General features: G+C 62.2%; 36 protein-coding genes, 4 tRNA genes and 1 pseudogene. 28 read left to right on the forward strand and 13 right to left on the reverse strand.

Annotation, left to right across the window (positions count from 1 at the left end):
* Positions 1-243: 243 nt before the first annotated feature.
* On the reverse strand, positions 244-957 hold the full coding sequence (locus tag KIH75_RS05620; protein WP_236028072.1) for a rhomboid family intramembrane serine protease: 714 nt from the start codon (positions 955-957) through the stop codon (positions 244-246).
* Positions 958-1,171: 214 nt separating this feature from the next.
* On the opposite strand from KIH75_RS05620, the gene KIH75_RS05625 reads away from it, so the two are divergent.
* Entirely contained in the window at positions 1,172-1,396 is a 225-nt protein-coding gene (locus KIH75_RS05625) for a hypothetical protein (protein ID WP_219055799.1), read from the forward strand.
* A gap of 431 nt (positions 1,397-1,827) precedes the next feature.
* On the opposite strand, the gene KIH75_RS05630 is transcribed toward KIH75_RS05625, so the two are convergent.
* Positions 1,828-4,284, reverse strand: a complete 2,457-nt coding sequence (locus tag KIH75_RS05630) for a glycogen/starch/alpha-glucan phosphorylase (protein WP_219055800.1) — start codon at positions 4,282-4,284, stop codon at positions 1,828-1,830.
* A gap of 329 nt (positions 4,285-4,613) precedes the next feature.
* Between KIH75_RS05630 and KIH75_RS05635 the strand changes: the two genes are divergently transcribed.
* Positions 4,614-5,012, forward strand: coding sequence for a sterol carrier family protein (locus KIH75_RS05635; protein WP_219055801.1), 399 nt, complete (start codon positions 4,614-4,616; stop codon positions 5,010-5,012).
* Positions 5,013-5,111: 99 nt separating this feature from the next.
* Here the strand turns inward: KIH75_RS05635 and KIH75_RS05640 are convergent, their stop codons facing one another.
* Complete coding sequence (locus KIH75_RS05640; RefSeq protein ID WP_219055802.1) at positions 5,112-5,486, reverse strand: DUF3073 domain-containing protein; 375 nt, start codon at positions 5,484-5,486, stop codon at positions 5,112-5,114.
* Positions 5,487-5,633: 147 nt separating this feature from the next.
* Between KIH75_RS05640 and trpS the strand changes: the two genes are divergently transcribed.
* Positions 5,634-6,734 (forward strand): tryptophan--tRNA ligase, encoded by a 1,101-nt coding sequence (gene trpS, locus KIH75_RS05645; protein ID WP_219055803.1) that lies wholly within the window; start codon positions 5,634-5,636, stop codon positions 6,732-6,734.
* Positions 6,735-7,088: 354 nt separating this feature from the next.
* Here the strand turns inward: trpS and KIH75_RS05650 are convergent, their stop codons facing one another.
* Positions 7,089-8,684, reverse strand: coding sequence for a sodium/proline symporter (locus KIH75_RS05650; RefSeq protein ID WP_219055804.1), 1,596 nt, complete (start codon positions 8,682-8,684; stop codon positions 7,089-7,091).
* Positions 8,685-8,939: 255 nt separating this feature from the next.
* The gene (locus KIH75_RS05655; RefSeq protein WP_236028076.1) at positions 8,940-10,673 is read right to left on the reverse strand and encodes a threonine/serine exporter family protein; all 1,734 of its coding nucleotides are present in this window, start codon (positions 10,671-10,673) and stop codon (positions 8,940-8,942) included.
* Between the two features lie 317 nt (positions 10,674-10,990).
* Here KIH75_RS05655 and KIH75_RS05660 point away from each other — a divergent pair, with 317 nt between their 5' ends.
* The 3 genes from KIH75_RS05660 (at position 10,991) to KIH75_RS05670 (ending at position 15,769) form a co-directional block, all read left to right on the forward strand.
* Positions 10,991-13,738 (forward strand): phosphoenolpyruvate carboxylase, encoded by a 2,748-nt coding sequence (locus tag KIH75_RS05660; protein WP_219055806.1) that lies wholly within the window; start codon positions 10,991-10,993, stop codon positions 13,736-13,738.
* A gap of 828 nt (positions 13,739-14,566) precedes the next feature.
* Positions 14,567-14,962 (forward strand): arsenate reductase ArsC, encoded by a 396-nt coding sequence (locus tag KIH75_RS05665; RefSeq protein WP_219055807.1) that lies wholly within the window; start codon positions 14,567-14,569, stop codon positions 14,960-14,962.
* 111 nt (positions 14,963-15,073) lie between these two features.
* Positions 15,074-15,769 carry a carbonic anhydrase gene (locus KIH75_RS05670; RefSeq protein WP_219055808.1) on the forward strand — a complete coding sequence of 232 codons (696 nt, stop codon included), beginning with the start codon at positions 15,074-15,076 and terminating at the stop codon, positions 15,767-15,769.
* Between the two features lie 209 nt (positions 15,770-15,978).
* Here the strand turns inward: KIH75_RS05670 and KIH75_RS05675 are convergent, their stop codons facing one another.
* Positions 15,979-16,632, reverse strand: a complete 654-nt coding sequence (locus tag KIH75_RS05675) for a sugar O-acetyltransferase (RefSeq protein WP_219055809.1) — start codon at positions 16,630-16,632, stop codon at positions 15,979-15,981.
* 368 nt (positions 16,633-17,000) lie between these two features.
* On the opposite strand from KIH75_RS05675, the gene KIH75_RS05680 reads away from it, so the two are divergent.
* Together KIH75_RS05680 and KIH75_RS05685 are read left to right on the forward strand one after the other, a co-directional pair.
* Positions 17,001-17,074 (forward strand) — tRNA-Ile (locus KIH75_RS05680).
* 41 nt (positions 17,075-17,115) lie between these two features.
* Positions 17,116-17,188, forward strand: a tRNA-Ala gene (locus tag KIH75_RS05685).
* Between the two features lie 153 nt (positions 17,189-17,341).
* Here the strand turns inward: KIH75_RS05685 and KIH75_RS05690 are convergent.
* Positions 17,342-18,709, reverse strand: coding sequence for a hemolysin family protein (locus KIH75_RS05690; RefSeq protein ID WP_219055810.1), 1,368 nt, complete (start codon positions 18,707-18,709; stop codon positions 17,342-17,344).
* 99 nt (positions 18,710-18,808) lie between these two features.
* Here KIH75_RS05690 and KIH75_RS05695 point away from each other — a divergent pair, with 99 nt between their 5' ends.
* Complete coding sequence (locus KIH75_RS05695) at positions 18,809-19,504, forward strand: M48 family metallopeptidase (protein ID WP_219055811.1); 696 nt, start codon at positions 18,809-18,811, stop codon at positions 19,502-19,504.
* 105 nt (positions 19,505-19,609) lie between these two features.
* Here the strand turns inward: KIH75_RS05695 and KIH75_RS05700 are convergent, their stop codons facing one another.
* A complete protein-coding gene (locus tag KIH75_RS05700) occupies positions 19,610-20,320 on the reverse strand; it encodes a FadR/GntR family transcriptional regulator (protein WP_219055812.1) in 711 nt (236 codons plus the stop codon).
* 259 nt (positions 20,321-20,579) lie between these two features.
* On the opposite strand from KIH75_RS05700, the gene KIH75_RS05705 reads away from it, so the two are divergent.
* The 4 genes from KIH75_RS05705 to KIH75_RS05720 all read left to right on the forward strand — a co-directional run bounded on the left by KIH75_RS05705 (position 20,580) and on the right by KIH75_RS05720 (position 23,852).
* Positions 20,580-21,119 (forward strand): gluconokinase, encoded by a 540-nt coding sequence (locus KIH75_RS05705; RefSeq protein WP_219055813.1) that lies wholly within the window; start codon positions 20,580-20,582, stop codon positions 21,117-21,119.
* Between the two features lie 122 nt (positions 21,120-21,241).
* Positions 21,242-22,570 (forward strand): GntP family permease, encoded by a 1,329-nt coding sequence (locus KIH75_RS05710; protein ID WP_219055814.1) that lies wholly within the window; start codon positions 21,242-21,244, stop codon positions 22,568-22,570.
* 117 nt (positions 22,571-22,687) lie between these two features.
* Positions 22,688-23,581: a phosphogluconate dehydrogenase (NAD(+)-dependent, decarboxylating) gene (gene gnd, locus KIH75_RS05715; protein ID WP_219055815.1), complete on the forward strand. Its 894-nt coding sequence runs from the start codon at positions 22,688-22,690 to the stop codon at positions 23,579-23,581.
* 198 nt (positions 23,582-23,779) lie between these two features.
* A tRNA-Ala gene (locus KIH75_RS05720) sits at positions 23,780-23,852 on the forward strand.
* Positions 23,853-24,024: 172 nt separating this feature from the next.
* Here the strand turns inward: KIH75_RS05720 and KIH75_RS05725 are convergent.
* Positions 24,025-27,153, reverse strand: a complete 3,129-nt coding sequence (locus tag KIH75_RS05725) for a CAP domain-containing protein (RefSeq protein ID WP_219055816.1) — start codon at positions 27,151-27,153, stop codon at positions 24,025-24,027.
* Between the two features lie 312 nt (positions 27,154-27,465).
* Here KIH75_RS05725 and KIH75_RS05730 point away from each other — a divergent pair, with 312 nt between their 5' ends.
* From KIH75_RS05730 to rsmI, 6 genes are all read left to right on the forward strand, one after another.
* Entirely contained in the window at positions 27,466-28,557 is a 1,092-nt protein-coding gene (locus KIH75_RS05730; RefSeq protein WP_219055817.1) for a LacI family DNA-binding transcriptional regulator, read from the forward strand.
* A gap of 281 nt (positions 28,558-28,838) precedes the next feature.
* Entirely contained in the window at positions 28,839-30,155 is a 1,317-nt protein-coding gene (locus KIH75_RS05735; RefSeq protein WP_219055818.1) for an ABC transporter substrate-binding protein, read from the forward strand.
* Positions 30,156-30,370: 215 nt separating this feature from the next.
* A complete protein-coding gene (locus tag KIH75_RS05740; protein ID WP_219055819.1) occupies positions 30,371-31,342 on the forward strand; it encodes a carbohydrate ABC transporter permease in 972 nt (323 codons plus the stop codon).
* Positions 31,343-31,346: 4 nt separating this feature from the next.
* Positions 31,347-32,207 carry a carbohydrate ABC transporter permease gene (locus tag KIH75_RS05745; RefSeq protein WP_219055820.1) on the forward strand — a complete coding sequence of 287 codons (861 nt, stop codon included), beginning with the start codon at positions 31,347-31,349 and terminating at the stop codon, positions 32,205-32,207.
* Positions 32,208-32,343: 136 nt separating this feature from the next.
* Positions 32,344-34,758 carry an alpha-xylosidase gene (gene yicI / locus KIH75_RS05750; RefSeq protein WP_219055821.1) on the forward strand — a complete coding sequence of 805 codons (2,415 nt, stop codon included), beginning with the start codon at positions 32,344-32,346 and terminating at the stop codon, positions 34,756-34,758.
* Positions 34,759-35,014: 256 nt separating this feature from the next.
* On the forward strand, positions 35,015-35,971 hold the full coding sequence (rsmI, locus tag KIH75_RS05755; protein ID WP_420829180.1) for a 16S rRNA (cytidine(1402)-2'-O)-methyltransferase: 957 nt from the start codon (positions 35,015-35,017) through the stop codon (positions 35,969-35,971).
* 28 nt (positions 35,972-35,999) lie between these two features.
* On the opposite strand, the gene KIH75_RS05760 is transcribed toward rsmI, so the two are convergent.
* Positions 36,000-36,359 carry a variant leucine-rich repeat-containing protein gene (locus tag KIH75_RS05760; protein WP_219055823.1) on the reverse strand — a complete coding sequence of 120 codons (360 nt, stop codon included), beginning with the start codon at positions 36,357-36,359 and terminating at the stop codon, positions 36,000-36,002.
* Positions 36,356-37,069 (reverse strand): hypothetical protein, encoded by a 714-nt coding sequence (locus tag KIH75_RS05765; protein ID WP_219055824.1) that lies wholly within the window; start codon positions 37,067-37,069, stop codon positions 36,356-36,358. The genes KIH75_RS05760 and KIH75_RS05765 overlap by 4 nt, the downstream gene beginning before the upstream one ends.
* A 308-nt stretch (positions 37,070-37,377) precedes the next feature.
* Between KIH75_RS05765 and metG the strand changes: the two genes are divergently transcribed.
* Complete coding sequence (metG, locus tag KIH75_RS05770) at positions 37,378-39,240, forward strand: methionine--tRNA ligase (protein WP_219055825.1); 1,863 nt, start codon at positions 37,378-37,380, stop codon at positions 39,238-39,240.
* Between the two features lie 448 nt (positions 39,241-39,688).
* A complete protein-coding gene (gene gdhA / locus KIH75_RS05775) occupies positions 39,689-41,035 on the forward strand; it encodes an NADP-specific glutamate dehydrogenase (RefSeq protein ID WP_219055826.1) in 1,347 nt (448 codons plus the stop codon).
* A 143-nt stretch (positions 41,036-41,178) separates the two neighbouring features.
* Here the strand turns inward: gdhA and KIH75_RS05780 are convergent, their stop codons facing one another.
* Positions 41,179-42,828, reverse strand: coding sequence for an RNA-binding domain-containing protein (locus KIH75_RS05780; protein WP_219055827.1), 1,650 nt, complete (start codon positions 42,826-42,828; stop codon positions 41,179-41,181).
* Positions 42,829-43,044: 216 nt separating this feature from the next.
* Between KIH75_RS05780 and KIH75_RS05785 the strand changes: the two genes are divergently transcribed.
* The 7 genes and pseudogenes from KIH75_RS05785 (at position 43,045) to KIH75_RS05815 (ending at position 50,784) form a co-directional block, all read left to right on the forward strand.
* Positions 43,045-45,168: a serine/threonine-protein kinase gene (locus KIH75_RS05785; RefSeq protein WP_236028074.1), complete on the forward strand. Its 2,124-nt coding sequence runs from the start codon at positions 43,045-43,047 to the stop codon at positions 45,166-45,168.
* 80 nt (positions 45,169-45,248) lie between these two features.
* A complete protein-coding gene (locus tag KIH75_RS05790) occupies positions 45,249-46,229 on the forward strand; it encodes a DsbA family protein (RefSeq protein ID WP_219055828.1) in 981 nt (326 codons plus the stop codon).
* A 59-nt stretch (positions 46,230-46,288) separates the two neighbouring features.
* Positions 46,289-46,362, forward strand: a tRNA-Thr gene (locus KIH75_RS05795).
* 318 nt (positions 46,363-46,680) lie between these two features.
* The gene (locus tag KIH75_RS05800; RefSeq protein ID WP_219055829.1) at positions 46,681-48,267 is read left to right on the forward strand and encodes an aggregation-promoting factor C-terminal-like domain-containing protein; all 1,587 of its coding nucleotides are present in this window, start codon (positions 46,681-46,683) and stop codon (positions 48,265-48,267) included.
* A 14-nt stretch (positions 48,268-48,281) separates the two neighbouring features.
* Positions 48,282-49,109 (forward strand): annotated as a pseudogene (gene rsmA, locus KIH75_RS05805) (16S rRNA (adenine(1518)-N(6)/adenine(1519)-N(6))-dimethyltransferase RsmA); the annotation flags it as partial.
* 101 nt (positions 49,110-49,210) lie between these two features.
* Positions 49,211-50,155 carry a 4-(cytidine 5'-diphospho)-2-C-methyl-D-erythritol kinase gene (locus KIH75_RS05810; RefSeq protein WP_219055830.1) on the forward strand — a complete coding sequence of 315 codons (945 nt, stop codon included), beginning with the start codon at positions 49,211-49,213 and terminating at the stop codon, positions 50,153-50,155.
* Complete coding sequence (locus tag KIH75_RS05815; protein ID WP_219055831.1) at positions 50,152-50,784, forward strand: LytR C-terminal domain-containing protein; 633 nt, start codon at positions 50,152-50,154, stop codon at positions 50,782-50,784. Before KIH75_RS05810 ends, KIH75_RS05815 begins: the two co-directional genes overlap by 4 nt.
* A gap of 115 nt (positions 50,785-50,899) precedes the next feature.
* On the opposite strand, the gene KIH75_RS05820 is transcribed toward KIH75_RS05815, so the two are convergent.
* Positions 50,900-52,020: CCA tRNA nucleotidyltransferase (locus KIH75_RS05820; protein ID WP_219055832.1), on the reverse strand; the 1,121-nt coding region annotated here is incomplete at its 5' end.

Raw genomic sequence — 52,020 nt, forward strand, 5'->3', positions numbered from 1 at the left:
GATTACAGGGTGCCGTTTCCCTTGATTTTCCGGGGTTTACGCCGGTTATCCACCGTTCCCGACCCGCGTTGGAGCGTTGTGGATTACGAAAACGGCCTGTGGATAACTTACCGAGCGGTGGATAAGCCATGGATAAACCACATGGACAGGCCGTGGATAAGCCGCCAGCCCCGCACATACGACGCGGGCGCCCCAACCGCATATCGGTCGGAGCGCCCCGAAAAGTCCCAGCCGTGCCCGCGTTCAGAAGCGCGGAGCGCACAGCACGATGACGGCGATCAGTACGACCACGATCGCACCGCCGTAGATGGCCATACGTTGCGTCAGCGAACGGCCGCGCAGCGCGGGAATACCGCTCGTCAGCAGCATCGTCAGCACGCCGCCGGCGATGAATCCGCCCACATGCGCCTGCCAGGCGATACCGGTCATCACGAACGGCATGGCGAAGTTCACCGCCATCCACACCAGCATCGAACGGATATCCGCACCCACGCGGCGGAACACGACCAGCATGGCCGCGAACAGGCCGAACAGGGCTCCGGAAGCGCCGTAGGCGGCCAGAGACCAGTCGGAAGTCGCCCTGGCCCACACCATCAGCCCAGCGGCCCCGCCAAGGCCGGAAATAAGGTACAGCGCGAGGAAGCGCCAGTGCCCGAGCATGCGTTCGAGCATCGGCCCCACGCACCACAAGGTCAGCATGTTGAACAGGACGTGCAGAATGCTGGGCGCGTGCAGGAACATGGATGTCAGCCACGTCCACGGGCGCTGCACCATGACCACCGGGGCCGCCATGCCCCAGTTCACGATCGCGGCGAACACCGAGGGCAGGAATGCGCGGGTGATGATCTCCACCAGCCATACGGCCACGCATATGACGATGATCGAGGTGGTGATCACCGGGCCGCCGCTGTTCCAGGCATATCGGATCTCGCGTTTGTTGGGAATCTTGAAATACATGCAATCATGGTATCCGCCGCTTTGCCCAAGCGCGGGGTTAATAGGGATGGCTACGCGAACGGGTGCGCGGATGGGCCGTACGGCGGGCTCGGGTGGCGCGGATGACATTGGTTTCCGGCGCGTTCCACCCAATCGTCACAAAATTCGGCTTATCATAGTGAGCAGAGTTGGTTTGAATGGGCAGGCCAACGAGAAACCTCGGAAAGGAGCCGTCATGGAGAAGAATTCTTCGAACGGTTGGAAGTTCTTTGCGATTCTGTTCGGCGCACTGCTCGCCGCCGTTGTGGGCCTGTACGTCTACAAGCAGCAGAATCCCGATTATGATCCGTGGGAGGAACCTTGGGAGAACAGCTCCTCCCCCGTGGACCTCGGACTCGATAAGGCCGCGGACGAAGAGGCTGAGACCGGCGAAGCCGAAACCGCAGCGGAAGCCGCCTGATTCTTCATCACGGTAGACCGTCAGTCGCGCATCATGTTGGTGCGCGACTTTTTTATGCGCCCAGCACGGCCAGCCGATCATGGTTCTCGACTACGGTTCGTCGGCGGGTGCCGATGCGGGAAACTGATACACTGATGGCATAAGTCACTGCGAATCCGGGGCGTCCACACGGCCGCCCCTTTTCGTTGCCGAATGCGCCGCAACCCAAGCCAGCGCACCCGGAGAATCCCATAAACGCAAAAGAGGGAGACAACCCTAGGGTTGTCTCCCTCTCCACGTCTCAGCTAACCGGGCAAGCTCACCCGGCGCTCAAGTAATGACGTGCGGAGCCCGCCAAGCAGACAGCCCAGTGGGCTGTCTGTAGGCGACGCCGAGCGGCTATGCCGCGAGGCAGGAACCAGCGCGCGGCTGGCACGCCGGAACGTGAGCCGTCAGGCGAGCGGGCCGGTGTGCCAGATGCGCTCCAAATAATCCTCGATCGAACGATCGGAGCTGAAGTAACCGGAGTTCGCGACGTTGAGGACGGCCATGCGGCTCCACTTCATCGGATCGCGGTAGGTTTCCTCGATCTGGGCCTGGATGTCCATGTACGCACGGAAGTCGGCGAGCGTCATGAAGTAATCCTTGTTCAGCCAGTCGGTGACGAGGTCCTTGTAGGCGTCCTTGTCGCCGTCGGAGAAGGTGCCGTCGGCGACCATGTCGATGGCGGCCTTGAGCTGCGGATCCTTCTCGTAGTATTCGCGGGACAGGCCCTTGGTGTCGTAGCCTTCGGCGTACAGGGCGGAGACTTCCGGCTCGGTCATACCGAACAGGAAGAAGTTCTCGGCGCCGACGCGCTCACGGATCTCGACGTTGGCGCCGTCCAGGGTGCCGACGGTCAGAGCGCCGTTGAGGGCGAACTTCATGTTGCCGGTGCCGGAGGCTTCCTTGCCGGCCTGGGAGATCTGCTCGTCGAGGTCGGTGGCCGGGATGAGGTTCTGGGCCAGCTCGATGTTGTAGTTCCACGGGAAGTAGACGTTCAGCTTGCCCTTGACGTCCGGGTCGTTGTTGATGACGCGGGCGACGTTGTTGATCAGCTGGATGGTCTGCTTGGCCAGGTAGTAGCCCGGAGCGGCCTTGGCGCCGAACACGATGGTGCGCGGCATGACGTCGTCGGCGGAGACCTTGCCGGACTTGATGTCGGCGTAGTCGGCGATGACGGACAGGATCTTCAGGGCCTGACGCTTGTACTCGTGCAGACGCTTGACCATGGTGTTGATCATGGTGTTCGGGTCGATGTCGAAGCCGTACTTGCGCTTGGCGAAGTTGGAGAAGTCGACCTTGTTGGCCTGCTTGACGGCGGCGAACTTCTTGACGAACTCGTCGTCCTCGGCCAGCGGGACGAGGCCCTGCAGCAGTTCGAGGTCGGACAGCCACTTGTCGGTGCCGAGGCCTTCGGTGATGAGGTCGGACAGGCGCGGGTTGGCGAGCTTGATGAAGCGACGCGGGGTCACGCCGTTGGTCACGTTGGTGAACTTGTCCGGGTAGGCGTCGGAGAAGTTCTTCAGGGTGACGTCCTTGAGCAGCTGGGAGTGCAGCTCGGCCACGCCGTTGACGTGGGAGCCGCCGTAGGTGGCCAGGTAGGCCATGCGCACGGCGTCACCGGTGTAGATGGCCATGTCTTCGGCGGTGTCGGCGTCGATGCCCTTGGCCTTGAGCTCGGCCGCGAACTGGTCCTGGATCTTCTCGATGATTTCGAGGTGACGCGGCAGCAGTTCGCCGATGAGCTTGGACGGCCAGACTTCCAGGGCTTCCGGAAGCAGGGTGTGGCAGGTGTAGTTGAAGGTGCGACGGGTGATGTCCCAGGCGGTATCCCAGTCGTAGTCGTATTCGTCCATGAGGACGCGCATGAGCTCCGGGATGCCGATGACCGGGTGGGTGTCGTTCAGCTGGAAGTTGATCTTGTTCGGGAAGGTGGTCAGATCCGGCTTGTCCTGGCCCGGGTAGAAGACGCGGATGGCGTCGTGGATGGAGGCGGACACGAAGAAGTACTGCTGCTCAAGACGCAGAGCCTTGCCCTGCGGGGTGGAGTCTTCCGGGTACAGGATCTTGGAGATGTTCTCGGCTTCGACCTGCGGCTTGACGGCGTCGAGGTACTCGGACTTGTTGAAGGCGAGCAGATCGAACTCGTCGTAGCTCTTGGCGGTCCACAGACGCAGGGTGTTCACACGGCCGGAGGCGTAGCCCGGGACCATGTAGTCGACCGGGACGGCGCGCACGGACCAGGCCGGCTTCCAGACCTTCTTGCCGTTCTCTTCGACGACTTCGCCGCCGAAGGAGACCTTCTGGTCACGGTTGTAATCGATGTGGCCCCAGGGCTCTTCGTTGGCCAGCCAGTAATCCGGGGTTTCGATCTGCTTGCCGTTCTCGTCGAACTCCTGCTTGAAGATGCCGTACTTGTACTGGATGCCGTAGCCGAATGCCGGCACGCCCAGGGAGGCGAGGGAGTCGATGAAGCAGGCGGCCAGACGACCCAGACCACCGTTGCCGAGGCCCGGCTCGTATTCGGCGTCGATGATTTCCTGAGCGTCGAAGCCCAGATCCTTCACCGCGGCGTTGAACTGGTCGGTGAGACCGGCGTTGAGCAGTGCGTTCTCCAGCTGCTTGCCCATGAGGAACTCGGCGGAGAGGTAACCGACGGCCTTGGTGTTGCCGTTGACCATGTCGGCCTGGGTGGTCATCCACGAATCCATGAGATGGCGACGCACGGCAGTGGCGGCGGCGACATACACGTCCGCAGGCTTGGCCTGCTCTACAGTGACGCCCTGAGTGTACTTGAGTTGCTCGCGAATCTCGTCAGCGAACTGTTCAGCCGTGACGGGAGATTTCGGTGCAGTGATCTCGGCCATTTGCTCTGACTTTCTCTATCAATAGGTTGTACGGAACAATCATATGTGCACGGCATAACGTGAGCCAACTACTTGACTCGCTTGGACGCTCGTTTGTCCGTGGGGACAATCGTCGTCCTTCAACGTCATGCATACGTTGTCATAGACACCATACCACACCCCCTCACTCAACGCCACACGAACAGCGAACAAATATGACAACGTGAGCACATAACTAGGCAAAACAGTGCGATAAGACCAACGAGACGCCCGCGAGCGCCGCCTCCCGAATCCCCCTCAGCCCGCACGCACCGGTCCCGCGCGGGCTGGGATAGGAGCACAATGGAGGCATGCCAGTGATTTTGGACAAGGATCTGGCGCGCGGCCGCTCGGCATTCGAGCAGTGGAAGGAAGCCGCCCGCCTGGAACACGACCCGCATACCGCCGACCCAACCCTCCCCAGACCCATCAAGGCCATGGCCGTCCGTTTTTCGCTCCACTTATTGGAACAGAAAGCGCCCGGACCCGGCGTCGAAGTACGCGTGGCGCCGTGGGGCGCCGTCAAGATATTGGACGGCCCCGCATCCGACCCGCACAACCTCACTCCCCCGGACGTCATCGAACTCGACCCCGACGTGTGGCTGAGACTCGCCACCGGCATCACCAGCTGGAGCGAGGAGAAGGAAGCCGGGCACATCACCGCCGTCGGCGAGCGCGACGACCTGAGCGACCTGCTGCCCCTGTACTGAGTTCGCGGCCGAATCGGCCGAATCGGCCCGCATATGACGAAGCCGCGATGGCGGCCATTACGGCGCGCATCGCGGCTTCATAAGGTTCGTTAGGAACGATCAGCTTTGCTTCTTCGGCTTCAGCGCACTGGGCATCGGCATCGGAATGGGCTTGTGGGGCTTCGGAGCGGCCTTGGTCACCGGCATTTCGCCACTGGTGGCCTTCGCCGCGGCTTCGGCGGCCCACTTCGCATACTCATCCAGGTCGTCCACGGTATCGGAGGACGCATCGTGACCACCCTCGGCGGTCTCATCCTCGCTGTCCGCATCGTGAGAATACTTGGCCTCGATGTCGGCGAATGGGTCGAAGGAACCCGCACCGGGCTCCTGAGCACCGAGCTCCTTGGCAAGCTCATCGTAATCGGTGTCGGTGGTCAGGTACTTCAGCTTACGGGCAATTTTCTGTTGTTTTGCTTTCTGACGTCCGCGGCCCATCTGACCCCCTGGTAATGTTGCTTGCTATCAATTCATCACACAGAAGAGTACCACTTGTTGACGCCCTGTGGCTTGTCTTCTCGCACTTTTACGATAAAAGCGATATTTTCGCGAGAGCATTTCCTTAATTCACAAAGGGGCGTAAGCATGACGGACGAAGCTCAGAACAACCGGATCACTGCGGTCGGCAATGAAATGAGCGCCAGCTTCCTGGCGGCCAAGAAGCGTTCGGATGAGACGCTGGCCGAAATCGAGAAGAACCCCGGCAAGTTCACCATGCTCACCGGCGACCGCCCGACCGGCCGCCTGCACATGGGCCACTACTTCGGCACCCTGCGCAGCCGCGTGGAAATGCAGAACAAGGGCGTACACACCAACATCATCATCGCCGACTACCAGGTGATCACCGACCGTGACACCACCGAACACATCCGCGACAACGTGCTCAACCTGATCCTCGACTACATGGCCGCCGGCATCGACCCGGAGAAGACCATGATCTACACGCACTCCGCGGTCCCGGCCGAGAACCAGCTCATGCTGCCGTTCCTGTCGCTGGTCACCGAATCCGAGCTGCACCGCAACCCGACCGTAAAGGCCGAGATGGAAGCCTCCGGCCACGCGCTGACCGGCCTGCTGCTCACCTACCCGGTCCATCAGGCCTGCGACATCCTGTTCTGCAAGGGCAACATCGTGCCCGTGGGCAAGGATCAGCTGCCGCACATCGAACTGACCCGCACCATCGCGCGCCGCTTCAACGAGCGTTACGCCAAGAAGAACCCCGTCTTCCCGGAACCGGACGCCATCCTGTCCGACGCGCCGGAGATTCCGGGCCTCGACGGCCAGAAGATGAGCAAGTCCCGCGGCAACTCCATCATGCTGAGCGCCACCGCCGAGGAAACCGCCAAGCTCATCAAGAAGAGCCGCACCGATTCCGAACGCCGCATCACCTTCGACCCGATCAACCGCCCGGAGGTTTCCGCGCTGCTGACCACCGCGGGCCTGACCACCGGCCGCGACCCGCAGGAGATCGCCGAGGAGATCGGTGACTCCGGTGCAGGCGCGTTGAAGATGTATGTCGTGGAATCCGTGAACAACTATCTGGCGCCGATGCGTGAGCGCCGCACCGAGCTGGCCAAGGATATGGACTATGTGCGCGACGTGCTCGCCGAGGGCAACAAGCGCGCGAACGCCATCGCGAACGAGACGCTGCAGCAGGTGCGCGACGCCATGGGCATGAGCTACTGAGCGGCTCGCTCAGTGGGTTGCCGAGCGGGCCACCGGGTGGGTTGTTGAACGCCTGAGCCGCTGCATGGCTCCGCACGGGAGGCCATAACGCCGCCTGAACCACGGAATCGCCGCTATCTCGCTTATATATGGCAGAAAACGGCATCTGGAATGAACCAGGTGGCTTATCTATGGCACGTATACGGAAAATCCCCGGGTATGAACGCTGGAATTCCAACGTTCATACCCGGGGATTACGCGTTTCGGTGCCATAGATAAGCCACCTGGCAAATCGCGAAGGCCCGAATCCGCCATCAATAAGCCGAGTAGCGGCCGGCGGGCGGCCACCAGCCCACTCCGGAACCCCGGAGCGGGTCAGATCTGGGCGCGGCGCTCGCCGGCCGCGATCTCCGCAGCAACCAAGTCGTCATCGACCTGCTTGTCGTTCGGATCGTCGAGATAATGGTCGAACTCATGCAGCACCTCGTCGGAGGGCGCCGGGGTGAGCAGCGACACCACCACGATGAACAGCAACGACACGATGAATGCGGGCAGCAGCTCATAAATGGCGAACACGCCGCCGAGCGGCTTGATGAGATTGTGCCAGATAAGCACGGTCGCGGTGCCGGAAAGCATACCCGCGATGGCGCCGTACTTGTTGGTGCGCCTCCAATACAACGAGGTGAGCATCAACGGGCCGAAGGACGCGCCCAAGCCCGCCCACGCGTACGAGACGACCTGGAAGATGGAGGAATTCTGGTCGAAGGCGATCACGATGCCGAAAATGAACATGACGAGCAGCGTGATGCGTGCGACCATCATCACCTGGCGTTCGCTGGCCTTGCGGTGGAGCAGCCCGTGGAAGATGTTCTCCGCAGCTGCGGAGGCGCCGATGATCATGTAGGAGGACGAGGAGCTCATCGACGCGGCGAAGATGCCGGACACCACGATGCCGCACATGAAACTCGGCAGCAGCGCCTGCGAAACGACGATGAAGATGTTCTCCGCGGCGGCCTGCGTGGCGAACTGCGTGGGCATCATGGCACGTCCGACCAGGCCGATGCACACGCCGCACGCGAGGGAGATCACGCACCAGGTGGTGGCGATGATACGGGACTTGCGGATCTCCTCGGAGCTGCGGATGGACAGGAAACGCACGAGCACCTGCGGCATACCGAAGTAGCCGAGGCCCCAGGCGAGCATGGAGATGATGGTGATGATGCCATAGTCGGCGGGCGCGCCGAACATGGCCTGCCCGGCCTTGACGATCTGCTCGCCGGCATCGTTGAGCACCGGGGTGGCCACGTGGGTGCCGTCAAGGAAGCCCGGGATCGCCTTGAGGAACGCCACGGTGTTATCCACGCCACCGGCGGCCGCGACGGAGCCGATGAAGACCACGGCGAGCGCGAAGAACATGAGCATGCCCTGGATGAAGTCGGTCACGACGACGGACAGGTAGCCGCCGATGATGGTGTAGGCGAACACGATGGCCGCGCCGATCACCATGGTCAGGTGGTAATCCCAGCCGAACAGGGTGGAGAAGAGCTTGCCGACGGTGACGAAGCAGCTGCCGACGTATACGCAGAAGAAGACAAGGATGATCAGCGCGGCGATGGTCGAGACGATGTTCTTCTTGTCATGGAAGCGTTTGGAGAAGAAGTCGGGGATGGTGATGGCGTCGCCCGCGACCACGGAGTAGCGGCGCAGACGGCGTGCGACGAGTTTCCAGTTCAGGTAGGTGCCGAGGGCCAGGCCAATGGCGGTCCACATCGGATCGGCCGCGCCGGTGAAGTAGGCGACGCCGGGCAGGCCCATGAGCAGCCAGCCGCTCATGTCGGAGGCTTCGGCGCTCAATGCCGTCAGCCACGGGCCAACGCCGCGCCCGCCGGCGAAGTATTGTCTGGTGGATGAATTCGAACGCTTGGAGTACACGAATCCGATGGTCAGCATGGCCGCGAAATAAATGACCATGGCAGCCAAAACCCAAAAGTCTTTGGAAACCACGTCCCACTTTCCTCTCGATAGGGATCTCTCAATGCGAATACAGTCGCTCGACCCAATGTAACCGCTCGATATTGCCGCGAGCTGAACCGTCTCATACCGGGAACCACATAGCGAACACCCCGTCTTCGTCGAAACCGCGCAGAAAGCGCATCGCCGCACATACGAAAAACCCGGCAGGGCAACGCCACTGCCGGGTTTCGGTCGGTTACGCCGGGCCGTTGACTAGATGTCGTACCGCCACGACTTATCAGTGATCACACGCGCCATGGCGAGGCCGATCGGCAGGCAGAGGATCACCATGAAGGCGCGGAAGGCCCAGTCGAGCGCGTTCAACGTGTCGAACTGGCCAAGGTGGAACATGGCCTGATACATATACAGGCCGGGAACCATGATGACGATGGACGGCACGGTGAGGCAGATGCGCGGGTAGCCAAGATGCGGGGCAAGCCAACCGCGGCGAACGGCGGAACGCCAGGCGGAGGCGAGTAGACCGGCGAGCAGGGCGCCGATGAAGGCGCCGGCTTCGGCGGGAACGCCCGCGTCGACGATCTCCAAGCGCAGGGTGTCGGTGATGAGGCCGATGGTGGCGGCGACAAGGCACATGCGCTGCGGGGAGTTGAACATGACGGAGAAGCCCCAGACCCCGATGAAGGCGAAAAGCATGCGCAGCAGGCAGTTCACGACCGGGTTGAGCCCGAGCGGTTCGAAGCCCTGGGGGTTCAGGTGGACGATGGAGGCGACCATCCAGCCTGCGAGCGTGGCCATGAGAATGATGCACAACACGTAGGTGATGCGTTGCACGCCCGACGGGAAGTCGATCTTCGCCATATCCAAACCGCCTGTGATAAGCGGGAAACCGGGGATGACGAACAGCATGGCACCGATGTAGGCGGTGTCATGCTGCAAGGCGACGGGGTTGAATAGGCCGATGAGTCGCAGCGTGCCGGTGCAGGCGAGCGCGGCGACGGCCACGCACACGAAGGTCACGAAGAACTGGTTGAGATGATGGGCGAAGAGCCGACGGCGCAGCCAGTGGCCGAGGCCGGCGCCGACGAACGCGCCGATCATGTCGAAGGGACCGCCGCCGAGCAGGAACACGAAGGATGCGCAGGCGCAAGCCGAGGCGAGTCCGGCGAAAGCCGGGGAATACAACGGTTTGCGGTGTTCGATCATGTCGAGGCGTTCGTGCGCCTGACGCACGGTGATGCCGCCCTGGCTGTTCGCGTTCCTGCCGGGTGCGGCGAAATGCTCGGCGTATTCCTTCGGCGGCTTGTTCGCACGTTCCTTGATGCGGCTGCGCACCTGTTCACGGCGTTCATCGCGGCGCTCGCGGGCGCTGCCGGGCTTGGAAGCGGCGGAAGCTGCGGAAGCGGCTGCGGATTCGTCGACGCGGCTTTGCGCTTCCTCGATGTCGCGCATGTGCAGCGGCCGGGCCACGGTTTCGCCCTCCTCGGTCTGGGCGCTTACCGCTTCCAGCACGTCGAGCACGGGATCATCCTGCGCATGCTGCTCGGCCTTACGCTGTTCGCGCAGCCGCTTGGACAGGTCGGCGGAAACCTGCGAGGCGTCCCTCTTGTCGAGATGCTGCATCAGCCCTTCGGACACGTCGGCCTGACGGTGGTACATGGATCCCGTGCCGAGGTTCACGTTGAACCAGTCGGCGAAATGTTCCAGCAGCCAGATGCGTTCGGTGTTCACGCCGGTCGTCGGCAGATCGACCACTTCGGTGATGCGATCCTTGCCGTCGGTGCAGGAGGCTTCGATGTCGGTCAGGTTCACGTCGGCGCGAACGTGGACGCCCAGCGGGTAGGCAATGCGGTGCATCATCTCGCGGACGCGGAAACTTCCCGTTCCGGCGGCGAGATCAAGCATGCCGACGCGCACGATCACGCTGGTTTTCGCGGCGATGCCCGCTTCCGAGACGGGCTTGTCCCAGTCGCGTTCGATGTCCTCCATATCCAGAGGAATGGAGTGGGTGTGGTATTTGCTGACGGCCTGGGCCCCTTTGGGCTCGACGCCATGCTCCGATTCTTCTTTCTGTTCGCTCACGCCTCCTTTTCTACTCCCCTCCCCGAACCATCATGTCCACGAATATATGCCGAAAATGGACGTCGTAACACAAATGGTGGTTTTGGCGAAGTAAACTGTGCCTCGCAATAACCACGTTGAACCTAGGGCTGTGGGCTCGCAACGATTTGGCCTCAACAACCGTGGAGGAGCCACGGACGACCAGATAGACCGGGCAACCCGATGTTCGACTAAGGAGGTTTGTTTTGGCAAAAGATGAACAGCAAATCGTGCCTGCCGATGCTTCCATCGTGGAAACCGGCACCGGCCGCAAGGCTCCGGAAGAGCACGATCTTCCTGAGAATCTGAAATACGATATGGATCTGAGTCTGAAGATCCTTCGTGACGTACTGAACGAGTACGATCCCAAGCTGCTCGCCACCTTCGACACCGTGCGTAATTACGCGGTCGAGGCAAGTGCCGAGCATTTCGGCGGAAACGCAAATCCGGATGAGGACGGCCTGGCCGAAGCCGTGAAGGTCATCGACGAGATGAACCTGCATGACGCACAGTTGCTCGCCCGCGCATTCGCCACCTACTTCCACCTCGCCAATCTTTCCGAGGAGAACTACCGCGTTTCCGTACTGCGTGAGCGTGAGGCCGAAGTCGACGATAACAATGCCGTCGACCCCGTCAACGAACTCACCGTCGCCTACCACAAGCTCATCAACGAGATGGGCCCGGCGAAGGCCAAGGAGCTGCTGGACAGGCTGGAATTCCACCCCGTGTTCACCGCTCATCCGACCGAAGCCCGCCGTAAGGCCGTGGAAGGCAAGATCCGCAGGATCTCCGAACTGCTTGAAGTCCACAACAAGCTCGGCGGTTCCGATAAGAAGGAAAACAGCCGTCGCCTGTACAACGAGATCGACGCCCTGTTCCGCACCTCCCCGATCGCGCTGAAGAAGCCGACCCCGGTCGAGGAAGCGGACACCATTCTCGACATCTTCGATTCCACGCTGTTCCACACGATTCCTCAGGTGTACCGTCGTTTCGACGACTGGCTGCTCGGCGACAAGGCCGGCCTGACGGAACCGGTGTGCCCGGCATTCTTCCACCCCGGCAGCTGGATCGGCTCCGACCGCGACGGCAACCCGAACGTCACCGCCAAGGTGAGCCGTCAGGTCGCCCGCAAGTTCAGCGATCACGTGGTCGCCGCGCTTGAGGAAGAGACCCGCACCGTGGGCAGGAACCTCACGATGGAAGCCGGCACCACGCCGACCAGCACCGAGCTGAAGAACCTGTGGAACCATCAGAAGGAAATGAGCGAGCGTCTCACCGACAAGGCCGCCCTGATTTCCACCAAGGAACTGCACCGCGCGGTCATGCTGGTCATGGCCGACCGTCTGCACTACACCATCGAGCGCGACGCCGACCTGATGTACCACTCCTGCGAGGAGTTCATCGCCGACCTGAAGGTCGTGCAGCGTTCCCTCGCTGCGGCAGGCGCGAAGCGTTCCGCCTACGGCCCGCTGCAGGATCTGATCTGGCAGGCCGAAACCTTCGGCTTCCACATGGTCGAGATGGAGTTCCGTCAGCATTCCGTCGTGCACTCCCGTGCGCTGGAGGATATCCGCGAGCACGGTCTGCACGGTGAGCGCGGCGAACTGCAGCCGATGACCCACGAGGTGCTCGACACGTTCCGCGCCCTCGGTGCCATCCAGAAACGCAACGGCCAGAAGGCCGCCCGCCGTTACATCATCTCCTTCACCAAGAGCGCCCAGAACATCAAGGACGTGTACGAGCTGAACCGTCTGGCCTTCGCGCATCCCGACGATGTGCCGACCATCGACGTGATCCCGCTGTTCGAACAGCTTGAGGATCTGCAGAACTCGGTGAACGTGCTTGAGGAAATGATCAAGATTCCTGAAGTGCAGGCTCGCCTGAAGGCAACCGGCGGCAAGCTGGAAGTCATGCTCGGCTACTCCGATTCCTCGAAGGACGCCGGCCCGACCTCCGCCACGCTCGCCCTGCACTCCGCGCAGGAGCGCATCGCGAAGTGGGCGGAATCGCACGACATCGACCTGACCCTGTTCCATGGCCGTGGCGGCGCCGTCGGCCGTGGTGGCGGCCCCGCCAACCGCGCGGTGCTCGCCCAGCCGGTCGGTTCCGTGAAGTGCCGTTTCAAGCTCACCGAGCAGGGCGAGGTCATTTTCGCCCGCTACGGCAACCCGATCCTGGCCATCCGCCACGTCGAATCCGTTGCGGCCGCGACGCTGCTGCAGTCCGCTCCGAGCGTGGAGAAGCGCAACACCGAGATGACCGAGAAGTACGCCGACATGGCCGGCAAACTCGACGAAGCCGCCCATGAGCGCTTCCTCGACCTGCTGAACACCGACGGTTTCGCCCCGTGGTTCTCCACCGTGACGCCGCTGACCGAGATCGGCCTGCTGCCGATCGGCTCCCGTCCGGCGAAGCGTGGCCTCGGCGCCAAGTCCCTCGACGATCTGCGTACCATCCCGTGGATCTTCTCCTGGGCACAGGCCCGCATCAACCTGGCCGCATGGTACGGCCTGGGCACCGCCTGCGAGAAGTTCGGTGACCTGGACACGCTGCGCAAGGCGTACGAGGAGTGGCCGCTGTTCTCGACGTTCATCGACAACATCGAAATGTCGATTGCCAAGACCGATGAGCGCATCGCCCGCATGTACCTCGCCCTCGACGACCGCGAGGATCTGCCGGAGAAGGTGCTGTCCGAGATGAAGCTGACCCGCAAGTGGGTGCTCGCCATCGTCGGCGACAAGTGGCCGCTGCAGCACCGTCACGTGCTTGGCCGCGCCGTGCGCATCCGTTCCCCGTACGTGGACGTGCTGTCCCTCACCCAGGTGCTGGCGCTCAAGTCGCTGCGCAAGAAGGTGGACAAGGAAGAGCTCAGCCACGGCAAGAGGGAGGGGTACACGTACCTCATCCTGTGCACCGTTTCGGGTGTCGCCGCCGGCCTGCAGAACACGGGCTGATCCGCGGCTGTCCGACCGCTTGACGAACGGGGAGGTTCCGTGCCGATTGACGGCGCGGGCCTCCCCGTTCGCGTCGCACGGCCCTAGACTGGCCGGCGACGGCGCACGGAATGGGCGCGCTGGCCGAGTGACAGACTCGGATGATCGGAGGGGATATATGGACGTGGAAAGGGACGCGGACGGGATGACGGACGCGCACGAGGGGGACCACACGCCCGCGGACGGCACCGGGACGGAGGGCGAAGACGGCAAGCCGGACACTAGGCCGGGCGACAGACTCGCGATCATCCGACGTACGCTGTGGTGGATAGGACTGGCGCTACAGCTCCCATTCGCTTTGACTCTGATCCATTTTGATACCCTTTACCTAATATTGGAGCGTATCCTATGCGCTATTCCGCCAAGACTGGCAAACGACCCGTCATCAATCGTCGGTATTCCCTCACTTGAAACGGAATAGCGTCGAGAATTCCTGACACTAGCCCTGGGCGCAGTTTGCTGGGTTGTGATTGGAGTAATGAGATTAGTTGCGGACAGCCCATCAAATCACGGAAAGGAAACCTTTCCTGTACGCATCTTCACCGGAATCATCACCATCATCGTATTGATGGCCACCGGTATTACAGGATTCTTCCTCGGCATAGCAGCCTTTATGTAGCTTTCCCCTTATCTGGCAGAGGAATTCCAAATCGAAAGCAAACCGCAATAGAGGAAGGCTGGTAGACGTCGTGTCTCTTCGCCGATTCAGGAACCGGCGTCGCATGGCATCGGTTCCCGTTAAGGTAGGCATCGGAAGTCCAGGACGAGGTCGGGAACCGGAGGCAAATCATGGGTAAGGCGAAGGTCGCGTTCATCTGCGTGCATAATTCCTGCCGCAGCCAGATCGCCGAAGCGCTCGGGAAACTGCTTGCGGGCGATGTGCTCGACTGCTATTCGGCGGGAACCGAAACGAAGCCGCGCATCAACCAGGACGCCGTCCGCCTGATGAAGGAACTGTACGGCATCGACATGGAACGCACGCAGTACAGCAAGACGATTGACGCAATCCCCGCCCCGGACATCGCCATATCGATGGGCTGCGGCGTGCGCTGCCCGTACATAGGCAGACCGTTCGACGCCGATTGGGGTTTGCCCGACCCCACGGGTTGCGATGATGCCACGTTCATCACGGTGATCCGCCAAATCGAACAACACATCCTGCAGCTTCGCGACTCCCTCCAGTGACGACCGTTGCGATATGCTCCGCGCTCTCTTCGCTCGCGGCTTCCAAGCGCATCCACGGGCAGCCCTGACCGTATGATATCCGTAGCCTGAGCAATGGAAGGGCGGAAATCAATGGCAGATGAGATGTTTGTGGACCAGAACGAGGTCGAGGGTACGGCGAGCGGCGTTTGGAACCGTCTGCTGGCGGGGAATCGCAGATTCGCGGAAGGCAAGCCGGTGCATCCGAATCGTAGTGCCGAAGCTCGTGAGGCACTGATCGACACGCATGAACCGGATGCGGCGGTGTTGAGCTGCTCGGATTCGCGTGTGAGCCCCGATATCATCTTCGATGCGGGTTTGGGTGAGCTGTTCACCGTGCGTACCGCCGGGCATATCGTCGACGATGCCGTGCTTGCTTCGTTGGAATATGCGGTGGATTCGCTGGGCGTGCGACTGCTGGTGGTGCTCGGCCATCAGAATTGCGGTGCGATCAAGCAGGGCATTAAAGAGTACGAGGCGCTGCTGCACCAATTGACCGCGGATGCCGAGGATTCCCTGATGGCCGCGAACAATGTGGCCGATCTTGACGAGCGCATTGTCGAAGCCGAATCCATCATGCTGCGCACCGTCGGTTTCTCCATCTGGCAGGCGCACGAATCGGAACTTGAATCCAATGAGGATTTCGAACGCGTGCATATCGCCCGCACCATCGAGGAACTGGTCGACCGTTCCGACGTGATTCGCCGGGCGCTGGCCGAGGATCGTCTCATGCTGGTCGGCGCGCGCTACCAGCTGGATTCCGGCAAGGTCGAGGTATTGAGCTTCTGAGACTTGCGGCACTTACAGCGCGCTGCACTGGTTGCAGATGGGTGTCGAAATCTTATGCACCTCGCAAAAGGGCACACATTTTCTAGGGGAAAAGAGCCATGTCAAGCTACATTTTCTAGGGCATGTGTCCAGATACCTGCCCCAGCGCTCTGGCGCAGACGGATGGTTTTCGTTCCGTCGGCGCCAGCACAAGCGCTTCCAGTCGTTGGTTATTCCGCGGATTCGCCGGTGTTCCCGTTGTCGTTTTCGCTGTAGCGGCGATCACGCCAGTAGTATTCGTAGTCGTGCGGTCCGATCGGGCGAATCACCTTGCACGGGCTGCCGTAGGCGACGCTGTCCGCGGGAATATCCTTGGTGACCAGGCTGTTCGCGCCGATCACCGAGTTATCGCCGATGCTCACGCCGGGTAGTACGGTCACGCCCGCGCCGATCCACACGTTGCGTCCGATGTGGATGGGTTCGGAGTATTGGCCGATTCGTTCGCGCAGGTCCGGGCGGATGGGGTGGCCTGTGGTGACCAGGGTGACGTTCGGACCGATCATGGTGTGGCTGCCGATGAAGATCTCGCCGTCGTCGACCAGCGTGAGGTTGAAGTTCGCGTAGCAGTGCGCACCCCAATGCGTGCTGCAACCCCAGTTGGCGTGCAGCGGTGGCTCGATGTAGAGCCCCTCCCCCGCTTCGGCGAAGAAGCGTTCCATGAGTTCGTGTCTGCGTGCGCCTTCGCTGGGTCTGGTGGCGTTGAAATCGTAGAGGATCTCCAGTTGCGCGGTCTGCGCTTCGCCCATGCCGGGCATATCGCAGTAGTACACGCCGGGATGGTGCATTACGTCGAGGATTTCCTGTGGGACTCGTGGGACGTCCATGTCTCGCCTTTCGTTTGTCTGTGATCGGGCTTGCGACTTCGCTCGTAGCTTCGTCTGTAACGGTGGGATCGCCTTTGCCGCGCAAAGTCATGCTGATGTTGCCGTTGCACGGCGTACGCGACGTGCTACGCATGTTTCACGCCATGTTTCACAACATGCCGCCCGTAACGCTTCCCATCGTCAACTCGATACCCCACTCTATGCGTGGCGGACCGCCGAACTCGCGGTTTTACCGGTTTTTACCGCTTCTCAGGCGCCTTCCACCACACGCTGCACGCTTACGGCACCAGCGCGACACGCCCGGGTTTTGCACTATACGGATTGCTCTGGTATCTTAATTGCTTGTGCGCTTTTGAAGTGCATGGATCGGGCCCGTAGCTCAGGTGGTTAGAGCGCATCCCTGATAAGGATGAGGTCGAAGGTTCAAGTCCTTCCGGGCCCACGGAAAATGAAGCGACTGTATGGTCGCTCTTTTTTTCACTTGGGGCATTGGCGCAGCTGGTAGCGCATCTGCTTTGCAAGCAGAGGGTCGCCGGTTCGAACCCGGCATGCTCCACAAACAAACCCCGGAACCGCATGGTTCCGGGGTTTTCTTGTATCAGAACGGACTCGGTCGCGCCGAACCGGCTCGCCCGAATACGACCGATTCACAGCCCGACCGATTCACAGCCCGACCGGTTCACAGCCGGATGAACCGATCAGCAGGGCGTCATTCTTCGGATTTCCCGCTTTTCCCGGGCTTCCCGGCTTCACCATCGTCGCCGGCATTCCCCGCGCTCTCACCGTCGGCGGCCTTGCGCACCTCGATCATGGCGATACGCCGCCCGTCCACCTGGGTGACCTTCATATCGCACCCCTCGTCGGAATGCAGCACGTCGCCCACAGCGCCCATCTTGCCCGTATGCGCGAGGAAATAGCCCGCCACGGTCTCGTACGGGCCGTCTTCAAGCTCGATGCCGGTAAGGTCCTCGAAGTCCTCCAGCGTGGTGCCGCCTTCGATGGCCGCCACACCGTTCACGAACACGCTGCGGTTGGTCCGCTCGCCGCCCTTCTCGGTCGGCAGATCGTATTCGTCACGGATGTCGCCGACCAGCTCCTCGGTCATATCTTCCAGCGTGACAATGCCGTCCGTGCCGCCGTATTCGTCGATCACCACGGCCAGATGGATGCCGCGTTTGCGCAGCAGTTCAAGGCTTGGCAGCAGCTTGGACGTGCCCGGCAGCGAAATGCCCTCACGCACCACGTCGGCCACGACCCGCGCTTCCGGGTCGCGCACGTCCAGCAGGTCGCGCACGTGCACGAATCCGAGCACATCGTCGAAATCCTTGCCCGTGACCGGGTAGCGGGAGTACGGCTGATCGCGCACGAAGGCGGCGGCCTCGTCCAGCGACATCGAACCGTCGATGAACACGACGTCGGCACGCGGGCGCATCACTTCGGCGACGATGGTTTCGGAAGCGTCGAACACGTCGTCGAGAATCGTGCGTTCGTCCTTGCTCAGATTGGTGTTGGAATTGACCAGTACGCGCAGCTCGTCGTCGGAAACCTCGGTTTCGGTCTCGTTCGGGTCGAAGCCGAGCAGACGCACCAAACCGTTGGTGTTCTTGCCGATCAGCCAGATCAGCGGGCGGCACACTTTGGAGAACACGTCGATGGCCGGCACGACGGCGCGGGCGATGGCCTCGTTGCGTTGCATGGCGATACGCTTCGGCACCAGTTCGGAGATCACGATCGAACAGTAGGAGATGATGAGCGTCAGGCCGATGGTGGTCAGCGGCGCAGCGACGTGATGCGGCACGCCCCAGCTTTCCACGACGGGCACCACGAACGGTGCGATGGAGGATTCGCCGAACGATGCGGACAGGAAGCCGGACAGCGTGACGCCGATCTGCACGCTGGACAGGAACGTGTTGGGGTCGCGGGCAATTTTCGCCACTCGGGCGCCGCGCGCATCCTGGAGTTCCATCTGGTCAATCTGGGAACCTCGCAGGCTCACCAGCGCGAGTTCGGTGCCGGCGAACACCGAGCCCAACAGCAGGAAAATGAAAATCAGCAGGATATTCAGACCAAGTGACATGACGCCAGTCTATCTTTCCGGCTTGTCAAGGCCGATTCTGGCTGTTCAAGGTCGATTCGGGTCTGGCGGGCTGGGTCTGACTGCTGCGATGTTGGCGGCATGGCTCACAATGATTCCGTGAGAATCGACGGCTTGGATGTGCAGGTGACGCGCAAACCCATCAAGAACATGTATCTGCGCATCAAACCCCCTACGGGAGTGGTGGCGGTTTCCGCGCCCAGGCGCACGCCGGACGCCACCATTATCGCGTTCGTGCGGAGCCGTCGCGTCTGGATCGACGAGAATCGGAACGCCATGCGGCAGCGGGCGCGTGAGGAGGCGCAGGCGCTTGGCGGCGGACGATTCGGTATGGGCGGTGGCGACACAGTCGGTATGGGAGGTATGACCGGCGCAAACGGGGAGAACAGCGCAAACGGGGCATCGGACGCGCCCGCAACACCCGCAACACCCGCATGGAACGATGATCTGCGCCGCAAGGCCGCGGCTTCGATCAACGCCGCACTGCCCGCCCTGCTCGCACGCTGGGAGCCGATCGTGGGCAAATCCCCCACCCATATCACGTTGCGCACCATGACCTCGCGTTGGGGGTCCTGCACGCCACGCACCGGGCGGATCCGGCTGAATCTGCAACTGGGACTCATGGACCCGAAGTTCTTGGAATACGTGCTGGTGCATGAGCTCACGCACCTGTGGGAGCATGGGCATGGCGAGGGGTTCCGGCGGCGTATGGACGCCTATCTGCCGGATTGGCGGCGGCTGCGGCGCGAACTCAACCGGCATATCGTGCTGCAGTAGGGCATGCTGCGGCAGAGCCGCGCGAGATCGCGCAAGAACAGTCGAGACAGCCGCGATAATCCACGGCAATCCGCCGCAAGGCCACGATAAGGCCGCTATTCGCGCCTACTGGGCCGTATTGTCGCGCAACGCCTCGTCCACTTCGTCCACGATTTCACGCATCGCCTCATAGGCGGCGTCCGCGTCTCCGTTCAGGATCGCCTCGCCGACCGCGAGATGCGCGCGCAGCGCTTCGGGCGCCGGGTGCTGCGGGTACATGTCGATCTCCACGCGGCCGCGCAGCACGGTTTCCACGGTGTCGGCGAAGGCGGCGAACAGTTCGTTGCCGCTGCATCGCAGTATCTGGCGGTGGAATTCGATGTCGAGCTTGTGGAATTCGGGGAGGCGGCCTTGTTCGCCGAGCTGCTTCATCTGCAGCGCCATGACCGGCAGTTTGGCCTTGTCTTCCAGCGATGCCCGCAGTGCAGCGTATCGCGCGGCGGCGGGTTCGATGCTCAGGCGCAGTTCCGTCAGGGCGAGCAGTTCGCGTTTGCGCTGCGAGGAGTGCAGTTTCCAGGCGATGACCTGCGGGTTGAGGGCCTGCCAGTCTTCGGGAGGCTGTGCGACGAGCCCCACCCTGCGGCGTATGGCGATGGCTCCGGCGGCTTCCAAATGCCGCGACGCTTCCCTGGCGACGGTGCGCGACACGTCGAAGCGCGACTGGATGGCTTCCAGCGTCAGCGCGGTGCCGGGTTCCCATGTTCCGTCGATGATGTCCGAGGCGAGCTGGTTGGCGACGGGGATATGCATGTGTTCGCCATCGTTCGTGTCCGCCATACCTGCCTCCTTATGCCGTGGCCGCGCGTCGGCCGCCGTGTTCCGATTCGGTGCCGCATGCCGTCCGATTCGCCGCATCGTGATTCATGATGCTGGTTCCACACTACCCGTTCCGCAAAACACCCGAATCCAAAAAGTACTCTTTTTAATTTGACAAGTACTCTTTTTAAGGAATATCATATTCATCAAGAATCAACCGGAGATTCGACCCACGCAACGAGGCTTTCACCACACACTTCAGGACCCAAAGGAGCACATCATGAGCATTCACGTAGTCATCATGGGTGTCGCAGGCTGCGGCAAATCCACCGTGGCCGAAGCGATCCGCGACCGCCTCTCCTACGAAATGGCCGAAGGCGACGCCTTCCACCCGCAGGCGAACATCGACAAGATGAGCGCGGGCATCCCGCTCACCGACGAAGACCGCTGGCCGTGGCTGCGCGTCATCAACTCCTGGATGGCCGCCAAGGAAGCCATCCAGGCGAACACCGTCGTTTCCAGCTCCGCGCTGAAGCGTTCGTACCGCGACGTACTGCGCGAAAACGTGCCCGTGTTCTTCCTGCACCTCACCGGCAGCCACGAACTCATCGGCGAGCGCCTCGCCGCACGCAAGGGCCATTTCATGCCGCCCGAACTACTCCCCAGCCAGTTCGCCATCCTCGAACCGCTCCAGCCCGACGAGCCCGGCATCGAAATCCCCATCGACGGCAGTGTTGAGGAGATGGTGGAACGCGCGGTGCAGGCGGTCGTCGCCCACGCCGCCGCCGAGGAACGCGCACTCACGCCCGTCACCGCCTGAACAAGCCGATAGGCTTCACCCAGCCGGTCGCCCAGCCCCGCGCATCACGGCATCACGCGCCGCACGCGCACCCGCACACCATACGGTTTGCACCCCTGTTCAGCTTCAAAGGAGAATCTGACATGCAACTCATCATCGCCGCCATCGCCGGCATTCTGACGATCGTCCTGCTTATCGCGGTCGTCAAACTCCACCCGTTCATCTCGCTCATGGTCGGCTCGTTCATCATGGCCGTATGCGCCGGCGTGCCGTACGACGAAGCCTTCAGCAGCTTCACCACAGGCGCCGGATCCACCTTCTCCGGCGTCGGCCTGCTGGTAGCGTTCGGTGCCATCATCGGTACGATCCTATTCGCGTCGGGAGGCGCGGACGTCATCGTCGACACCATCATGAGCAAAACGCCCATGAAACTGCTGCCGTGGGCCATGGCCCTCATCGCCTTCACCGTAGGCATCCCCATGTTCTTCGAAGTCGGCGTGGTCATCCTCATCCCGGTGGTGCTGTTCGCCGCCCGCCGCGCGAAAATGCCCGTCATGCTCATCGCCATCCCCGCGCTCGCCGGTCTCTCCACCCTGCACGCCTTCATCCCGCCGCACCCCGGCCCGCTTGCCGCCATCGACTCGATCCACGCGAACCTGGGCCTGACGCTCGGCCTGGGCCTGCTGGTCGCCATTCCCACGGTGATCATCTCCGGCCCGCTACTGGGCAAGGTCATGGCACGCTGGGTGCCGATCATGGCCCCGGAGCAGAACACCGACGAAGCCGCCCAGAACTCTCCCGAACATCGCCCCACCTTCGCCCAGGCGATCACCGTCATCCTCTGCCCGGTGGTGCTGATGCTTGCCGCATCCGTGGTCGACCTGACCGGCCAGAGCGAAACCGCATGGGGTCGCGCGCTCGCGTTCATCGGCACGCCGCTCACCGCACTGTTCATCACCACCGTTCTGGCCATGGTGCTGCTCGGTTTCATGCAGCATTCCACGCGTGACGCCGTGAACGGCATGGTCGGCAAGTCCTTCGGCACGGTTGCAGGCATCGTGTTCATCGTGGCCGCCGGTGGCGGTTTCAAGCAAACGCTCGTGGACTCCGGCATCAGCGACGTGATCGCGCACAGCATCACCGAATCCGCCATGAACCCGTTGCTTGCGGGTTGGATCGTGGCCGTGCTCATCCGTCTCGCCACCGGTTCCGCCACGGTCGCCACGGTCACCGCCGCTGGCATCATGGCCCCGCTCGCCGCGAACCTGAGCCCCACCCATCTCGCGCTGCTGGTGCTCGCCATCGGCGCCGGATCCGTGTTCTTCTCCCACCTCAACGATGCCGGTTTCTGGCTGGTCAAGGAGTATTTCGGCATGACCGTCGGCCAGACGCTGAAGACCTGGTCACTAATGGAAACCGTGCTGTCCGTGGTGGGACTCGGCTTCACCATGCTGCTCTCGCTGATCCTATGACCGGCGCAGCGCACACCGGCGCACCTTTCACGCTTCCACTTCATCCACACACCTAACTTCAACCCGCACACTCACACCCACTTCACACCAACTATCCACACAGCAAAGGAGCTCAACATGCAGATGGGAATGATCGGCCTCGGCCGCATGGGAGGCAATATGGTTCGCCGGCTTCGCGACGGCGGGCATAGCATCGTCGGCTTCGACATGAACCCGGATTCGGGTCGCGATGTCGATTCGATCGAAGCGCTGGTCGCCGCGCTGCAACCGCCGCGCGTCGTCTGGACGATGGTGCCGTCCGGTAAGGCCACTGATTCCGTGATCGCGCGGCTCGGCGATCTGCTGGATGCCGGCGACATCGTGGTGGACGGCGGCAATTCGCATTACACCGACGACACCCGTCATGCCAACGAGCTCAAGCGCAAGGGCATCGATTTCCTGGACGCCGGCGTCTCCGGCGGCGTGTGGGGCGCGGAACGCGGCTACGCGCTTATGGTCGGCGGCGACGAGGCCGTGTACCGCAAGGTGCTGCCGATCTTCGAAACCTTGAAGCCAGAAGGCGAGCATGGTCTGATTCTCGCCGGACCCGTGGGCGGCGGGCATTTCGCGAAGATGGTGCACAACGGCATCGAATACGGCATGATGCAGGCGTTCGGTGAAGGGTTCGCCACCATGATGCGCAGCGATTACGTCACCGATCCGGCCGCGACGATGGCTTCCTGGCGTGACGGTTCGGTTGTGGCCAGCTGGCTGCTCGACCTGTTCGAGAACGCCACGGAACACGACCCCACGCTGCGGAACATGCCTCCCGTGGCGAACGAATCCGGCGAAGCCCGGTGGATGATCGAAGCGGCGCTGGAACTCGGCGTACCCACGCCGGCCACCGCGGCGGCGCTCTGGCAGCGGCAGACCTCACGCGGTGGAGCCGATGACATTCTGCGCGTCGTGTCCGCGCTGCGCGCCCAGTTCGGCGGGCATGTCACCAAACTCGACGAAATCGCCACACACTAGCGTTTTCGACCTGTTTTCAACCGTTTCCGCTTGTTTTTCCCCATCTGCGCGGACGGCGGGGCAACCGTTCCCCTTTTTCCGGTTTCCCTGCCGTTCACGCAGATTTCAACACACATATGCCGCAACGCCGTTTTGCATTTAGGCAGGGGCTGTACTACAGTGAGTTGAGTTGTCCTGCGAAGCAGAACAACAATCCAAGGGGCTGTAGCTCAGTTGGTAGAGCGCTTCGTTCGCATCGAAGAGGTCGTGGTTTCGACTACCATCAGCTCCACGAAAGCCTTCCGGAATTCCACCTCCGGAAGGCTTTTTCTTTACTTTCCGCGGCGGCCCGGCAGTGTGCGATGCCAAGCCACCACTTTTCACTTCATACGGCAAAGGGGTGGGAAGGAACCGTGGTTCCTTCCCACCCCTCCGCGTTGACCTACCCGTGGCAGGCTTGCGGCTTAGCGCCTGTATGCGTGGCGTGCCGTGGAGACGCGGTTGCGGCGCGATGCCTCCCACGCGGCCGCGCCCAGGGTGGTGAGCATGATGCCGGTGAGCATGACGGCGTTGGCGTCCACACCGGTGGAGGCGAGCTTGTCGGCCTTCAGGGACGCGTTGAGCGTGGCCTGCTCGCTGGTCTTGAGCGTGGTCGACGCGACGGTGGCGCCGGCATTGCCCTTATTGCCCTGCTCGCCCTTCTGCTGCCCGTCGGCCTTCGCCTGCGCGTCCTTCTGCGCCTTGACGGCCTGATCGTACGCGGTCTGCGCCTGCTTGACGGCCTGCTTGGCTTCCGTGAGCTTCGCCTGCGCGTCCTTCAGCGCGGCCTGCTTGGCTTCGAGGTCGGCCTGCGCTGCGTCCAGTGCGGCCTGGGCGTTCCTGACGGCTTCGGTGTCCTTGGCGTCGGCGCGGGCCTGATCGAGGTTCGCCTTGGCCTGGTCGAGGTTCGCCTGCGCGTCCTTGACGTCCTGTTCGAGGCCGGCGATGGTCTGTTCGGCGTTGGCCTGTTCGGCCTTGGCGGCGGCGAGCTCCGACTGCTTCGCGTTGAGATCGTCGACGGCCTGCTGGAGGCTGCTGGTCTTCGCGTTCAGGTCGTTGACGGCCTGCTGGAGTTCGGCTTCCTGCTGGGCGGCCTTGTCGCTGGCCTGCTTGGCGGTGTCGTATTCGCCCTGCGCCGTGTCGAGGTTCGCCTTGGCCGTCTGGTAGGCGTTGTCGGCCTGTTCGGCGTCCGTCTTGGCGGTGTCGTACGCGCCGGTGGCGTTGTCGAGTTCGGTCTGCGCGTCGGCGAGGATCGCGGCGCGACGGTCGGCGTTCGCCTTGTCGGTCTTCGCGGTGTCGTACGCCTGCTGTGCCTGCTTGAGCGTGGCCTGCGCCTGCTGGAGCGTGGCCTGCGCCGCGTCGTCGGCCTGCTTGGCCGCGTCGTAGGCCGTGGTCGCGTCGTTCAGCGTGGCCTGCTTGGAGTCGAGCGTGGCGTGCGCCTGCTGGCTGGCCTGCTGCGCCTGCGCGTATTCGGTTGCGCGGGTCGCGGCGGTGTCCTGCGCCTGCTTGAGCGTGGCGGTGGCGGTGTCGAGCGTGGCCTTGGCCTGTTCGGCGTCGGCTTGCGCGGTCTTCTGCGCGGCGGTCTTCTCGGCCTGCGCCTTCTCGGCCGCGTCGAGACGCGCCTTGGCCTGTTCGACGGCCTTCAACGCGTCGTTGTACGTGTTCTGCGCGTTGTTGATGCGGTCGATGTACGCCTGCACCTTCTGGCGGTAGACGGCCGCGTCGAGCGGCGTGGTGTCGTCGGAGGCGTACTGGTTCCAGTTGGTGTTGAAGAACTCCTGCGAGTAGGCGTGATCGTCTGGATAGTCGCCGTAGCCGCTGTAGGCCATGCCGGTGGACGTGTAGTCGGTGCTGATGATGTTCAGGTAGTGGCCGACGAGGTGGTACAGCTCGGGGTAGGTGGAGCTGATCTCCTGCATGGTCATGTTTTCGAGGCCGGGGTAGTTTCCGGACTTGATGGCGTCCTGATAGGTCTGCTTCTCCTGCGTGTACCACCCGTCGAACGGATCCATCTTGGTGGTTCCCCATGCGAGGTTCTCGCCGATGCCGTACTGGCCGTTGTGGTAGTAGTTGCCGTTCGCGGCGAAGTTCGCCTGCACCATCGCCATCGCCAAGGCCGCGTCGGACACCTTCAGCGGGGGCACGCCCTCGGCCTCGCGCAGCCTGTTGCACTCGTCGATCAGGTCGAGCGCCCTGACGAGGTTCTCAAGGCTGGTGGCGTCGTTCTCCGCGCCGAGATGCGTGTATTCGAGATAGTCGGACACGCTCGAATCGGTCAGCACCTTGTACGCGAACTCCGCGTCGTTGTCCTCGAACCAGCCGGCCGCGCCCTGCGCCTGCTTGCGGGCCGCGTCGTCCGCCGCGGCCTTCGCGTCCTGCGCCGCCTTCACCGCCTCGTCGTACGCCTTCTTGGCCGCGGCCTGTTCCGCGTCGGCCACGGTCTTCGCGTCCTTCGCGTCCGCGAGCTTCGCGTCCGCGTCCGTGAGCGCCCTGCCGGCCTTGTCGGCCTTCGCCTGCGCGTCCGCCGCGTCCGAATCCGCCGCGTCCTTCGCGTTCTTCGTTTCGGCGAGCTTCGCGTCGGCCTTCGCGGCGGCGTCCTGCGCCTCGTCCTTCGCCGTCTGCGCCTCGTCCACCGCCGTCTTGGCGGCCTTCGCGTCCTTCGCCTTCGCGTCGGCCACGCTCTTCGCGTCCTTGGCGTTCGCCTGCGCCTCGTCGGCGGCGCTCTTGGCGGCCTCGACGGCCTGACCGGCCTGTTCGGCGGCTTCCTGCGCCTGCTTGACCTTGGCCGGGTCGTTCGCGTCACCCGCGATGGCGACGGCCTCGTCCAGCGCGTTCTTCGCCTCGTCGGCCTTCGCCTTGGCGGTGTCGGCGTTCGTCTTGGCGGTGTCGGCGTTCGCCTGCGCGGCCTGCAACGCCTGCGCCTTGTCGGCGGTGGTCTTGTCGAGCTTGGCCTTGTCGGTCGCGTCCACCTTGGACTGGGCCTCGTCCTTCGCCTTCTGCGCCTTGTCCTTCGCGGCCTGCGCGTCGTTCTTCGCCTGCTGGGCCTCGTTCACGGCGTTCTGCACGCGCTCCACGTTCTTCGCGGTCTGATCGGCCTTCGCCTGCTCCTCTTCGAGCTTCCTCTGCGCCTCGTCGAGCTTGGACTGGGCCTCGTCCACGCCGGTCTTCGCCTGGGCGATGCCGGGATCGGACGCGATGGCGTCGGCCACGTCCTGCTGCTTGTCCGCGACGTTCTGCTGGGCCTTGTCCACATCGGACTGGGCCTTGTCGGCGTTGGCCTGGGCCTGTTCGCCGTCGTTCTTGGCGGAATCGAGCGCGGCCTTCGCGTCCGCGACCGCCTGCGCGGCCTGGTCGACGCCCTGCTGCGCCTGCGTGCCCTGCGCCGTGTTCGATGCCTGGTCGATGGCCTGCTGCGCCTGGGAGACGGCCTGCGCGGCCTGTTCCTCCGGCGTGACGGCGGTTTCGTTCGCCAGCGCGGGAGCGGCGATCGTACCAGCCACGGCCACCGTGGCGACCGCCACCGCCAGTCCCCTGTTGTTCTTCTTCGCACTCATAGTGTTCTCTCCAACCTTCCCCTCAAGGGGAGTTCCTTTGTGTACACCGCGGTAGCCCCGGTCACATGACGGCCCTTCACGTCATCGCACCGACGGAATCGGTCGGCAAACCGGCAACCATCGACGGCTTCTCATGTAACGAATGTAATACGACAAGCGGTATCCCCAAAACCATTGTCAACAAATGTTGCACCCATCCCTCCGCGCTTCCACACCCATCCCGGCCCGCATATCAATCACGTAAAAACGGCATGGCACCGACCGCACAAGTTAGACTTGAGCGTATCTGAAAAACGTTTGGAGGGGGTTGCCATGGCTGGCATCAAAGACGTCGCGGCGAAGGCCCACGTGTCCATCAGCACGGTCTCGTATGTGATGAGCGGCAAGCGTTCCATCGGCGACGACACCAAACGCGCGGTGCTGGACGCGGCCAAGGAGCTCGGCTACCTTCCCAGGAAGGCCACGCCGGACGTCATGGCGTTCCTGACCGGCCGGCCGATCACGGGCGACGGCGACGATTGGAATAACCGCTTCCCCAGCTCCGGCACGCATAAGCGCACCAAGGTTCTGGCGCTCAGCTCCCCCGTGCACGGGTACACGGATTATTCGAATTACGCGATGTTCTTCTTCGGGCTCGCCTCACGCGCCAAGCGTTACGGCTACGACATTCTGCTGCTCATGCACGAATACGGCGATCAGGAGCTGGTTCGCGTCACACGCAGCGGCATGGTCGATGGCATTCTGCTTCTTGACGTGCTGATGCACGATTCCCGCGCCGAGGTGGCGCCGATGCTCGACGTGCCGGTGGTGTCCGTGGGGTACCCGTCGAATTCGGAATCGGTGTATTCCGTCGATCTTGATTTCGAACGGATGGGCCGCGAGGCGGTGGAGAAGGCGGCCACGCTCGGCCATACGCGCGTGCTGATCATCGGCACCAACGAGTTCGCCTACGAGGACGGTTCGAACTATCTCATCCGTTTCCGCGACGCCGCCATCAAGCATGGTTCGGACCTGGGTGTCAAGGTCACGTTCATGGCGTCGACCGGCTACGGCATGGCCGACGTGCGTCTGCTGCTCGATTCGGCGTTCGCGAACGATAGCGAGATCACCGCGATCATCTGCCAGACCAATCCCACGCATGTGAACAATCTGCTGATCGCCTTGCAGGAGCGCGGGCTGCGCGTTCCGCAGGATATTTCGTTGATGGCCGCCTGCACACAGGGCGTGCATCAGCTGTCGCAGGGCGTTGACGAGATGCCCATGGATCCGCATGCCGTGTGCATGCGTGCGATCGACATCATGATGGAGGCCTTGGAGGGCCGCCGGCATGATGTGGGTGCGGTCGAGCTGCTGCCGCCCAAATATCTTGCGCGCGGCACGATGGGTCCGCGACGCGCCGGGTGACCGGAGCGTCGCGCTCACGGCACCACGACATGATTTCGCTGATTTCGATAGCCATGTAAACGATTGCTTTTTCTCGACATGGCGTAAACAAAGGGAAACCCTTTGGAATCAGTGGAAATGCGCGACAACGTTTGCAAGGTAAAATCATTAAACTAATTAATCGAAATCAATCGAAATAAGTTGAATACTTCATCGAAAACCCGTAGCGTATCAAGCAATGAGGTTCCCGATACAAACCCTGAGTCTCATTTCAGTAAAGGCGCTGAAAGAAGGAGTACACGATGAAGTTCACCCGTAAAATCGTCGCAGCCGGTCTGGCGGCGGCGACCATGCTCGGCACACTTGGCCTGGCCGGCTGCGGCACCAGCAGCGACACCGCCCAGGAGGAGAACCCGAAGTCCATCAAGATCTGGCACTACGAAGAGGACAACGGCGCACAGGGCAAGGCCTGGGCCAAGGCCATGGAAATCTTCGAAAAGAAGACCGGCGTCAAGGTCGAATTCGAAAAGAAGTCCTTCGAGCAGATCCGCCAGAACGCGGCCCAGATCCTCAATTCCGACGAAGCCCCCGACGTCATGGAATACAACAAGGGCAACGCCACCGCCGGCCTGCTGGCAAGCCAGGGCCTGCTCACCAGCCTGAACGACTACGTCAGCAAGTACAAGTGGGATGAGAAGGTCAGCGGCACGCTCGCCGACACCGGCAAGTACGATGACAAGGGCGTCATGGGCTCCGGCGACTGGTACGGCATCACGAACTACGGCGAAGACATCGTGATGTACTACAACAAGGACATGTTCGACAAGTACGGCATCGAAATCCCGAAGACGCTCGACGATCTCGAAGCCGCTATGCAGAAGTTCGTCGACAACGGCGTCACCCCGCTCTCCGAAGGCGTGGCCGAATACCCGCTGCAGCACCTGTGGTGGCAGCTGGTCCTCTCCAAGGCGAACGACAAGTTCATCAAGGCCTATGAGATGTACGACGGCGACGTCGACTGGCAGGGCCAGGCGACCACCTACGCCACCAAGACCATCAAGGATTGGGTCAACAAGGGCTACATCTCCAAGGATTGCACCGGCACCAAGGCCGAGGATGCAGGCCAGGCCTTCATGAACGGCACCTACCCGATGTTCTTCTCCGGCACCTGGTGGTTCGGCCGCTTCCAGAGCGACATGAAGGACGCCAACTGGACCTTCGCCACCTTCCCCGACACCGATAAGGTCGTAGGCTCCTCCGGCAACATCTGGGTCATCCCCGAGAACTCCAAGAAGAAGGATCTCGCCGCACAGTTCATCGACATCACCCTGAGCGACGAAGTCCAGAACCTCATGGGCAACTCCGGCGGTCTGCCGATCGCCGCCGATCCGGACAAGATCACCGACGAGAAGACCAAGGAACTCATCACCTCCTTCAACGGCGTGCTTGAGAAGAACGCCCTCGGCTTCTACCCGGATTGGCCGACCTCCACCTTCTACGACGAGCTCAACTCCTCGCTGCAGGAACTGGTCAACGGCACCACCGACGTGAAGGGCGTGCTCAACCAGATGAAGGACAACTACGACAAGGGCGTCGAAGCCGCCGGCGTCAAGTCCTGAACCGCCCCAAGCGCATAGCGCATAGCGCACACACATAACTGAACCCACCGCCAGGCGCCGCCGTCCATCACCGCGGCGGCGCCTGGCACCTTCCAACACCCGTCCGGCGGGCAATGAAGCCCGTCCGACGGACCCTACGCTGTTCGAACCGAACGCGCCACCACAGGGCAGGGAAGCCCGGGAATCCGGCGCGAATCATGAAAGCGACTGACGCAATGAACGCTCACACCAAGAAAACCCAACCGCGCGGCCAGCAGCCGACCGCCAGGGAGAAGGGGATGTCGAGAATCCCCGGCAATCCTTCCAACCGCTTCTGGCTGTACCTGCTCCCCGGTCTGCTGATGCTGCTGTGGATCATCATCATTCCGGCTGTCTGGAACATCTACCTCAGCTTCACCAACTACCGCGGCATCAAGCCGCCGCAGTTCGTCGGCCTGGCCAACTGGGCCCGACTGATGAAGGACACCACGTTCTGGGTGTCGTTCCGCAACTCGATCTGGATGATCATCGCCATGGTGGTCGTGCCGATCCTGCTCGGCCTGATCCTCTCCTCGCTGGTGTTCGACGTGGTGCAGAAGAAGTTCGGCACGAAGGCCGCCTCCACCATGCGCGCCATCTACTACTTCCCGCAGCTGCTGCCGATCGCAGTCGCCTCCCTGGTCATGGGCTGGATCTTCCGCCCGGAGAACGGCGCACTGAACGCACTGCTCAAGGCGATAGGCCTCGGCGGATTGCAGCATGATTGGCTCGGCAAGCCCGACACCTCGCTCATCTTCCTGATGCTCATCATGATCTGGATTCAGGTCGGCTACCCGCTGGTCATCTTCATGTCCGGCCTGCAGCGCGTCGATCCGGAACTGTACGAGGCCGCCAGCCTCGACGGCGCCAACTGGTGGCAGCGCTTCCTCGCCATCACCCTGCCGTCCATCAAGCCGGAGATCTTCGTGGTCGCGCTGACCTGCACCATCGCCGCACTCAAGGTATTCGGCCCGGTCTACATGCTGACCAAGGGTGGCCCCGGCACCAGCACCATCGTGCCGTCGTACTACTCCTACGTGCAGTTCTTCCAGTCCCAGCAGGTCGGCTACGGCGCCGCGATCGCAACCGCGCTGACCGTCGTCATCATCATCGTCGCCGTTATCTTCACGAACCTTCAGGAGAAGGTCGCGAAGGAAGATGAGGAGTAAGATCATGACTTCCGCAACCAACATTCCCGTGCATGTCAAGAAGAACCGTACCGCAGGCGATTGGGTGATCCTCATCCTGCTCATCGTGGGCGGCCTGGTCATGCTCTTCCCGTTCATCGTGCTGCTGCTCAACGCGTTCAAGACGACCGCCGACTACAATTCGTCCGGCCCGCTGTCCTGGCCGCATGAATTCAGCACCGATGGTCTGATGAAGTTCTGGAACCGCGTCAACTACCCCGAAAAGCTGTGGAACAGCATCTGGACCTCCGGCCTCGTGGCTATCCTCGCCGTGATCCTCTCCATGTTCAACGCCTTCGCACTGGGCATCGGCCGCGTCAAGGGCCGCCGTTGGATCATCCTGCTCATCATGCTCGCCAACATGCTGCCGCAGGAAGCCATGCTGTACCCGCTGTACATCATGTTCAAGAAGATCGGCCTGTACAACTCGCCGTGGGCGATCGTGGTCATCTTCACGGTCATCCAAAGCGCATTCGGCACCTACCTGCTCTCGTCCGTGTACGGCACGTTCCCGAAGTCCATCCTTGAGGCGGCGTCGATCGACGGCGCAAGCCGCTGGACCATCTTCCGCAAGATCGTGTTCCCGATCTCCAAGCCGACGCTGAGCGTCATGCTCGTCTTCTTCTTCATCTGGACGTGGAACGAGTACATGATCCCGATGGCCTTCCTCATCGACAATTCGACGCAGACCATCCCGATCGCGGTCAGCTCGCTGACCGGTGACCGTCTGATGGATGTGACGACGACCGCCGCCGCATCGCTGATCAGCATCGTGCCGACCCTCATCTTCTACTTGATCTTCCAGCGCACGCTGTCCCGCGGCATCACCGCCGGCGCGGTCAAGTAGTACCGATAACCCACCCCACGCATTCCCGGCTCCGGAAGTCCTTTTCTCTCTCTTCCTATCCGGAGCCGGGATCACCTCTTACACTTCAACCCTCACACACCACACAACCCATCACACATCACCAGGAGCAACAACAATGAAGTTCACCAACGGTTACTGGATGATCCGCGACGGCGTCGACGCCCTGTACGCACGCGAAGCCTACGAACTCGGCATCGGCGAAGACGGCGAAAGCCTGAACGTCCTCGCCCCGACCTCCGTGGTCCGCGGCCGCTACGACACCCTCAATCTGCCCACGTTCAACATCGACGTGACCTCGCCGGCCGAAGGCGTGATCCGCGTGACCGCAGGCCACTGGCAGGGCGCGACCGACCAGCCCGGATTCCCGCTGAACGCCGACCAGCCGGGCGGGCGCGACTACATCCACGCCGAAGCGGACGGCAATGGTGATGGCGAAGTCGGCCAGGACGGCGCGAGCATTTCGCTGACCTCCGGCGGCCTGACCGCCAAGGTGGTCAAAGGCTCGCCGTGGAACCTGACCTTCCTTGACGCGGACGGCAAGGTGCTCACCGAATCCTCCGGCAAGTCGCTCGGCAGATTCGGCCTGAACAAGCTGTCCAACGTCACCGCGCAGCCGGTCGGCGAGTTCGGCGTGACCATGGATGGTTCCGCATACGACGAATCCGACGTGTTCACCGGCATCCAGCTGCATCTCGCCGTCGGCGAAAGCGTCTACGGTTTCGGCGAGCGCTTCGGCGCATACGTGAAGAACGGCCAGACCATCGACATCTGGAACGAGGATGGCGGCACCGCCTCCGAGCAGGGCTACAAGGACATCCCGTTCTACATGACGTCCAACGGCTACGGCGTGCTGGTGAACAATCGCGGCCACGTCTCGTTCGAGGTCGGTTCCGAGAACACGGAGGCCGTGCAGTTCTCCGTTCCCGGCGAAACGATCGACTTCTGCGTGATCTACGGTCCGACCCCCAAGCAGATCCTCGACCGTTACACCGCTCTGGTGGGCCGCCCGGCCAACGTGCCGGCCTGGAGCTACGGCCTGTGGCTGACCACCTCGTTCACCACCAAGTACGACGAGAAGACCATCAACTCCTTCATCGACGGCATGGCCGAGCGTGACATTCCGCTGAGCGCCTTCCACTACGACTGCTATTGGATGCGTGAGTTCCATTGGACCGATTTCGAGTGGGATAAGCGTTTCTTCGGCGATATCGAGACGACGCTCAAGCGCCTGCACGAGGACAAGGGCCTGCATATCTGCGCGTGGATCAACCCGTATATCGGCCAGCGCGGCTCCATGTTCAAGGAAGGCAAGGAGAAGGGCTATCTGGTCAGGAAGCCGAACGGCGAGATCTGGCAGACCGACTTCTGGCAGGCTGGCATGGGCTTGGTGGACTTCACCAATCCGGATGCGCGCGAATGGTTCAAGGGCAAGGTCAAGAAGCTGCTGAGCCAGGGCGTGGATGCCATCAAGACCGATTTCGGCGAGCGCATTCCGCGCGACGTGGTCTGGTATGACGGTTCCCCGAAGCTGTCGATGCACAACTGGTACACGCAGCTGTACAACCAGACGGTGTTCGAAGCCATCGAGGAGACGTACGGCAAGGGGAAGGCGTGCCTGTTCGCCCGTTCCGCGACCGTGGGCGGCCAGCAGCAGCCGGTGCATTGGGGCGGCGACTGCGAGTCGACGTTCAACGGCATGGCGCAGACGCTGCGTGCCGGCCTGTCGATCACGAGCTCCGGCTTCGGTTTCTGGAGCCACGATATCGGCGGTTTCGAAGGTGCTTACCCGGACCCGGCGGTGTACAAGCGTTGGGTCGCGTTCGGTCTGCTCGGCTCCCACTCCCGTATGCACGGTTCCACCGTGTACCGCGTGCCGTGGCTGTTCGATGAGGAGGATGAGAAGAACGGCGTGGTCAATGCCCCCGGTCAGACCGCGGTGGATGTGGCCCGCACCTTCACCAAGCTCAAGCTGTCCTTGATGCCGTACGTGTATCAGACGGGCCTGCAGCCGCATCTGCACGGCACTCCGGTCATGCGTTCGATGTTCGTGGAGTTCCCGGATGATCCGACCTGCCGCACGCTGGACCGCCAGTACATGTTCGGCCCGGATCTGCTGGTGGCTCCGGTGTTCACCTATTCGGGTGATGTGGAGTACTACCTGCCGGCCGGCACGTGGACGAACTGGTTCACCGGCGAGAAGGTGGTTTCCGAGCATGGCGTGTGGCGCAACGAGCGTCACGGTTTCGACACCATTCCGCTGTGGGTGCGTGACGGCAGCGTGCTGGTCACCAAGCCGGGCGCCGAAACCCCGGATTACGAGTATGGCAAGGATGCGTTGGTGTCCGTGTTCCTCGACGGCGTCGATGCCGCCGAAGCGGTGGTCACGGAGACGGATGGCTCCTCGGTGACGTTCTCGGCCCGTCGTACCGCCGATGGCGTGGAGGTGTCCAGCTCGGATGGCCGCGCGTTCACCGCGCGTCTGGGCTTCGGCGAGACCGTCGCCGCACCGGAAGGCAAGGTGGTGCTGTAATCGCGACGTTGATCGGTAGCTTCCCCAAGTAGCCTGGCAGGCCCGGTCGGAACGTTCATCCATGGGAACGTTCCGGCCGGGCCTTCCTTTGTTGCGGGTGTTGCGGGTGTTGCGGGCTTCGGGCGGCAGCCCGGGCATGGTTGGCGAGCATGATTGGAAGCATGATTGGCGGGCGCGGGAGTTGGGCACACAGTGGGGAATACTGGGCAGTATGGAGAGCATGAGCGCATTGCCGGAAAACGGCGAGAACGAAGGCATGGAACATAATCCGAACGTCGGCGAAACCAATGAAAGCAACGGATTCGGCAGACTGGTCGCGGGCGCGGATATCCCGCAGGGTACGGTGGTGCTGGCCGCGACGCCGATCGGCAACACCGCCGACGCATCCGCCAGGCTGATCGCGCTTCTGGAACATGCCGATATCGTCGCCGCCGAAGACACCCGCCGCCTGTACGATCTGGCGAACCGTCTCGGCGTGCACGTGAACGGCCGCGTGGTCGCCTATCACGACCATAACGAACGTGATAAGGCCGACGGCCTGCTCGACAACGTGGAAACGGGCGCGACCGTGCTGGTCGTGTCGGATGCGGGCATGCCGACCATCAACGACCCCGGCCTGGCCATCGTGCGCCGGGCCATCGAACGCGGCCTGCCCGTCACCTGCGCGCCCGGCCCGAGCGCCGTGCTCGACGCGCTCGCCCTGTCCGGGCTGCCCACCGACCGGTTCTGCTATGAGGGCTTCTTGCCGCGCAAGCATACCGAACGTATGCAGCATCTGCGCATGTTGCGTTCGGAACGCCGCACCATCGTGTTCTACGAGACCTTGCACCGCATCGCCGATTCCATGGACGATCTGCTGGAATCCTTCGGCCCCGACCGTCGCATGGCGTTGTGCCGCGAACTCACCAAGGATTACGAGCAGATCCGCCGTGGCACGATCGGCGAAATCCACAGCAGCGTGAGGAACGATCCGCCGCGCGGCGAAATGGTGCTGGTCATCGAAGGCGCGTCCGACGAGGAAGTCAACGAAAACACCCCGAACGTGCTCAGCATCGAGGAATTGGCCGAACTCGCCGCCGCCAAGGCGAAGGATGAAGGGCTGCGCATCAAGGAGGCCATCACGCGCGTGGTCGCGGAACACCCGCTGCCGGACGGCTCCCTGCCGAACCGTAAGCAGGTGTATGCGGCCGTGCTGGCCGCCAAGGGCGAATGATTCCGTAACCCGTTGGATGGTTCGGGGGCTATGCGCCCGCCGGATCGTCCAACGAGTCGAGCAGTACGTTCAAGGCCCTGCGCACGCCGGGCCCGCCCGCCTGCGACACGTATTCCAAAAGTCGCGCGTCCGCTTTCGGATTCGCCACCAGCCACCGGCGCAATTCCGGCGCCTCACGCGCGATATGCCACAGTATGTCGATATCCGTTTCCGGGTCGGCCGCGAGCGCCGGCGTCAACGCCAGTGGCGGCGCAGGCGGCTCCAGGGCATTGCGTGGCGTTCGCGCCGCATTGCCGCGGTGTTCGCCGTCGCGCTGGCCATCATCGTGCAATCGTTCCAACCGGCATGCCTGACGCAGGGATCGCAATCGTCGTTTCCCCCGTTTCATACCGTGCTCCCCGCAAGGGCAAGCGTTTCGTCGTTGTTGTCACGCCCCCAGTCGCCACCCCCTGCGGCCATCCCCTGCGTTCCCCTCGTTTCCCCTTGTTCCTTCTCTTCTCCCCTATCGGTGGTCTGTTCCGTCACCCTTTGCCCAACGCGATCGATCATATCGATCATGCCGTGTTCAATCGCGTCGCACTCGGCGGCACTGCGCTCGCTTTCGGCCGCCGCCATGGTGCGCCGGCGTTCCTCGTAGTACAGGCGCACGGTGTTGAGGAACGCCCTGGCGCGCGGCGCCGACACCGTGCAGGGGTTCATCGCGAGAATGGCCTCGCAATCGTCGGGCGTGAACCGGTAGGCGTGCATGAGGTCGACGATCCGATCGGCGAACACCGTCGCCCCCGCCGCACCTCTGGACGTCGACGCGATATCGCACACCGTGCGCTGCGGGCTGGTAACGTCCAAGTCGCCCACCTTCACCAGCTGTTCGCGCCCCACTTTGCGCGCGAACACGCGGATCGGCCGGCCATGGCGCAATGTGCGGTAGTGCGATCCGGACAGCACGTCGACGGTTTCCGGGAACGCGCCGCCCATCCACACCCACAGCGCGGTACGCATGCACGCCGCCGTAGCCGACGGGATCATCTTGTGCACGATGAGAGCGCGACCGTACAGCGTATCGCCGTGATCGGCCCAATACCCGCTGCACCCGTCCAATGAACGGACCGAGCCGCCGCGCGACAACCTGCTTAGGCTCATCGGGCCGGGAAGGTCGCGCGAATGCAGCAATGGCGGCACGACCGGTCTCGCCCGCGATCTGTTGGTTCCCCGTATCTTGATATGACTGTTCATGGCCCCGACCGTAGGGGACGTATCGCGCCGGACGCAACCGCAAGCCGCGAGCCTGTGGATATGTGGACAGTCCGCCCTACCGGAAGCGGCGGAATGTGCATACGCGTGTGGATATTTTTCGGTTATCCACATTCACGCCCCCGTGTCCCAGCCGCGCCGGATAATCGGGCGTTATGAGTCATATTTTGGTGAATGTTGCATGGCCGTACGCGAACGGCCCGCGTCACATCGGTCACGTCGCCGGTTTCGGCGTTCCGTCCGACGTGTACGCACGATACGAACGTATGAAGGGCAATGACGTGCTGATGGTGTCGGGTACCGACGAGCACGGCACCCCGATCCTGGTCGAGGCGGACAAGGAGGGCGTGAGCGCCCAGGAGCTCGCCAACCGGTACAACCGCGTGATCGCCAACGATCTGTGCAATCTGGGTCTGAGCTACGACCTGTTCACGCGCACCACCACCGGCAACCACGAGAAGGTCGTGCAGGAACTGTTCAAGCAGTGCCTGGAGAACGGCTACATCTACAAGGGCACGCAGAAGGTCGCCATCTCCCCCTCCACGGGCCGCACCCTGCCGGACCGTTACATCGAAGGCACCTGCCCGATCTGCGGCGCCGACGGCGCTCGCGGCGATCAGTGCGACGATTGCGGCAACGAGCTTGATCCGGACGAGCTGATCAACCCGGTGTCCAAGATCAACGGCGAGGTTCCGCGTTTCGAGGAGACCGAGCACTTCTTCCTCGACCTGCCGGCGCTGGCCGAAGCCAACCTGGCTTGGCTGAAGACCCGCAAGGATTGGCGTACCAACGTCATCAACTTCTCCATCGGCCTGTTCAAGGAAGTCAAGCCGCGCGCCATCACCCGCGATATCGACTGGGGTATTCCGGTGCCGGTGAAGGATTGGATCGACAATCCGAACAAGAAACTGTACGTGTGGTTCGACGCCGTGATCGGCTACCTGTCCGCGTCCATCGAATGGGCTCGCCGCAAGGGCGATCCGGAAGCGTGGCGTGCCTGGTGGAACGATCCGAGCACCCCCGGCTACTACTTCATGGGCAAGGACAACATCACCTTCCATTCCCAGATCTGGCCTTCCGAAATGCTGGCCTACAACGGTCAGGGTTCCAAGGGCGGCGAGACCGGCAAGCTCGGTCCGCTGAACATGCCGGAACAGGTCGTGGCCTCCGAGTTCATGACCATGGAAGGCAAGAAGTTCTCCTCCTCCCGCGGCATCGTCATCTACGTGAAGGACATCCTGTCGCGCTACCCCGTTGACGCCGTGCGCTACTACATTTCCATCGCCGGCCCGGAAAGCTCCGACTCCAACTTCACCTGGGCGGAGTTCGTGCGCCACAACAATGAGGAACTGGCCTCCTCCTGGGGCAATCTGGTGAACCGCGTCGCCAACCTCATCGCCAAGAACTTCGGCGAGATCCCGGCGATCGACGAGAACGAGATGACCGACGAGGATCGTGCGCTGCTTGCGGAAACCCGCGAAGCCTTCGCCACCGCCGGCAACTTCATCGAAAGCCATCATCAGAAGGCCGCGCTGCTGGAAGCGATGCGCGTCGTCGGCGACATCAACAAGTACATCTCCGCCACCGAGCCGTGGAAGATCAAGGACAATCCGGCCCGTCTCGGCACCGTGCTGCATGTGGCCGCACAGGCCGTGTCCGACGCGAACCACCTGCTCGCGCCGTTCCTGCCCCACGCTTCGCAGAAGGTGTGGGAGGCTTTGGGCGGCAAGGGCACGTTCTCGCCGCTGCCGCACATCGAGGAGGTCGAGGATCTCGACAAGCCCGGTTTCATGTACCCGATCATCACCGGCGATTACAAGCTGGGCGTGAACGTGCACCCGTGGGAGAGCGAGCCGATCGAGGTCGGTGCGCCGGTCGCCAAGCCGACCCCCATTTTCGCCAAGATTCCGGTCGAGGCCGTGCAGGAGGAGCTTGATCGCTTCTCGGCCGATCTTGCCGCACGCAAGGAGGCCGAGGCCGAGCGTCTCGCCGCCGAGAAGGCGAAGCTCGCCAACTGAATCGTCTGAGCGGTATCCGTTCGCGAAGGCCCGGTCGTCATCGATGTTCGTCGATGGCGACCGGGCCTTTTCGGCGCCCGTCACCCCCATATACCCCCTCTCTCACACCCCCATCACATTTCTCTCAGGCAATTGACAGGAACACGTATTCTTCCCCCAAGGAACGCACGGTTATATAGAAAACGTCAGCGGAACACAACAACGCAGGCGAGGTTCCCCGAACCCCATAACTGAATCCTTTCTTCTCTCTCTTCTCTCTTACCCGGCGGTTTCCCCCGCCGGGTTTCTCTTTTTTCGGGCGGTTTCCGGCCATACCCGAACACCCCCACGCACCTCGGGCACGCCCCGGCACACCCCCGCCAGCATTTGGTCAGGGTCTTGTGGGCGCATAGTGCACCCGTTTACAATCAAACCGTCTACCCAGACCGACCCAAAGAGGAGTTTCATTATGCTCACCAACGAATACGTCAAGCGCGTGTATGCCCAAGTGGAGAAGCGCGACGGCGACCAGCCCGAGTTCCTGCAGGCTGTCTCCGAAGTCTTCGAAAGCCTCCAGCCCGTGGTTGAGAAGCACCCGGAATATGAGAAGGCAGGCGTGCTGGAACGTATCGTCGAACCGGAGCGCGTGGTGAAGTTCCGCGTCGCATGGACCGATGACGAAGGCAAGGTCCAGGTGAACCGCGGCTACCGCATCCAGTTCAACTCCGCCATCGGACCGTACAAGGGCGGTCTGCGCTTCCACCCGACCGTGAACGAGGGCGTCATCAAGTTCCTCGGCTTCGAGCAGATCCTCAAGAACTCCCTGACCACGCTGCCGATGGGCGGCGGCAAGGGCGGCTCCGACTTCGATCCGAAGGGCAAGTCCGACGCCGAAGTCATGCGCTTCTGCCAGGCCTTCATGACCGAGCTGTGCCGTCACATCGGCCAGTTCACCGACGTTCCCGCCGGTGATATCAACGTCGGCGGCCGTGAGATCGGCTACCTGTTCGGCCAGTACAAGCGCATCCGCGACGAGTACTCCGGCGTGCTGACCGGCAAGGGCCTCGAATTCGGCGGCTCCCTGGCCCGCACCGAGGCCACCGGTTACGGCCTGTGCTACTACACCCAGGAGGCTCTGCGCGTCCTGAAGAACGATTCCTTCGAAGGCAAGACCGTGGTCATCTCCGGCTCCGGCAACGTCGCCATCTTCGCCACCGAGAAGGCTCAGGCCCTGGGCGCGAAGGTCGTCACCGCCTCCGATTCCAACGGTTACGTCTACGACCCGAACGGCATCCAGCTCGACGTGGTCAAGGACATCAAGCTCGGTCACCGTGGCCGCATCAAGGAGTACGCCGAGCGCGTGCCGGGTGCCGAATACCACGAGGGCTGCAAGGGCGTGTGGACCGTGCCGTGCGACATCGCGCTGCCGTGCGCCACCCAGAACGAGATCGATGGCGAATCCGCCAAGGCCCTGGTCGCCAACGGCTGCAAGGTCGTGTGCGAAGGCGCCAACATGCCGTCCACTCCGGAAGCCATCACCACCTACCAGGAGAACGGCCTGCTGTACGGCCCGGCGAAGGCCGCCAACGCCGGTGGCGTGGCCGTGTCCGGCCTTGAGATGAGCCAGAACAGCTACCGTCTGAGCTGGACCTTCGAAGAGGTCGACAACAAGCTCAAGTCCATCATGGAGAACATCGTCGCCAACTCCCTGGCCGCCGCCAAGGAATACGGCCACGAGGGCGATCTGATGCTCGGCGCCAACGCTGCCGGCTTCGTCAAGGTCGCCAACGCCATGGTCGCCCAGGGCGTGCTGTGATCGACTGACATCACGGGCATAGATTGATGGGGAGCGCTCCGAAACATACAATACGTTTCGGAGCGCTCCCCATCGCTTTATCTGATTGATCTATTTTTGAAACAGCGAAGACAACCTTCATCTCGACCATATCGTCATGAACGTCACGGTATGACATATCGTGACGAAGGACCATCACCCTCGTGACGCAGCTTACCTTCACCCGTCATTTTCTTGAGCAACCGATAAGCGCTGATATAGCTCACTCCCAGCAATTCCATAACTTCCGAGGAAGTCACTGAGCCATCATTCTTCTCCGCCAATTCAAGAACCAAGCCCATACGCCGAGTGGACGAAATATTGTTCTGTCTCACATACGCAGGCAAGGCATTCGCATCCTTATATACCTTGGAGCTCAGGATGTACGATCGGGACCGACCGCTGCCGAACGCCTCAACCACGCCGGATTCCACCAAGTTCTCCACAGCACCTACTACCCGACGGTTCTCCAACCTGGAAAACTCACATAACTGCGGCACAGTCAGACGCCGATACTCCCTCAACAAAGACAGCACGATAAGAGCCCACACCGAAAGTTCACTGCCGCGCTGCCTTTCCTCATTGGTCACCATTAGTATGAATGCTTCGTCAGGAACGGCGCGACGGATAAACAGATTAACCTCACTGGCGGTGGATTTTGAATAATCAGGCATCGTCCCTCCACTGGCAAGCGATCCGCTATAGATCTTATCCACGCCACGCCCAGTTCTCTCGGCAAAACCAGCCGTTTTCATAATCTCAGCCAAACAGGGATTACGTGACCGCGGCGATGCCGTCAACAGGTTATCCTCGGTCACGCCTTCGATGAATCCACCTGGATTGGAGATGGTCAATCCATCGCCATCCACCATGAATCGTACGTTACCGATCTGCGCATAATCACGATGACAGAAAGCATTCACCATGGCCTCGCGAAAAGCCTGATGATCGAAATCCGGTACGTTTACATGCACCAGTCCACTCATAATCTCATGCTCTGGGTTCCAAGGCTGCATCAAATCACTGATTCTGCCAAACATATCAACCAGCGGTAGAACGAACGGATCAATGTTCACCCTCGGCATCGAACCATCCATGACTTGGAACACTGCCTTAGCAGTAGGCACACAACGCTTAATGGATTCCACACTGCCAATGGTCAGCAGGCCAGCAATCGTGGGAAGTTCCTTGCCGTCCTGCTCAGTTGTCAGGCCGAGGGCTCTATCAAATTCCAAATCATCGAGTGCCAGCAAAGGATTCTGCACGTTGGTTTCACGGATACGGCTACGCAGCCGATTACGGCATTCGGCGTCCAAATCCGAGATCTCTCCCCCGGGAGCGGGTTGCTCACTGTAGTCATAACTACGTTGTTGCGACAGACGACTAATAAACTGGGCAACGAATAATGGGACCACCTCAGGCGTACCGTCAGCTTTCAATCGTCGCTGCAGCGTCTTACCTCCGCTTGTCGACACGATTTGTTGGCTGTTATCCACCTCAATTACCACTACCTGGCAGTCATCCTCATGCAACAATTCCACACGAACGGTCTGTTGCGGAACGGTTTTGTTGAACACAAAGGCTGCAAGCCCATTGATATTGCGGTGTTGTTTGGCAATACCCGTGGGGGTACCGTCATCCTCCACACCAAGATACAGTGCACCGCCCTGCGTATTGGCAAGGGCAACGATATTTTCCACGATTTCATCGTCGGACTGCGGACGCGTACGCTCGCTTTTGAATTCAACTGTCAAGGTTTCCTTACTCGGAAGCATTACCCTAACCTTTCACTAACCTTGCATAATTCTAACATGTTAGAAAGGGATTCTTACATGTAAGAATTATGCAAGATAAATGTAAGAGCATCATGCGCACAAGAAGACATACAAAGTGACCCCCAGGGGTGTTCCCGATGCCGTCCCCGTTTTCTTTTCCGTTCCTTTGAATTCGCCTCATGCCCGCCGGGCCGCCCACCGCATAGACTGGGAGCCATGAGCGAAATAAGCGCGTTGAATCTCGAACCCGGCGATGCCGTGGGCGGCTACACCCTGATCTCCCGTCTCGGGTCGGGAGCCATGGGATCGGTGTGGCGTGTACAGGATGATGGTGGCCACACGTATGCGATGAAGATACTGCGGGATTCACTGTCCGACGAGGAGAACGCGCACAACGACCCGAACCTCAAGGAGAACGTTCCCGCCCGCGAGCGCCTGCGCCGCGAGGCGTTGGCGTTGCGCCGCATCCATAATCCGGGTGTCTGCGGCATCGTCGACATGGAGTTGGATGATGCGGTGGCGTTCATCGTCACGGAGCTGATCGAAGGCAAGAACCTGAAGGAGGATGTCGCCGCGAACGGCCCGTATGTGGGCAATGATCTCGAACGTCTCGCACGCAAGCTTATCGAAGCGGTGCGGGCCGTGCATAAGGCCGGCATCATCCACCGCGATATCAAGCCGACCAATGTGATGATCTCCGCGACCGGGCCGGTGCTGGTCGATTTCGGTATCGCCATGGGTGAGAACGAAAGCCATGTGACCCGTACGGGTCTGGTCATGGGCACGCCGGGCTTCATCGCGCCGGAGATCATCGACGGCGCGGATTCCAATGAGGCGACCGACTGGTGGTCCACCGCTTCCGTGCTGGCGTTCGCCGCCACCGGTTCGCCGGTGTTCGGCACGAAGCCGATGATGGCCGTGTTGGAACGTGCCGCTTCGGGCAATGCGAATCTCGCCGGCCTGCCTGCCAATACGCTTGCTGCGTTCCGCAGTGCGCTGCACCCCGATCCGTCGCGGCGTTGCACGCCTGAACAGTTGCTGCACGCCGTCGCATTGGATGCGTTGAACCCGTTCGCCTGGCATACTCCGGAATCCAGCGGTTTGTTCGATTCCACCAAGGGCGCGGACGCCTCGGAGGTGGTGCGCCCTTTTGACGTACCGCTTCCGGAGGGCATGAGAATGCCTCCGCAACAGTCGGTCACGACGAATGCCGTACCGCGTCGTTCCGCCGCGCTGAACCGGTTGGCGCAACGCAATCAGCCGGGTAATCTGCGTGCGGATTGGGATGGTGTGGGGACGGATGCCGATAATGATCCGGGGTTCGTCGCCGCCACGATGGCGTTGTCGCCCGAACAGTGCACGGTGGCGCTTCCCAGCGATGCGTTGGGGCCGGAGCAGGCCACGCAGGTTTTCGCCCGTACCCGGGTCATGCCCACTGAATCGCCTGCCGAGGCGAAAACCTCGGTTATGCCGGCGGCTGGTTATCCGGCTGCGCCGGGCGTAGCCACCTCGGCCACGACGGTTATGCCCGGCGCTTACGGGCAGCGGCAAACGGCCGCGCCCACGCAGGTCATGCGGCCGATGCAATCGTTGCCGCCGTTGCCGTCCGTACCGCCGTTGCCATCGGCACAGCCCATGCAATCCATGCCATCCATGCAGCCCGCGCAGCCCATGTCATCAGCGCCCATGCCGCCCCTAGCCCAGGAGCAGATTCAGGAGCAGATGCCGGCACAGCCGTTGCAACCGGAGGCCAACCCGGCGGACGTCAAACGCGGCAGATACCTGTCGCGCAGCACGCTGCCACTGGTGCTCATCGGTCTTGTACCGGCCGTCACGGCCCTGTTCAACCTGCTGATTGCCCCGGCCGCCGCCCTGCTGTTGTTCTGGCTGCTGTTCACGATCGGATTCAGCACCGAAGCGCAGTTGGAGCGCGAAGGCAAGCGCGGCGGGCGGCGCAAGGGGTCCGATACCGCAATCGGCGTGCTCTCGCTGCCGTGGCATGTGGTGCAGGGCGCGTTCCATGGCGTGATCCGCGTCGCGCTGTACACGCTCGTCTACGCCCTGTTGACCGTCATCGCCACGTTGGTGCTGAGTCTTCCGTGGCAGATGGTCCCCATCGGCGACATATGGCCGTACATGTTCCCCTATCTGACGGATAACGGCGTTCCCCTGTCGTCCACCGGTTTGGCGGTGACGTGCACCGCGGCCGCGGCCTGGCTGATCACCGCGTTCTGGCCGAACGCCCCGATGCTGCGCTTGGGTGCCGGCATGATCGGCAGACGCCGGACGCCCCGCCGCGCATCCCGTACCGCTTCATCCCCCGAACGGCAGTCGATCTGACCGTTCCGCAATCACGATATCGTTTTCATGCTTCGTGGACTACACTGGGCACGGAGCGAACATAAGACAAAGGAGCACGCATGTCCAATTCGGACAATCACCGTCAATCCCGCGCCGAACGCCGCGCGGCCAACGAAGCCGCGGCCAAGGCCGCCGCGGAACGTGCGGCCAAGGAACGCCGCCAGCAGACCGTCATCGGCGCGTGCGTCCTGGCGGTCATCGTCGTACTCGTCGCGGTGATCGCCCTCGCCATCTGGCAGCCGTGGAAGAGCAGCAAGTCCTCGGAGAGCAGCAATGCCAGCAGTCTGACCGTCAAGCAGGCGTATGACGAACTGCAGAAGGTCAAGAACAAGCCCACCACCGCGGACAGCAAGGGCGGCATCCTGATTTCGAAGGACGGCGTGGGCAAGAAGGTCGCGGGCGCACCCACCGTGGCCGTCTACATGGACTTCATGTGCTCCGGCTGCGGCAGTTTCAACCGTCTGGTCGACCCGACCTTGGAGAAGATGCTCGACGCCGGTCAGGTGAACCTCGAGCTGCATCCCATGTCGTTCGGCGACCGTTGGAGCAAGGACAACTACTCCACCAGGGCCGCGAACATGCTGCTGTACATCACCGAGCATGACAGCGATCCGAACCATATCCTCGGCTTCATCTCGAACATGTACGCCGACGACTTCCAGCCCGCCGAGAACTCCGGCGTCACCACTTCCGACGATCAGATGAAGAAGCAGGCCACCAAGGCCGGCGTGTCCGCCAAGGTCGCCGACGCCGCGGTCACCGACAAGTACACCGCCTGGCTGGATGCCATCGACACGTACACGCCGAAGCGCAGCGAGCTGTGGAACACGTCCGGCGATCTCAAGGGCCAGATGACCACGCCCACCATCACGATCAACGGAAAGTTCTGGGATATGAACGAATCCCAGTCCGTGTATTCCGACACCAAGACCGGTTTGCTGGCGGCTTTGGGCATCGACGAGGATAAGGTCGGTGTCGAAGGCACCATGCCGTCGATCGGCGCGAATGGCAAACCGATTGCCCCTTCAGCGGATAAGTAAGCGTTTCCATCCAGTGGAACTGATATGCTTCTCTGTGTCTGTGTGCTGAAACGCACACCGCCTCTTTAGCTCAGATGGCCAGAGCGGCCGCCTTGTAAGCGGCAGGTCGTCGGTTCGATCCCGACAAGAGGCTCTTACCCCACCTGGGGCTACAATAGAAGAACAGACGTCGCTCGAGTAAGAGTGAAGGGCCTCACCCCCTAATTCGGCCCTTCCATATGGGGCCAGAGCATCCCCCTAATCTGCTCTGCCCCTAAGAGGGGGCGGGAACATTCCCCTTCTCTCCCGCCCCCTCTTTCTACTTTCACCCCGTCCCACGCGGACGGGGTCTTTTTTTGTGGTGAAATGGCTTACACTCGCCGGTTCCCCGAGGAGACATCACTTCCTGCCATTAAGATTGGGCGCGGTATGCCCGAACGCCACTGACGGCGGGTCTGGAAAGAGGTTGTATATGGCACGGAGATGGACACCGCAACGGTTCATGAGAATGCGTCGCGTTCGTGTCGCCGTCTGCGCGATCACGGTCGCCGCTATGGCGGTGGCGACGTTCGCACTGACCACGCGCAAGGCCGTCGCGTTGAACGTCAACGGCAAAACCACCATGGTGACCACCTATGCCATGACTGTCGACCGTCTGTTGGAGGAGCAGGGCATCAACGTCCGTTCGCACGATCTGGTGCAGTCCACATCCGGCGGCAATCTGGCCGATCATGCGGTCGTCACCGTGCGCAACGCCTATCAGACCACGGTGAACGTTGACGGCGAGGAGATTCCGTTCTGGACGGTGGCGGACAGCGCCGATCAGCTGATCGGTTTCTTCAAGGCGAACGAGAGCAAGGCTTCCAGCATCACCGTCAACATCGATAACGTGTACAAGCAGCTCACCGGCGGCATGGTGATCAACCGCAAGGGACCGGTCACCGTGATGGCCGACGGCAAAAGCTCGCAGGCCCCGAACGGCAAGCTTCCGGCCGCTTCCATCCTTGATTCCAAGGGCATCACCGTGGGCAAGGAGGACCGGGTGAGCGTCACGGAAAGCGGTTCGGAGACCGTGCTGCGCGTGCAGCGCGTGACGCATGGGCAGGAGACGCGCACCAAGGTCGTCCCGTTCGAGACGCAGACCATCGTGGATTCCTCGCTGCAGCCCGGCGAGACGGTGATCCGCCAGCAGGGTGAGAACGGCGAGATCCAGCAGACGTACAGCGTGACCTATGTCGACGGTGTCTCCGACACCGAAACGCTGGAGAACGAGACCACCACCAAGGCGTCGGTGAACCAGGTGGTGGCGGTCGGCCCGGCGAAGGCCGAGACCGATGATGATAGCAAGGATTCCGGCGATGGTTCCGACACGGATTCCGGTAAGGATTCCAGCAAGGACTCCGGCAAGAGCGATGATTCGGATTCCTCGAAGAAGGACGATTCCAGCAAGAGCGATACCGACACCGGCAATGGCAAGTCGGATTCCAAGACGGATTCCGGCAAGTCCGACTCCGCTTCGAAGAGTGATACCGGCACCACCCAGAAGCCGAGCCAGAACACGAACCAGAATCAGAACACGAACCAAAACCAGAACAACCAGAACAACCAGAACAGCGGGCAGACCACCCAGAAACCGAATCAGAACACCAACAACAACCAGAACAACAGTCAGAACAACAACCAGACCACTCAGAAGCCGAGCCAGAACACCAACAACAATACGAACAGCGGCTCGTCCTCCAGCGGCCGCCTGTGGCACCCCAGCGTAGCCCAGGCGCAGGCGTACGCCGCCGCCGCGGCCGCCCAGCGCGGTTGGACCGGCGCGGACTGGGACGCCCTCGTCTGGATCTGGAACCACGAGTCGAGCTGGCTGTGGAACGCGGAGAACCCGTACTCCGGCGCATATGGCATCCCTCAGGCCCTGCCGCCCGATAAGATGGGCGCCGGCTACAGGGACGACGCCGCCGTCCAGATTGACTGGGGCTTGACTTATATTGCTGGACGCTATGGCAGTCCGAGCCAAGCCAAACAATGGTGGCTGCAGCATAACTGGTACTGATCGAAGGCTTTACGATGACCGATATTCCCGACACCGCATCGACCGCGCATCTTCTCGGCGCCGCCGATATCCGACGCATCGCCGACGAGGCCGGCGTAAGCCCGACCAAGAAGTTCGGCCAGAACTTCGTCATCGACCCGGGCACCGTCCGGCGCATCGTGCGTGAAGCGCACGTTCAGCCCGATACGCATGTGCTGGAGGTCGGCCCCGGACTCGGCTCGCTGACGTTGGCGATCCTGGAGACGGGCGCCACCATGACCGCCGTGGAGATCGACCCGCCGCTGGCCGACCGTCTCCCGCAGACCGTGGCCGAATTCATGCCGGACGCCTCCGGGCGCCTGTCCGTCATCAACCGCGACGCACTCACCGTGGGCCCGGAAACACTGCCGGAATTCGCGGACGGCAAGCCGTTCACGCTGGTGGCGAACCTGCCGTACAACGTGGCCACGCCGATCCTGCTGACGTTGCTGGAACGATTCAGCAATCTCGATTCCTTCCTCGTCATGGTGCAGAAGGAGGTTGCCGACCGTCTGGCCGCAACCCCCGGCAATAAGATCTACGGCACGCCCAGCGTAAAGCTCGCCTGGTATGGCGAAGCGAAGCGCGTGGGCACGATCGGACGCAACGTGTTCTGGCCTGCGCCGAACGTGGATTCCGCGCTCGTGCATTTCCGCCGTTTCGATACGCCCCGCCCGCAGCAATTGCGTGACCGCACGTTCGCGCTGATCGATGCGGCGTTCGGTCAGCGGCGCAAGACCCTGCACGCGGCGTTGAAGAAGATCGTTCCCGCCGAGGCCTTCAGCGCCGCCGGCATCGATCCGACCCGCCGTGGCGAAACGCTCACCATCGACGAGTTCATGGCTCTGGCCAAGGCCATCGAAGCCGGTTCCGGCACGGCGAACACGGCAAACACGGCAAACACGGCAAACCCGGAGGGCCGCGCATGAGCGACACCCCACGCAGCGTCGTCGTCGAATGCCCTGCGAAAACGAATCTCACGCTTGAAGTGGGCGAGCCCCGCAGCGAATGGGGAGGCCGCCACGAACTCGACACCATCTACTGCGCCATCAGCCTGACGGACACCGTCACCGTCACGGAGAAACCCGTCGACGCCGGGTTCTCGCTGGAACTCGACGGCACGCATCTGGGCGATCTGGCCTCCTCGCAGGCGGATATGCGCCGCAATCACGCGGTGCTCGCCCTGTTCGCCATGGCCGAAGCGGCCGGGCGCGAACCGAACGTCGGCATTTCCATCACGAAGCGCATTCCCGTGGGCGGCGGGCTCGCCGGCGGTTCCGTCGACGCGGCCGCGACAATTCTCGGCCTGAACGAATTGTGGGACTTGCACTGGCCTGTGGAGAAGCTGCAGCATGTCGCCGCCACGCTGGGAGCCGACATGCCGTTCTGCGTGGCCGGTGGTTACGCGCGCGGCACCGGTTACGGGGAACGCATCAGCATCTACTCCCCCGATTCCGCCGAAGCCCGGGATCTGCGCGACCGTGGGTTCGCCGGTCCGCTGCTGGTGGGCGCCTACCAGTCACAGCTGAGCACGCCCGAAGTCTACGCGGCTTTCGACCAGATCGGAGCCAAGCCGGGCGACGCGAATCATCTGCAGAACGCCACGATCAGCCTGCATCCGCGCAGTGGCCACGCCATCGACGACGCGCTGGCGGCCGGCGCATCCCATGCGTTCGTGTCCGGATCGGGCCCGTCGGTCATCGCTTTCACGCCCACGCCGGCCATTCGGCAGGCGGTTATCGAGGCTTGGAAGCGCAACGCGAGCGTCGACCGTATCATCGCCGCGAGCGCACCCGCGGTACCGTCCGTGAGCGTCACGGTAACGCGATACAGTGAAACAGCATTCCGAAGCGAAGGGACAACGCAATGACTGAGCCGTATGACGAACGTGCAGCCCGCAAAGCGTATATGCGCCGCCGCCAGACGACGGTGTTCACCATCACAGCCGTGATTCTCGTGGTCGCTTTGGTCGTGTCCTGCCTGGTCTCCTTCAAGGTGATCACCTTCGAGACCAATACGAAGACCGTCGCCCAGCCGAATTACGGCCAGGCGGTTCCCTGCGCCGCGAAGAACTCGGACGGCAGCGCCATGAAGTGGGCCGACAACAACACCGTGCCCGTACGTGTGCGCAACGGCACCGAGTTCGCAGGCTTGGCCAAGGCCGTCGGCGAGGCGTTGCAGGACCGTCAGTTCAATGTGGTGACGATCGACAACTACCCCAGTTCGAAGGTCAACCGCACCACCATCTATTTCGGTGTGAACGCCATCAACCCGGCCTATACGCTGAACGCGTATTTCAAGGATGCCGTCATGGTGATGGATGACCGTCAGGATCGTCTGGTCGACGTGGTGCTCGGCGCCACGTTCAACGATCTGAACAAGGAACGCGACGTCAAGAAGCAGGGCGATACGATCAAGGATTTCGAAGGCTGCAAGACAGTTGACGAGATGAACAAGCTCGGCCTGCCGAAGGCATCCGAGCACACCGCGGTCAACTGATCGGCACGCGAATCGCAAGCACGAGAAAAGCCCCTTCCCGCTCATGGCGGGAGGGGGCTTCGTCATAATGCCGTTTGCCGGATTTCGCCGCTTGGCGGCCGGAACCCGCGGGAAATCACGCCTCCTGCTGCTCGGCGTACCAGCGCCGCAGCTCGGCCACGGCGACGTCATGCTCCACCGGGCCGTTATCGAGACGGTAGTCGAGCATGTGCTTGTACGCCTTGCCGATCATCGGGCCGGGTTCGAGCCCCAGCAGGTCCATGATCTCGTTGCCGTTGATATCCGGGCGGATCGCGTCGAAGTCCTCCTTCTTCTTCAGCTCGCGCACGCGATCCTCCATCTCGTCCATCGCGCTGGAGAACACCATCGCCTTGCGACGGTTCTGCGTGGTCGCGTCGGCGCGCGTCAGGCGGTTCAGACGCTCGTACAGGTGCCCGGCGTCCTTCACGTAGCGGCGGACCGCGGAATCCGTCCACGGCTCGTCCACGTAGCCGTGGAAGCGCAGATGCAGGTTCACCAGTTCGCTGACGTCCTCGACCATGTGGTGGTCGAAGTGGAGCGCGCGCAGGCGCTTGCGGGTCAGTTTCGCGCCCACCACGTCGTGATGGTGGAAGCTGACCTTGCCGCCTGCCTCGAACCTTCTGGTCTTCGGCTTGCCGATATCGTGCATCAGCGCGGCGAGGCGAAGCGTCAGATCCGGGCGCGGCACGGGGCCGTTGTCGTCGGTTTCCAGCGCGACCGCACGGTCGAGCACGATCATGGTGTGTTCGAATACGTCCTTGTGGCGGTGATGCTCGTCGATTTGCAGTTCCAGCGCGGGAATCTCGGGGAACACGATGTCGGCCAGGCCGGATTCCACCAACGCTTCGATGCCGGCGCGCGGGCGGTCGGAGAGCAGCATTTTGGTGAGTTCGTCGCGCACGCGTTCGGCGGAGACGATGCGGATGCGATCGGTCATGTCGTACATGGCTTCGGCGGTTTCCGCTTCGATGGTGAAGCCCAGTTGGGCCACGAAACGCACCGCGCGCATCATGCGCAGCGGGTCGTCGTCGAAGGATTGACGCGGGTCGACCGGCGTGCGCAGAATGCCTTTGGCCAGGTCGTTGGCGCCGCCGAACGGGTCCACGAATTCCAGGTCGGGCACGCGCAGCGCCATGGCGTTCACGGTGAAATCGCGGCGCGACAGGTCGCCTTCCAGCGTGTCGCCGTACGCCACTTCGGGTTTGCGTGAATCCG

Source organism: Bifidobacterium pongonis (assembly GCF_019331805.1).
Taxonomy (GTDB): Bacteria; Actinomycetota; Actinomycetes; order Actinomycetales; family Bifidobacteriaceae; genus Bifidobacterium; species Bifidobacterium pongonis.

What these genes read in the sequence shown, in the direction of transcription:
- KIH75_RS05620 (WP_236028072.1), bottom strand. Translation starts at nt 957, where the DNA reads ATGTATTTCAAGATTCCCAACAAACGCGAGATCCGATATGCCTGGAAC.
- KIH75_RS05625 (WP_219055799.1), top strand. Translation starts at nt 1,172, where the DNA reads ATGGAGAAGAATTCTTCGAACGGTTGGAAGTTCTTTGCGATTCTGTTC.
- KIH75_RS05630 (WP_219055800.1), bottom strand. Translation starts at nt 4,284, where the DNA reads ATGGCCGAGATCACTGCACCGAAATCTCCCGTCACGGCTGAACAGTTC.
- KIH75_RS05635 (WP_219055801.1), top strand. Translation starts at nt 4,614, where the DNA reads ATGCCAGTGATTTTGGACAAGGATCTGGCGCGCGGCCGCTCGGCATTC.
- KIH75_RS05640 (WP_219055802.1), bottom strand. Translation starts at nt 5,486, where the DNA reads ATGGGCCGCGGACGTCAGAAAGCAAAACAACAGAAAATTGCCCGTAAG.
- trpS (WP_219055803.1), top strand. Translation starts at nt 5,634, where the DNA reads ATGACGGACGAAGCTCAGAACAACCGGATCACTGCGGTCGGCAATGAA.
- KIH75_RS05650 (WP_219055804.1), bottom strand. Translation starts at nt 8,684, where the DNA reads ATGGTCATTTATTTCGCGGCCATGCTGACCATCGGATTCGTGTACTCC.
- KIH75_RS05655 (WP_236028076.1), bottom strand. Translation starts at nt 10,673, where the DNA reads ATGGAGGACATCGAACGCGACTGGGACAAGCCCGTCTCGGAAGCGGGC.
- KIH75_RS05665 (WP_219055807.1), top strand. Translation starts at nt 14,567, where the DNA reads ATGGGTAAGGCGAAGGTCGCGTTCATCTGCGTGCATAATTCCTGCCGC.
- KIH75_RS05670 (WP_219055808.1), top strand. Translation starts at nt 15,074, where the DNA reads ATGGCAGATGAGATGTTTGTGGACCAGAACGAGGTCGAGGGTACGGCG.
- KIH75_RS05675 (WP_219055809.1), bottom strand. Translation starts at nt 16,632, where the DNA reads ATGGACGTCCCACGAGTCCCACAGGAAATCCTCGACGTAATGCACCAT.
- KIH75_RS05690 (WP_219055810.1), bottom strand. Translation starts at nt 18,709, where the DNA reads ATGTCACTTGGTCTGAATATCCTGCTGATTTTCATTTTCCTGCTGTTG.
- KIH75_RS05695 (WP_219055811.1), top strand. Translation starts at nt 18,809, where the DNA reads ATGGCTCACAATGATTCCGTGAGAATCGACGGCTTGGATGTGCAGGTG.
- KIH75_RS05700 (WP_219055812.1), bottom strand. Translation starts at nt 20,320, where the DNA reads ATGGCGGACACGAACGATGGCGAACACATGCATATCCCCGTCGCCAAC.
- KIH75_RS05705 (WP_219055813.1), top strand. Translation starts at nt 20,580, where the DNA reads ATGAGCATTCACGTAGTCATCATGGGTGTCGCAGGCTGCGGCAAATCC.
- KIH75_RS05710 (WP_219055814.1), top strand. Translation starts at nt 21,242, where the DNA reads ATGCAACTCATCATCGCCGCCATCGCCGGCATTCTGACGATCGTCCTG.
- gnd (WP_219055815.1), top strand. Translation starts at nt 22,688, where the DNA reads ATGCAGATGGGAATGATCGGCCTCGGCCGCATGGGAGGCAATATGGTT.
- KIH75_RS05725 (WP_219055816.1), bottom strand. Translation starts at nt 27,153, where the DNA reads ATGAGTGCGAAGAAGAACAACAGGGGACTGGCGGTGGCGGTCGCCACG.
- KIH75_RS05730 (WP_219055817.1), top strand. Translation starts at nt 27,466, where the DNA reads ATGGCTGGCATCAAAGACGTCGCGGCGAAGGCCCACGTGTCCATCAGC.
- KIH75_RS05735 (WP_219055818.1), top strand. Translation starts at nt 28,839, where the DNA reads ATGAAGTTCACCCGTAAAATCGTCGCAGCCGGTCTGGCGGCGGCGACC.
- KIH75_RS05740 (WP_219055819.1), top strand. Translation starts at nt 30,371, where the DNA reads ATGAACGCTCACACCAAGAAAACCCAACCGCGCGGCCAGCAGCCGACC.
- KIH75_RS05745 (WP_219055820.1), top strand. Translation starts at nt 31,347, where the DNA reads ATGACTTCCGCAACCAACATTCCCGTGCATGTCAAGAAGAACCGTACC.
- yicI (WP_219055821.1), top strand. Translation starts at nt 32,344, where the DNA reads ATGAAGTTCACCAACGGTTACTGGATGATCCGCGACGGCGTCGACGCC.
- rsmI (WP_420829180.1), top strand. Translation starts at nt 35,015, where the DNA reads ATGGAACATAATCCGAACGTCGGCGAAACCAATGAAAGCAACGGATTC.
- KIH75_RS05760 (WP_219055823.1), bottom strand. Translation starts at nt 36,359, where the DNA reads ATGAAACGGGGGAAACGACGATTGCGATCCCTGCGTCAGGCATGCCGG.
- metG (WP_219055825.1), top strand. Translation starts at nt 37,378, where the DNA reads ATGAGTCATATTTTGGTGAATGTTGCATGGCCGTACGCGAACGGCCCG.
- gdhA (WP_219055826.1), top strand. Translation starts at nt 39,689, where the DNA reads ATGCTCACCAACGAATACGTCAAGCGCGTGTATGCCCAAGTGGAGAAG.
- KIH75_RS05780 (WP_219055827.1), bottom strand. Translation starts at nt 42,828, where the DNA reads ATGCTTCCGAGTAAGGAAACCTTGACAGTTGAATTCAAAAGCGAGCGT.
- KIH75_RS05785 (WP_236028074.1), top strand. Translation starts at nt 43,045, where the DNA reads ATGAGCGAAATAAGCGCGTTGAATCTCGAACCCGGCGATGCCGTGGGC.
- KIH75_RS05790 (WP_219055828.1), top strand. Translation starts at nt 45,249, where the DNA reads ATGTCCAATTCGGACAATCACCGTCAATCCCGCGCCGAACGCCGCGCG.
- KIH75_RS05800 (WP_219055829.1), top strand. Translation starts at nt 46,681, where the DNA reads ATGGCACGGAGATGGACACCGCAACGGTTCATGAGAATGCGTCGCGTT.
- KIH75_RS05810 (WP_219055830.1), top strand. Translation starts at nt 49,211, where the DNA reads ATGAGCGACACCCCACGCAGCGTCGTCGTCGAATGCCCTGCGAAAACG.
- KIH75_RS05815 (WP_219055831.1), top strand. Translation starts at nt 50,152, where the DNA reads ATGACTGAGCCGTATGACGAACGTGCAGCCCGCAAAGCGTATATGCGC.